Annotated in this window: 51 protein-coding genes and 1 pseudogene (2 of these 52 running past the window's edge); 19 read left to right on the top strand and 33 right to left on the bottom strand. The window is 72.4% G+C overall.

What is annotated here, in order from left to right; translation table 11 throughout:
- The 7 genes and pseudogenes from FFT21_RS01840 to FFT21_RS01805 form a co-directional block, all read right to left on the bottom strand.
- Window positions 1-262: the 5' portion of a DoxX family protein gene (locus tag FFT21_RS01840; RefSeq protein ID WP_137811926.1), read on the bottom strand. It extends 110 nt beyond the left edge of the window; the window shows 262 of its 372 coding nt (coding positions 1-262); it begins with the start codon at window positions 260-262; the stop codon falls past the left edge of the window.
- A 117-nt stretch (window positions 263-379) separates the two neighbouring features.
- Complete coding sequence (fmdA, locus tag FFT21_RS01835; RefSeq protein ID WP_137811925.1) at window positions 380-1,633, bottom strand: formamidase; 1,254 nt, start codon at window positions 1,631-1,633, stop codon at window positions 380-382.
- A gap of 49 nt (window positions 1,634-1,682) precedes the next feature.
- Entirely contained in the window at window positions 1,683-2,327 is a 645-nt protein-coding gene (locus tag FFT21_RS01830) for an AmiS/UreI family transporter (protein WP_137811924.1), read from the bottom strand.
- A gap of 532 nt (window positions 2,328-2,859) precedes the next feature.
- The gene (locus tag FFT21_RS01820) at window positions 2,860-5,340 is read right to left on the bottom strand and encodes a lantibiotic dehydratase (protein WP_137811922.1); all 2,481 of its coding nucleotides are present in this window, start codon (window positions 5,338-5,340) and stop codon (window positions 2,860-2,862) included.
- 366 nt (window positions 5,341-5,706) lie between these two features.
- Window positions 5,707-6,240: pseudogene (locus FFT21_RS29060) on the bottom strand (ABC transporter permease); the annotation flags it as partial.
- Window positions 6,241-6,291: 51 nt separating this feature from the next.
- The gene (locus FFT21_RS01810) at window positions 6,292-7,809 is read right to left on the bottom strand and encodes a GMC family oxidoreductase (RefSeq protein WP_137811920.1); all 1,518 of its coding nucleotides are present in this window, start codon (window positions 7,807-7,809) and stop codon (window positions 6,292-6,294) included.
- A 36-nt stretch (window positions 7,810-7,845) separates the two neighbouring features.
- Window positions 7,846-9,330 (bottom strand): aldehyde dehydrogenase family protein, encoded by a 1,485-nt coding sequence (locus FFT21_RS01805; protein WP_137811919.1) that lies wholly within the window; start codon window positions 9,328-9,330, stop codon window positions 7,846-7,848.
- 495 nt (window positions 9,331-9,825) lie between these two features.
- Here FFT21_RS01805 and FFT21_RS01800 point away from each other — a divergent pair, with 495 nt between their 5' ends.
- From FFT21_RS01800 to FFT21_RS01785, 4 genes are all read left to right on the top strand, one after another.
- Window positions 9,826-11,373 carry an amino acid permease gene (locus FFT21_RS01800; protein ID WP_137811918.1) on the top strand — a complete coding sequence of 516 codons (1,548 nt, stop codon included), beginning with the start codon at window positions 9,826-9,828 and terminating at the stop codon, window positions 11,371-11,373.
- A gap of 68 nt (window positions 11,374-11,441) precedes the next feature.
- Window positions 11,442-12,347 (top strand): DUF72 domain-containing protein, encoded by a 906-nt coding sequence (locus FFT21_RS01795; RefSeq protein ID WP_137811917.1) that lies wholly within the window; start codon window positions 11,442-11,444, stop codon window positions 12,345-12,347.
- A 173-nt stretch (window positions 12,348-12,520) separates the two neighbouring features.
- On the top strand, window positions 12,521-13,183 hold the full coding sequence (locus FFT21_RS01790) for a response regulator (RefSeq protein ID WP_137811916.1): 663 nt from the start codon (window positions 12,521-12,523) through the stop codon (window positions 13,181-13,183).
- The gene (locus tag FFT21_RS01785; protein WP_443093352.1) at window positions 13,180-17,265 is read left to right on the top strand and encodes a HAMP domain-containing protein; all 4,086 of its coding nucleotides are present in this window, start codon (window positions 13,180-13,182) and stop codon (window positions 17,263-17,265) included. The genes FFT21_RS01790 and FFT21_RS01785 overlap by 4 nt, the downstream gene beginning before the upstream one ends.
- Before the next feature lie 65 nt (window positions 17,266-17,330).
- Here FFT21_RS01785 and FFT21_RS01780 read toward each other — a convergent pair whose 3' ends face one another.
- On the bottom strand, window positions 17,331-19,595 hold the full coding sequence (locus FFT21_RS01780) for a (Fe-S)-binding protein (protein WP_137811915.1): 2,265 nt from the start codon (window positions 19,593-19,595) through the stop codon (window positions 17,331-17,333).
- A gap of 1,089 nt (window positions 19,596-20,684) precedes the next feature.
- Between FFT21_RS01780 and FFT21_RS01775 the strand changes: the two genes are divergently transcribed.
- Window positions 20,685-21,200, top strand: coding sequence for a phosphate-starvation-inducible PsiE family protein (locus FFT21_RS01775; protein ID WP_137811914.1), 516 nt, complete (start codon window positions 20,685-20,687; stop codon window positions 21,198-21,200).
- 116 nt (window positions 21,201-21,316) lie between these two features.
- The gene (gene ggt, locus FFT21_RS01770) at window positions 21,317-23,140 is read left to right on the top strand and encodes a gamma-glutamyltransferase (RefSeq protein ID WP_137811913.1); all 1,824 of its coding nucleotides are present in this window, start codon (window positions 21,317-21,319) and stop codon (window positions 23,138-23,140) included.
- Window positions 23,141-23,182: 42 nt separating this feature from the next.
- Here ggt and FFT21_RS01765 read toward each other — a convergent pair whose 3' ends face one another.
- Window positions 23,183-24,616 (bottom strand): hypothetical protein, encoded by a 1,434-nt coding sequence (locus FFT21_RS01765; protein WP_137811912.1) that lies wholly within the window; start codon window positions 24,614-24,616, stop codon window positions 23,183-23,185.
- Between the two features lie 220 nt (window positions 24,617-24,836).
- Window positions 24,837-25,025 (bottom strand): hypothetical protein, encoded by a 189-nt coding sequence (locus FFT21_RS01760; protein ID WP_137811911.1) that lies wholly within the window; start codon window positions 25,023-25,025, stop codon window positions 24,837-24,839.
- A 421-nt stretch (window positions 25,026-25,446) separates the two neighbouring features.
- Between FFT21_RS01760 and FFT21_RS01755 the strand changes: the two genes are divergently transcribed.
- Window positions 25,447-25,977 (top strand): O-acetyl-ADP-ribose deacetylase, encoded by a 531-nt coding sequence (locus FFT21_RS01755; RefSeq protein ID WP_137811910.1) that lies wholly within the window; start codon window positions 25,447-25,449, stop codon window positions 25,975-25,977.
- A gap of 346 nt (window positions 25,978-26,323) precedes the next feature.
- Here FFT21_RS01755 and FFT21_RS01750 read toward each other — a convergent pair whose 3' ends face one another.
- The 9 genes from FFT21_RS01750 to FFT21_RS01715 form a co-directional block, all read right to left on the bottom strand.
- Window positions 26,324-26,599, bottom strand: coding sequence for a hypothetical protein (locus FFT21_RS01750; protein WP_137811909.1), 276 nt, complete (start codon window positions 26,597-26,599; stop codon window positions 26,324-26,326).
- A gap of 313 nt (window positions 26,600-26,912) precedes the next feature.
- Window positions 26,913-27,593 (bottom strand): hypothetical protein, encoded by a 681-nt coding sequence (locus tag FFT21_RS01745; protein WP_137811908.1) that lies wholly within the window; start codon window positions 27,591-27,593, stop codon window positions 26,913-26,915.
- 72 nt (window positions 27,594-27,665) lie between these two features.
- The gene (locus FFT21_RS01740; RefSeq protein ID WP_137811907.1) at window positions 27,666-28,997 is read right to left on the bottom strand and encodes a hypothetical protein; all 1,332 of its coding nucleotides are present in this window, start codon (window positions 28,995-28,997) and stop codon (window positions 27,666-27,668) included.
- An 86-nt stretch (window positions 28,998-29,083) separates the two neighbouring features.
- Window positions 29,084-29,269, bottom strand: coding sequence for a hypothetical protein (locus FFT21_RS01735; RefSeq protein ID WP_137811906.1), 186 nt, complete (start codon window positions 29,267-29,269; stop codon window positions 29,084-29,086).
- Window positions 29,270-29,301: 32 nt separating this feature from the next.
- Window positions 29,302-29,526: a hypothetical protein gene (locus FFT21_RS01730; protein ID WP_137811905.1), complete on the bottom strand. Its 225-nt coding sequence runs from the start codon at window positions 29,524-29,526 to the stop codon at window positions 29,302-29,304.
- A gap of 301 nt (window positions 29,527-29,827) precedes the next feature.
- The gene (locus FFT21_RS01725) at window positions 29,828-31,156 is read right to left on the bottom strand and encodes a hypothetical protein (RefSeq protein ID WP_137811904.1); all 1,329 of its coding nucleotides are present in this window, start codon (window positions 31,154-31,156) and stop codon (window positions 29,828-29,830) included.
- Window positions 31,157-31,238: 82 nt separating this feature from the next.
- On the bottom strand, window positions 31,239-31,409 hold the full coding sequence (locus FFT21_RS28715) for a hypothetical protein (protein ID WP_153816526.1): 171 nt from the start codon (window positions 31,407-31,409) through the stop codon (window positions 31,239-31,241).
- A 96-nt stretch (window positions 31,410-31,505) separates the two neighbouring features.
- Complete coding sequence (locus FFT21_RS01720; protein WP_137811903.1) at window positions 31,506-31,694, bottom strand: hypothetical protein; 189 nt, start codon at window positions 31,692-31,694, stop codon at window positions 31,506-31,508.
- A 360-nt stretch (window positions 31,695-32,054) separates the two neighbouring features.
- Window positions 32,055-32,279: a hypothetical protein gene (locus FFT21_RS01715; protein WP_137811902.1), complete on the bottom strand. Its 225-nt coding sequence runs from the start codon at window positions 32,277-32,279 to the stop codon at window positions 32,055-32,057.
- Window positions 32,280-32,978: 699 nt separating this feature from the next.
- Here FFT21_RS01715 and FFT21_RS01710 point away from each other — a divergent pair.
- Entirely contained in the window at window positions 32,979-33,680 is a 702-nt protein-coding gene (locus tag FFT21_RS01710) for an AfsR/SARP family transcriptional regulator (RefSeq protein WP_192909337.1), read from the top strand.
- Between the two features lie 86 nt (window positions 33,681-33,766).
- Here FFT21_RS01710 and FFT21_RS01705 read toward each other — a convergent pair whose 3' ends face one another.
- From FFT21_RS01705 to crtI, 5 genes are all read right to left on the bottom strand, one after another.
- Window positions 33,767-34,192 carry a MarR family winged helix-turn-helix transcriptional regulator gene (locus FFT21_RS01705; RefSeq protein ID WP_137811984.1) on the bottom strand — a complete coding sequence of 142 codons (426 nt, stop codon included), beginning with the start codon at window positions 34,190-34,192 and terminating at the stop codon, window positions 33,767-33,769.
- A 180-nt stretch (window positions 34,193-34,372) separates the two neighbouring features.
- Window positions 34,373-35,041: a VC0807 family protein gene (locus FFT21_RS01700; RefSeq protein WP_137811900.1), complete on the bottom strand. Its 669-nt coding sequence runs from the start codon at window positions 35,039-35,041 to the stop codon at window positions 34,373-34,375.
- 340 nt (window positions 35,042-35,381) lie between these two features.
- A complete protein-coding gene (locus tag FFT21_RS01695; protein ID WP_137811899.1) occupies window positions 35,382-35,792 on the bottom strand; it encodes a PPOX class F420-dependent oxidoreductase in 411 nt (136 codons plus the stop codon).
- 23 nt (window positions 35,793-35,815) lie between these two features.
- Entirely contained in the window at window positions 35,816-36,760 is a 945-nt protein-coding gene (locus FFT21_RS01690) for a phytoene/squalene synthase family protein (RefSeq protein ID WP_137811898.1), read from the bottom strand.
- A complete protein-coding gene (gene crtI, locus FFT21_RS01685; protein ID WP_137811897.1) occupies window positions 36,757-38,265 on the bottom strand; it encodes a phytoene desaturase family protein in 1,509 nt (502 codons plus the stop codon). Before crtI ends, FFT21_RS01690 begins: the two co-directional genes overlap by 4 nt.
- 604 nt (window positions 38,266-38,869) lie before the next feature.
- On the opposite strand from crtI, the gene FFT21_RS01680 reads away from it, so the two are divergent.
- Entirely contained in the window at window positions 38,870-40,591 is a 1,722-nt protein-coding gene (locus FFT21_RS01680; RefSeq protein WP_137811896.1) for a coiled-coil domain-containing protein, read from the top strand.
- Between the two features lie 32 nt (window positions 40,592-40,623).
- Here FFT21_RS01680 and FFT21_RS01675 read toward each other — a convergent pair whose 3' ends face one another.
- Window positions 40,624-40,956, bottom strand: coding sequence for a cupin domain-containing protein (locus FFT21_RS01675; RefSeq protein WP_137811895.1), 333 nt, complete (start codon window positions 40,954-40,956; stop codon window positions 40,624-40,626).
- Between the two features lie 198 nt (window positions 40,957-41,154).
- Here FFT21_RS01675 and FFT21_RS01670 point away from each other — a divergent pair, with 198 nt between their 5' ends.
- The 3 genes from FFT21_RS01670 (at window position 41,155) to FFT21_RS01660 (ending at window position 43,063) form a co-directional block, all read left to right on the top strand.
- A complete protein-coding gene (locus FFT21_RS01670) occupies window positions 41,155-41,856 on the top strand; it encodes a M50 family metallopeptidase (protein ID WP_225978022.1) in 702 nt (233 codons plus the stop codon).
- Between the two features lie 111 nt (window positions 41,857-41,967).
- Window positions 41,968-42,372 carry a CBS domain-containing protein gene (locus tag FFT21_RS01665; protein ID WP_192909336.1) on the top strand — a complete coding sequence of 135 codons (405 nt, stop codon included), beginning with the start codon at window positions 41,968-41,970 and terminating at the stop codon, window positions 42,370-42,372.
- A 262-nt stretch (window positions 42,373-42,634) separates the two neighbouring features.
- Entirely contained in the window at window positions 42,635-43,063 is a 429-nt protein-coding gene (locus tag FFT21_RS01660) for an OsmC family protein (protein WP_137811892.1), read from the top strand.
- Here FFT21_RS01660 and FFT21_RS01655 read toward each other — a convergent pair.
- Window positions 43,032-43,301 carry a DUF1876 domain-containing protein gene (locus tag FFT21_RS01655; protein WP_137811891.1) on the bottom strand — a complete coding sequence of 90 codons (270 nt, stop codon included), beginning with the start codon at window positions 43,299-43,301 and terminating at the stop codon, window positions 43,032-43,034. The two genes, FFT21_RS01660 and FFT21_RS01655, sit on opposite strands and share 32 nt — an antisense overlap.
- 63 nt (window positions 43,302-43,364) lie before the next feature.
- Window positions 43,365-44,018 carry a response regulator gene (locus FFT21_RS01650; protein WP_137811890.1) on the bottom strand — a complete coding sequence of 218 codons (654 nt, stop codon included), beginning with the start codon at window positions 44,016-44,018 and terminating at the stop codon, window positions 43,365-43,367.
- 485 nt (window positions 44,019-44,503) lie between these two features.
- Here FFT21_RS01650 and FFT21_RS01645 point away from each other — a divergent pair, with 485 nt between their 5' ends.
- Window positions 44,504-45,643 (top strand): acetate/propionate family kinase, encoded by a 1,140-nt coding sequence (locus tag FFT21_RS01645; protein ID WP_137811889.1) that lies wholly within the window; start codon window positions 44,504-44,506, stop codon window positions 45,641-45,643.
- 41 nt (window positions 45,644-45,684) lie between these two features.
- Entirely contained in the window at window positions 45,685-46,554 is an 870-nt protein-coding gene (locus FFT21_RS01640) for a nitroreductase family protein (protein WP_137811888.1), read from the top strand.
- Window positions 46,555-46,610: 56 nt separating this feature from the next.
- Here FFT21_RS01640 and FFT21_RS01635 read toward each other — a convergent pair whose 3' ends face one another.
- From FFT21_RS01635 to FFT21_RS01620, 4 genes are all read right to left on the bottom strand, one after another.
- A complete protein-coding gene (locus FFT21_RS01635; protein ID WP_137811887.1) occupies window positions 46,611-46,988 on the bottom strand; it encodes a hypothetical protein in 378 nt (125 codons plus the stop codon).
- Between the two features lie 309 nt (window positions 46,989-47,297).
- Window positions 47,298-48,215, bottom strand: coding sequence for a universal stress protein (locus FFT21_RS01630; protein WP_192909335.1), 918 nt, complete (start codon window positions 48,213-48,215; stop codon window positions 47,298-47,300).
- An 86-nt stretch (window positions 48,216-48,301) separates the two neighbouring features.
- The gene (locus FFT21_RS01625; protein WP_225978021.1) at window positions 48,302-50,116 is read right to left on the bottom strand and encodes a GAF domain-containing sensor histidine kinase; all 1,815 of its coding nucleotides are present in this window, start codon (window positions 50,114-50,116) and stop codon (window positions 48,302-48,304) included.
- A gap of 93 nt (window positions 50,117-50,209) precedes the next feature.
- A complete protein-coding gene (locus tag FFT21_RS01620; RefSeq protein WP_137811885.1) occupies window positions 50,210-50,653 on the bottom strand; it encodes a pyridoxamine 5'-phosphate oxidase family protein in 444 nt (147 codons plus the stop codon).
- 232 nt (window positions 50,654-50,885) lie between these two features.
- Between FFT21_RS01620 and FFT21_RS01615 the strand changes: the two genes are divergently transcribed.
- The 3 genes from FFT21_RS01615 to FFT21_RS01605 all read left to right on the top strand — a co-directional run bounded on the left by FFT21_RS01615 (window position 50,886) and on the right by FFT21_RS01605 (window position 53,379).
- On the top strand, window positions 50,886-51,791 hold the full coding sequence (locus FFT21_RS01615) for a universal stress protein (protein ID WP_137811884.1): 906 nt from the start codon (window positions 50,886-50,888) through the stop codon (window positions 51,789-51,791).
- Window positions 51,792-51,823: 32 nt separating this feature from the next.
- Window positions 51,824-52,825, top strand: coding sequence for a zinc-binding alcohol dehydrogenase family protein (locus FFT21_RS01610; RefSeq protein ID WP_137811883.1), 1,002 nt, complete (start codon window positions 51,824-51,826; stop codon window positions 52,823-52,825).
- A 326-nt stretch (window positions 52,826-53,151) separates the two neighbouring features.
- Complete coding sequence (locus tag FFT21_RS01605) at window positions 53,152-53,379, top strand: hypothetical protein (RefSeq protein ID WP_137811882.1); 228 nt, start codon at window positions 53,152-53,154, stop codon at window positions 53,377-53,379.
- Here the strand turns inward: FFT21_RS01605 and FFT21_RS01600 are convergent.
- Window positions 53,376-53,885, bottom strand: a complete 510-nt coding sequence (locus tag FFT21_RS01600; RefSeq protein ID WP_192909334.1) for a universal stress protein — start codon at window positions 53,883-53,885, stop codon at window positions 53,376-53,378. The two genes, FFT21_RS01605 and FFT21_RS01600, sit on opposite strands and share 4 nt — an antisense overlap.
- 287 nt (window positions 53,886-54,172) lie before the next feature.
- On the opposite strand from FFT21_RS01600, the gene FFT21_RS01595 reads away from it, so the two are divergent.
- Complete coding sequence (locus tag FFT21_RS01595; RefSeq protein ID WP_137811880.1) at window positions 54,173-54,781, top strand: CBS domain-containing protein; 609 nt, start codon at window positions 54,173-54,175, stop codon at window positions 54,779-54,781.
- A 34-nt stretch (window positions 54,782-54,815) separates the two neighbouring features.
- Here FFT21_RS01595 and FFT21_RS01590 read toward each other — a convergent pair whose 3' ends face one another.
- On the bottom strand, window positions 54,816-55,817 hold the full coding sequence (locus FFT21_RS01590; protein ID WP_137811982.1) for an Acg family FMN-binding oxidoreductase: 1,002 nt from the start codon (window positions 55,815-55,817) through the stop codon (window positions 54,816-54,818).
- 291 nt (window positions 55,818-56,108) lie between these two features.
- On the opposite strand from FFT21_RS01590, the gene FFT21_RS01585 reads away from it, so the two are divergent.
- Window positions 56,109-56,887: the 5' portion of a phosphoketolase family protein gene (locus FFT21_RS01585; protein ID WP_137811879.1), read on the top strand. The gene runs 1,621 nt beyond the window's last position; 779 of the gene's 2,400 nt are visible here — the first part of the coding sequence; the start codon lies at window positions 56,109-56,111; its stop codon lies off the right edge, out of view.

The raw sequence follows: 56,887 nt of genomic DNA, 5'->3' as shown, positions 1-56,887 counted from the left end.
CTCCCACCATGACGACCGCGAACCCGGTCGCGGCGAGCGGGGTGAGCACGGCCGCCGTGTGCGTCAGCCACGGCAGGATGATCCCGACCACGCCGAACAGTTCGCAGACGGCGGTGAACCGGACCAGCGGCAGCGGGAACGGCGCCACCCCGGTCTGGCCCATCGCCACCAGCCGCTCCTTGGGCAGCACCGACTTGCACGCCCCGGAAACGGCGAAGATCGCGGCCAGCAGTGCCTGCAGGATCCACAGCGTCACGTTCATCGTTCGTCCTCCATTCGTGCGGTTCGCGAAGAGGACGAACGGGCCAGCCGGAACGTGACGCGGCGCCCGGGCGGCGGACGCGCCCGGACGCCGCGCGTTTCCCGGCCGGCGACTCGCTCAGGAGGTGACCGCGCACGCGCCGCGGTTGGCCCGGCGCGGGCCCTCCGCGGTAGGCTTCACGTCGAAGTCGAAGATCGCCGTGGGCAGGTACAGCGAGCAGCACGCGTTGGGAATGTCCACGATGCCGCTGATCCGGCCCTCCAGCGGCGCCGACCCGAGCAGCAGGTACGCCTGCTCCGCGGAGAACCCGAACCTGGTCAGGTACTCGACCGCGTTCAGGCAGGCCCGCCGGTACGCCAGGGTGGCGTCCATGTAGTAGTTGGTGTCCGTGTCGTGGTCCACCGAGACACCGATGAACGTGAGGTACTCCGTGTACTGCGGTGCCACGTTGCCCGGCATGAAGACCGGGTTGGTGGTGATCCCGTACCGCTCCATGCCGCCCTTGATGAGGTCGACGTGGAGGTCGATGTAGCCGCCCATCTCGATGGCGCCGCAGAAGGTGATCTCCCCGTCGCCCTGGCTGAAGTGCAGGTCGCCCATGGACAGCTTGGCGTCCTTGACCTGCACCGGGAAGTACACCCGGGAGCCCCGGGTGAGGTTCTTGATGTCCTGGTTGCCGCCGTTCTCCCGGGCGGGCACGGTGCGCGCGCCGCGCGCCCTGATGTCCCGGGCCACGTCACCCTCGGCGGTGCCGGCCAGGGCGTTCTGCTCGTCCGGAGGCAGGCCCAGTGGCGGCACCCGGTCCGGCTCGGTGTCGATGAGCGCCCGCTCCCGGCGGTTCCAGCGGTCCAGCAGCTCGGCCGACGGCGCGGTGCCGATCAGGCCGGGGTGGGTGATGCCGGTGTACCGCACGCCGGGCAGGTGCCGGGAGGTCGCCATCTGCCCGTGGAAGTCCCAGATCGCCTTGTAGGAGTCGGGGAAGTAGTCGGTCAGGAAGCCACCGCCGTTGTTCCGCGCGAACACCCCGGTGTAGCCCCAGCCCTGGCCGGGGGCGTCGCCGGTCGCCTGCCGGCCCTGCACCGGCCCCAGTTCCAGGATGTCCACCACCAGCAGGTCGCCGGGTTCGGCGCGCTCCACGCCGATCGGCCCGCTCAGCATGTGACAGCGGGTCAGGTCGATGTCGCGGACGTCGTTGGCGGAGTTGTCGTTGTGGATCTGCGCGTCCGTCCAGTCCCGGCACTCCACGCGGAACTCCTCGTCCGGCCGCACCATCGCGGCCACCGGAACGTCCGGGTGCCAGCGGTTGTGTCCGGGAACGCTCTGGTCGGTCATCGACCGCTGCTGGTCGACCTCGAAAACCACGTTCGTCATCGCTTTTCTTCCTCCCCACGGTTTTCCGATCATGACGTCGTGTCCACGCTCAACTCCCCGGGGACGGGCTCGTGCGGGTCAGACGCCACCGGCTGGCCGGCGGACCGGTCAGCGGGTAGAGCGCGGCGAACACCACCACGCCGAAGGCGGCCAGGGCGATGGCGCTGACGTAGACGTTCCGCCAGGCGCCGGTCAGCAGCAGAAACGCCGGGATCGCACCGGTCACCCAGCCCTCGATGGCGGTGACCCAGCCCGTGTACCGGGTCAGGCTCTCCTCCTTGAGCCCGAAGACCACGAAGTACAGCGCCCACAGGAACGCCCAGTACAGCCAGATCACCCCGAACGGGCTGTTGCTGAGAATCTTGAAGCTGGCGACCGAGTACCCCACCGCGGCGATCGCCACGAACAGCGAGAAGTAGCCGACCCCCGTCGTGTCGAGGCCAGCCAGGATGCCGATTCCGACGTACAGGTAGGTGAACCCGAACAGATACAGGCCGGACGCCAGTAGAATGGTATTCGACGCCGCGGCGCTGGGTCCCTGGGAACTGATGATGAGATAGGTGGGAGTGATGACCTGAAGGCCCCCCACGAACAGGTTGAACACGGCGGCGGCCTTGGAGTCGACCTTGCCGAGCAACATCATCCCGTTCAGGAACAGAACGGCGCCGACGTAGAGCAGTCCAACGTTTTCCATGGTGACAATCTCCGCGGTGTTCGGCGCGCCTTCCGCGCGGCGAGCTCGGCTAGCCGCGGCGCCGCGGCCGGCGATGCGGAAGCGGTGGCAGCGGTCGACCCGGCGCGGGCGCGGAAACCACCTGCGGAGCCGACCGGCTCGCCTCCTCGCGGTCCCGCAACGCCGCCACCTCGTGTGGCGTCCTGGCCAGCGCGGGCGGTGTGAACAGCCGCCGGCACTCGGCGCCGCATCGTGCGCACGGCACAGTGCTCGGCGCGCTGCCGATCGGCAGGTGTAGATCAAAGGACCCGCATCGCGGACAACGGTATGCGTAGGTGGCCACCGGCGCACCACCCCCCAACAACCCCCAGCGGCGCACGCCGAAATGACCACCCCGGAATCCCGGCGCACGGTCGCTTTCCCGTTACCGTTGAGCGTCCCATCCGCCGATACGCCGGTCAAGCACGCCGGCTCGGTGATATTCGCGCGGCATGCGGAAAAGAATGTTACCTATGCGGGATGCGCACGATTATCGTTTCGTCCTGGTGCGCCGTTATGCGGTGCTTCGGGAGCGCGGGACGGCGTAGCCGGCGGGCGCCGGGATCACGGCCGCGAGGGCGGCGGGATTCTCGGCGAACGGGAAGCGGAACAGCACCTCGGCGGCCACCACGTCGGCGGGGTCGTCGGCCGGGTCGGTCACGCTGTACTGCCCGGGATGCGGCACCATCTCCTCGATCAGCACGTCGCCGCGGCCGCCCACGGCCACCTCGTCGAACACCCGCACCGCGAGCAGGCTCTCCAGGTCGCAGGCCAGCGACCGTGGATCGTCCACGGTGGACACCCGCACCCAGCGGGGCAGGCCGTGGGCGTCACGCAGCCGGGCCAGCGCGCGGGCCTTGGCCAGGTCGTCGGCGTGCGGGTCGCAGAGCGCGGCGCGCGGAAGTCGCCACTGCGCGGGGGAGACCACCAGGTCCCCGGCGACCGCGATCCTCGGCACGAAACTGCGCCCGGGCAGGGCGTGCACCGACTGCCGCAGGTCCGGCGGCCACACCGCGGGCGCACCGGTGTGCCGCAGCACCGCGACCAGCGCGTCCCACGGCGGCGGTGGGGTGCGGGGACCGTGGTAGACGATCCACACCGGTCCCTCCGGCGCCTCCACCACCACCACCCGACCCTCGGCGCGGCGCACCACGAGGTCGTCCAGCGGCACGTACCGGGGCGCGGCCGCGTCCGCACGGTGCACCCCGAGGTCGGGGTCGCCGGTCCAGGCCCGAGCGTGCAGCGGGCCCGCGCAGCCCGGCACGCGCAACTCCACCACCGGCATGCCGGTGCGCCGTTCCAGCCGGCCGAGGAAGGCGCGGTACCAGGCGATATGCGCCACCTCGCCGGACAGCCGGAGCAGCCCACCCGCCACCGGCGCGTCCAGCGAGCCGGCGGGTGACACCGCCGCCAGCGCCCAGCCGCCGTCCCGGCCCAGCGGGCGGACCGCGCAGTCCACCGGCCAGCGAAAGCCGGCGGGCGCGGCGCCGCAGGCGTCGAGCAGGTCGGCGCCGATGTCCAGCACGGCGGCCGAGTCCGCGCGGTCCGCCATGGTGCGCAGCAGCCGGGCGTAACCCGACCCGGGCGTGCACGGCGCCGGCCAGCCGGGCGCGGCCGCGGCGTGCCGCCCGCGACGGGCGCGCGGGGCGGCCAGCACGTCCAGCACCGGGCGCGGCTCGTCGCCGAGGTCGTCGGCGACGGCGCCACGGTCCTCGCCGATCAGCTCGGCCAGCCGCAGCACCTGCGCCACGGCGTGCTCCAGCCGCCGCACCTCGGGCGGGTCGATCCCCCCGGAGGCCCGGCGGAACACCCGGCGGCGGCCACCATGCCGGCCGTCCAGCGCGGGACGCGGCGTGCGGCCCGGCCCACCGAGCCGCTGCCAGCCGATCCACACCGGCCGGGGCGCGGCGGACACCCGCAGCACCCCCGTGTCGGCCAGGTGCGCCACACACTCCCGCAGCATGGCCCGGCCCGCCGCGGTGGCCAGCACGGAGCGTTCCACGTCGGCCAGCCGGAGCGCCCCGCCGCGCAACGCGTCCACCACGGCGGCCACCACGGGCGTCAGCCGCACCCGCCGCTCGGTCAGCCGCTGCGGGTCGGCCGGATCGGCCGCCCACACCCGCAGGTGGTCGCCGTCCACCCGGTGCAGCGGGGCCAGCGCCACCACCACCCCGGCGTCCCGGACGGACCGGGGTGCCCGGGCGTTGGCCACCCACTCCACGGCGATCTCCCCGGTCAACGCCAGGGGACCCGACGCGGGCCGGCCCAGCGACACCAGCGCGGCCTGCCCGGACGCCGGTGCGGTCGCCTCGGCCGCGATCGCCCGCCATAGCCGGTCGCTGCGCTGCCACAGCCGCCGGCCGGTCGCCCCGCTCGCGCGGTCGGCGCCCGTGGCGTGCACGGGCGGCAGCCCCGCCTCGGCGAGCACCCGGCGGCCGGCCGCGAAGCCGCGCAGCAACGCCCACGGCGCGCGCAGCAGCCGTCGCTTCTCGCTGGCCACCGCCTCGCCGGCGCGCCGGTGCACCCGGGCCAGCGCGTCCGCGGCCGCGCCGAGCCGGCGCAGTTCCCTGGCCAGGTCCCGGTCGCAGGCGTCGACCTCGGCGGCCGCGGCCAACCGCAGGCAGTCCGTGACGCCGACCAGCGCGCCCGCCTTGAGCCGCCGGCTCACCTCCACGGCCAGCCGGCGGTCGGCGGAGGTCAGCCGCGGCGCCGGGACCAGGCAGGCGCACAGATGCTCCGCCAGGATCCCGCTCACCCTGCGGTAGGAGGCCTCCTCGGCGTCCAGCCGGCGCAGCAGCGTGAACAGTTCCGGTGCGGCGGCCGACAGCCACAGCCGCGCCGGCAGGCCGGCGGCCCGCAGCACGGCGGTTGACCTCGGCAGCCGGCTCATCGCCACCCGTCGGTGTCCCGGCCGGGCCGCCGCTGCCTCGGCATGCCGAGTCGCGTCATGCCCGAGGTGTCGGTGCTCGGCGGCCGCCTCCTTGAGCCGGCGCACCCGAACGAGTTTCCCGCCACCGGGGCAGCAGGCCCGCACACCATGACACGGCACCGCTGGCCAGGTAGCTGGATAACCTGCTCCGGTGACCACCGAGCTGATCCTGCTGCCGCGGGTGGCCTACCGCGGTCGGGAGATCGCCGGACCCCGGTTGCGTGGCCTGCTCGCGCTGCTCGCCCGCGACCTGCGCGCCGGGTGCGGCACCGCTCGGCTGGTGGACGAGCTGTGGCCGGACGAGCAGCCCGAGAACCCGACGAAGGCGCTGCAGATCCTCGTCTCCCGCGCCCGCGCGCAACTCGGCTCGGACCTCATCGTGCGCACCGCGACCGGCTACCGCCTCGCCCTGGCTGAGCACCAGGTCGACGCGTGCGCCGCGGTGCTGCACGCCTCGGCCACCGCCCGGCACGCCGGCGCCGGCGCGAACGTGATCATCGCGAGCACGCCGATGGCGGCGAGCCAGCCGACCGGCCCCGCGGTGGGCCGGAACCCGACCAGCAGCGCGACCCCGGTGACGATGGCCATACCGAGCAGCGTCTGGATCATGCTGCCGAGCACGTGCCCGGTGAGCACCGACGCCCGGGCGATGGCCATGGTGCGGAACCGGGCGATGATGCCCTCGGTCATGTCCATCGCCACCGAGATCGCCGTGCCCTGCGTCGCGGTGGCCACCGTCATCAGGATGATCCCCGGGACGACGTAGTTGACGTACGCGGCTCGGCCGCCCGCCGGCCCGCCGAGCCCGTTGCCCAGCGTGCCGCCGAAGACGTAGACGAACAGCAGCAGGAAGACCACCGGCATGCCGACGAGCAGCAACGTCATCGACGGGTAGCGCAGCATGTGCCGCAGGGTGCGGCGCAGCATCGTCGCCGAGTCGGTCAGCGCGGCGGAGACGGTTGTCATCGCGCGGCCACCTTCGCGTTGTCGGTCCCGCCGGGCTGAGGCCCGAAGGCCTCAGCCGCGGATGAGGTCAGCAGCGCGCTCGCCGATCATCAGGACGGTGACCATCGGGTTCACCGTGGTGATGCTCGGGAAGATCGACCCGTCGACCACGCGCAGCCCGTCGACGCCGCGCACCCGCAACTCCGGGTCGACCACGGCGGTCGGGTCGTCGGCCGCGCCCATCTTGCAGGTGCCCAGCGGGTGGTAGACGGTGTGCGCGGCCCGCCGGCCGTACTCGGACAGCGCCTCGTCGCTGGTCACGTCCAGCCCCGGCGCCACCTCGCGGACCAGCCACGACTTCAGCGGCTCCTGCGCGGCCACCTGGCGGGCGATCCGCAGACCGTCCACAATGGTCTGTTCGTCGTAGCCGTCCGGGTCGGTGAAGTAGCGGAAGTCCAGCGCGGGCTTCTCCGCCGGGTCGGCGCTGCGCAGCCACAGCCGGCCGCGGCTGCGCGAGTGGGGGATGTTCGGCGTCATGCACACGCCGTGCTCGATCGCCGGGTAGCCCAGCCGCTCGGTGTTCCAGGAGAACGGCACCTGGTAGAAGTGGAACATCAGGTCGGGTCGGGGGTCGGACGTGTCGCGGCGGACGAACAGCCCGGCGTCCGAGTCCATCACCGAGTTCTTCGGGATCGGCCCGTCCGTCTCCCAGATGATCACGGACTCGGGGTGGTCGATCAGGTTCTCCCCGACGCCGGGCAGATCGGCCACCACGTCGATGCCGAGCCGGCGCAGGTCGTCGGCGCCGCCGACGCCGGAGAGCAGCAGCAGCCGGGGGCTGTCCACCGCGCCCGCGCACACCAGCACCTCGCGCTCGGCGTACACCTCGCCGGTGGTGCCGTCCGGGCGGCGGACGCGGACGCCGCGGGCGCGCGGGCCGGCGCCGATGATGATCTGGCCGACCCAGGTCTCCAGCATCAGTTCCAGGTTCGGCCGGTCCAGGATGGGGTGCAGGTAGGCCACCGAGGACGACGACCGGTAGCCGGTCTCCGGGTCGTAGGCGACGGAGAAGAACCCGGCGCCGTCGGTGAACGGCTTGGCGTTGAAGTCGCTGATCTCCGGCACGCCCAGCGCGGCGGTGGCGGCGGTGACGAAGTCCCGGGCGATCGGGTTCCGGTCCTTCGCCGCCACCGGGACGATGTTGTTCTGCAGCCGGTCGAAGTACGGCAGGATGGTCGCGGCGTCCCAGCCGGTGCAGCCGGCCGCCGCCCAGGCGTCCAGGTCACCGGGCAGCGGCGCGAAGCTGATCAGCGTGTTGTGCGAGGAGCAGCCGCCGAGCACCCGCGCCCGGGAGTGCCGGATGAACGAGTTGCCCCGGGGCTGCTCGACGGTGGGGTAGTCGTAGTCCAGCTCCGAGCCGAGCAGGTTGATCCAGTTCCGCAGCTCCAGCACGCGCCGGTCGCCGACGTCGCTGGGCCCGCCCTCGATCACGCAGACCCGGCAGTCCGGGTCCTCGGACAGCCGGGCGGCGAGCACCGCTCCCGCGGTGCCGCCACCGACGATCACGTAGTCGTATGCCTGCTCGGACATGCTGCTCCCTACATCCGCGATGTCACGCGCCATCGGTCACCTACCGGTGAGGTCGCGGGCGAACCAGTGCTGCGGCCTGGGGGCGAGGTTCCGGTAGACGTGCCGCGGCTCGCAGTACTCGTGCAACCCGGTCGGCCCCAGCTCGCGGCCGATGCCGGAGCGCTTGAACCCGCCCCACTCCGCCTGCGGCAGGTAGGGGCCGAAGTCGTTGATCCACACCGTGCCGTGGCGCAGCCGGGCGGCGACCCGCTCGGCCTTGTCCCCTTCGCCGCTCCACACCGCGCCGGCCAGCCCGTAGTCGGTGTCGTTGCCCAGCTCCACCGCCTCGTCCTCGGAGCGGAACCGCTCCGCGGTGATGATCGGGCCGAAGGTCTCGTCCCGCACCACGGTCATCTCCCGGGTGCAGTCGGCGAACACCGTGGGGCGGAAGAAGAACCCGTCGCGCAACTCCTTCTCGTCCGGGCGGTGCCCGCCGGCGAGCAGCCGGGCGCCCTCCCGCTGCCCGATCTCGGCGTACCGCTGCACCTTGGCCAGGTGCTCGGCGGAGACCAGCGGGCCGCTCTCGGTGTCCTCGTCGAGGCCGTTGCCCAGCCGCACCGCGTCGGCGCGCCGGGCGATCTCGGTGACGAAGTCGTCGTAGATCCGGTCCTCGACGATCAGCCGGGTGCCCGCCGAGCAGACCTGGCCGCCGTGCAGGAAGGCCGCGATCAGCGCGTAGTCGATCGCGGTCTCCAGGTCCGCGTCCGCGAAGACGATGTTCGGGTTCTTCCCGCCCAGTTCCAGGGCGACCTTCTTGACCGCCTCGCCGGCGGTGCGGGCGATCCACCGGCCGGTGGCCAGGCTGCCGGTGAACGACACCAGGTCGACGTCGGGGTGCTCGACCAGCGGCGCGCCCACCGCCTTGCCGGTGCCCAGCACCAGGTTGGCCACGCCCGCCGGCAGGCCGGCCTCCGCCAGCAGCTCGAACAGCTTGATCGTGGTCAGCGGGGTGATCTCGCTGGGCTTGGCGACCAGGCTGTTGCCGGCGGCCAGCGCCGGCGCGACCTTCCAGCAGATCTGCAGCAGCGGGTAGTTCCAGGGCGCGATCATCGCGCACACCCCGACCGGTTCGTGGTCGATCCGGCTGACCACGCCGGGCTGGCCGGTGTCCACCCGCCTCGGCCGCAACGCATCGATGGTGCCGGCGTAGTAGCGGAACACCGCGGTCACGTCGTCCACGTCGACCCGGCTCTCCACCAGCGTCTTGCCGGTGTCCAGGGTCTCCGTGCGGGCGATCTCCTCCTTGTCCCGCTGCAGCAGGTCAGCGACCCGGTTCAGCAGCGCGGCCCGCTCGGCGAGCGTGCTGCGTGACCACCGGCCGCCGGTGAACGCGGCCCGCGCGGCCCGCACCGCCCGGTCGACGTCCTCCTCCGCGCCCTCGGCGACCTCCGCGACCGTGCTCTGGTCGAACGGGTTGATGATCGAGCGCTTCGCGCCGGTCGCCGCCTCGCACCAGGATCCGTCGATGAACAGCCGCGTCAACGCCCCGGTCGCCTCCTCGTCACCTCGCCGGCATCGCCTGCCCGGCCCACTTTCTCGTTTCGGAAGCAACACGCTGGCCGGGCCGGGACCGCCGTGTCAAGTTCGGCGCTCCTGATCGCCGAACCCGCGCCGACCGGCCGCCGGTCCGCGTCTGGAGTGATCAGCCGCATTGATCCGCGGCGCCGGCGGTCGCCTCGGGGAGCCGGAGTGCGAGAAGAACCACGAACATCGGGCCGGTGAATGCGGTGTGAATCACCGCGGAACCGGGGGCAGCTTGACTGCATCGTTTCCGCCGGGGACTCTGTTACGGCCCTCGCGACCGTCCACTCGCTACCGGAGGAGGAGTCCCGACCTCGACCAGGCCAAAACTCCCACGCAGCGACCACTGTCCACAGAGGACGAACAAGTCCCCGGGGTCGCCCGTCCCGGCCGTCGGTCACGAGCCGACCGGGGGCGGCCGGGTGCACGTTCTCGTCTTGCACGCCAGGAGGAACGATGGCGGAACAGGCAACCGACAGCCGCGAGCTCGCGAGGTTCGGTTACCGGCAGGAACTCGACCGCTCGCTCGGCAGGTTCTCCTCCTTCGCCGCCGGGTTCAGCTACATCTCCATCCTGACCGGCGTCTTCCAGCTCTTCTTCTTCGGCTTCTCGTCGGGCGGTCCGGCGTTCTTCTGGACCTGGCCCACCGTGCTGGTCGGCCAGTTACTGGTGGCGCTGTGCTTCGCCGAACTCGCCGGGCAGTTCCCGCTCGCCGGCTCCGTGTACCAGTGGTCCAAGCAGATCGCCCGCCCGTTCACGTCCTGGATGGCCGGCTGGATCATGCTGGTCGGCTCGGTGGTCACCATCGCCGCGGTCGCCGTGGCCTACCAGGTGATCCTTCCGCAGATCTCGGAGAAGTTCCAGATCGTCGGCGGCCCCTCCGACGTCGGCGTGGTCAGCACCCCGGACGGCGCGAAGAACGCGGTGATCCTCGCCCTCGGCCTGCTGGTGTTCACCACCGTGGTGAACATGATCGGCGTGCGGCTGATGGCCTACATCAACAACTTCGGCGTCGCCATCGAACTGGTCGGCGTGACCCTGCTGATCGTGCTGCTCGCGGTGCACTCGGTGCGCGGCCCCGGCATCGTGACGCAGACCTTCGGCACCGGTGACACCCACCCCGCCGGATACCTGGGCGCGTTCCTGGTGGCCGGGCTGATGAGCGCCTACGTCCTGTACGGCTTCGACACCGCCGGGTCGCTGGCCGAGGAGACCCACGAGCCGCGCCGGCACGCGCCGCCGGCGATCATCCGCGCGCTGCTGGCCGCCGGGTTGGCCGGTGGCCTGGTGCTGCTGTTCGCGCTGATGGCCGTGCCGAACGTGCACGCCCAGGAGATCGCCACGTCCGGGCTGCCCTACATCGTCAAGTCCACCCTGGGCGACGGGCTCGGTGACGCGTTCCTGACCTGCTCGGCGATCGCCATCACGGTGTGCTGCCTGGCCTGCCACACCGGCGGCATCCGGATGATGTTCGCCATGGGCCGGGACAACCGGCTGCCCTTCGGGCCGGCGCTGGCCAGGGTGTCGGAGAAGTCCAAGACCCCGGTGGTGCCCGCGGTGATCATCGGCGTGATCGGGATCGGCCTGCTGCTGGTCAACATCGGCAACCAGCGGGTGTTCTTCGTGCTCACCTCGGTCGCGATCATCCTGTTCTACCTCGCTTACCTGTGCGTCACCGGGCCGCTGCTGCTCGCCCGGCTGACCGGGCGGTGGCCGCGGCCGGACCACGGGCCGCACTTCTCGCTGGGCCGCTGGGGGCTGCCGGTCAACCTGCTCGCGGTGGCCTACCAGGTGGTGGCGCTGGTGAACCTGGCGTGGCCGCGGCCGGACGTGTACGGCGGCGACCACTGGTACTACCAGTGTGGCGCCTTCGTGTTCTGTGGCGCGTTCGGCGTCCTCGGCGGCGCGTACTACCTGCTGTTCCAGCGCGGCCGGGCAGGGCAGTTCGGCCCGGCCGGCGGGGTGCCGGACGAGGCCGGGCTGGCCGCCGCACCCAAGGGCTGAGCGCGGCGCGGCGACCCGGCCGTGCCGCCGGGTCGCCGCGCCACCGGCCCGCTCCTACCGTGGGTGGCGTGGGCCGGATTCTGGTGGGCACCGCGTCGTGGACGGACAGGACGCTGCTGGCCTCGGGCTGGTACCCGCGCGAGGTGAACACCGCCGAGCAGCGGCTGGCCTACTACGCGTCGCGGTTCCCGCTGGTCGAGGTGGACTCGACGTACTACTCGCCGCCCGCCGAGCAGGCCGTGCTCGCCTGGCGCGACCGCACCCCCGCCGAGTTCACCTTCAACATCAAGGCGTTCTCGCTGCTCACCCAGCACCCCACCCGGCCGGCCAGCATGTACCGGGACCTGCGCCCGGCCGTCGAGGAGGCGGCGCGCGGCAGGAAGAACGTCTACCTCCGCGACCTCGACCGCGCCGTGGTGGACGCGGTGTGGGAGCGGTTCGTGGCCGCACTGCGACCGCTGCACGAGGCGGGCAAGCTCGGCGCGGTGCTGTTCCAGTTCCCGCAGTGGTTCCCGATCAGCGCCGCGAACAAGCGCTACATCCTGGACTGCCGGGACCGGTGCGCGCCCATCCCGATCTGCGTGGAGTTCCGCAACCACACCTGGATGCGCGACGGCAACGAGTCGGAGACCCTGGACTTCCTCACCCGCCACGAGGTGCCCTACGTGTGCGTGGACATGCCGCAGGGCTACCCGAGTTCGATCCCGCCGACCCTGGCGGCCACCGGCGAGCCGGCCGTGGTGCGCTTCCACGGGCACTCGGAGAAATGGCAGAGCAAGAACATCTACGAGCGGTTCGGCTACCTGTACTCCGGGGAGGAAATGGCCGGATGGGCGGAGAAGCTGCGCGAGCTGTCCGGCCGGGCGGCCACCACGCACGCCCTGCTCAACAACTGCTACCGGGACTACGCGCAGACCAACGCTCAGCAACTCGCCGACCTGCTCGCCGCCGACCACTCGGTTACCGGTAGCTGAACACCAGCCAACGGCGGGCAAACAGGAACCTCGACACCCAGGGCAAAGGACCTTCGGCCCTAGGCCGGAGGACTTCCTGCCATGTTCGGTGACCGCAACGCGACGCTTCGGCCGTTCGGCGGCGCATTGTGAGTTCCGAGCCGCTGGCCACACCGACGAAGGTGAGCATATCTATGGCGACCAGGGTCTTCCTGATCGACGACCACGAGGTGGTTCGGCTGGGTATCACCGACCTGGTGGACACCGAACCCGATCTGCGCGTGGTGGGCGGGGCGTCCACCGTCGCGGAAGCGCTGGACAAGGTACCGACCGCGGAGGCGGACGTGGCCGTGATCGACGTCCGGCTGCCCGACGGCAACGGCGTGGAACTGTGCCGTGACCTGCGCTCCCAGATCCCCGACCTGCGCTGCCTCATCCTGACCTCGTTCGACGACGACGAGGCGCTGTTCGACGCGATCATGGCCGGCGCCTCCGGCTTCGTGCTCAAGCAGGTGGTCGGTTCCGAGTTGGTGGCCTCGATCCGCGCGGTGGGCGCCGGCGAGTCGCTGCTGGACCGCGGCATGGTGTCGCTGCTGCTCAACCGGCTGCGCCGGCAGCAGGAACGGGCGGACCCGCTGGGCAGGCTCAGCGAGCAGGAACGGCAGATCCTCGAGCTGATCACCGAGGGGATGACCAACCGGGAGATCGCCACCCGGCTGCACCTGTCCGAGAAGACGGTGAAGAACTACGTGTCCTTCCTGCTCAGCAAGCTGAGCATGCGCAGCCGTATCCAGGCCGCCGTGTTCGCGACCGAGCTGCGACTGCACCGTGACTCATCGGAGGAGCAGTCCCGTTGACCACGCGAGCGGAAACTCCGAGGGACGAATCGGCCGTCGACGCGGAGGTACTGAGGCGATTGCTGGCCGGCATGCGCGACCTGCGCGACGGCAACTTCCGCCGGCGGCTCGTGGTCGCCGGCGGTGGTCTGTCCGCCGAGCTGGCCACCGTGTTCAACGAGCTGGCCGACCGGAACCAGCGGCTGGTCAGCGAGATGGACCGGGTGCGCACCGCGGTCGGCCGCAACGAGCAGCTTGACGAGCGGGTTGAACTCGACGGTGCCGGGGACGGCTGGTCCACCGCCGCGGCCGCGATGAACGGGCTGATCGAGGACCTGGTCCGGCCCACCACCGAGCTGAGCCGGGTGCTCGCTGCGGTCGCCGAGGGTGACCTGTCCCGGCGCATGCCCGGCCCGCCCAGCGGGGTCCGGCCGGACAGCAAGTTCGCCGGCCTCAGCACCACGGTCAACTCGCTGCTGGACCGGCTGTCGGTGTTCGCCGACGAGGTGACCCGGGTGGCGCGCGAGGTGGGTACCGAGGGTCGGTTGGGTGGTCAGGCCGAGGTGCCGGGCGTCGCGGGGACGTGGCGGGATCTGACCGATTCGGTGAACTCGATGGCCGGCAACCTGACCAGCCAGGTGCGCAGCATCGCCGCGGTGGCCACCGCGGTCGCCCGGGGCGACCTGACGCAGAAGATCGACGTGGACGCCCGGGGCGAGATCCTGGAGTTGAAGAACACCCTGAACACGATGGTGGATCAGCTGTCGGGGTTCGCCGACGAGGTGACCCGGGTGGCGCGCGAGGTGGGTACCGAGGGTCGGTTGGGTGGTCAGGCCGAGGTGCCGGGCGTCGCGGGGACGTGGCGGGATCTGACCGACTCCGTCAACTTCATGGCGAATAACCTCACCAACCAGGTGCGCAGCATCGCGACGGTGGCCACGGCGGTGGCGCGGGGGGATCTGAGCCAGAAGATCAAGGTCGATGCTCGCGGGGAGATCCTGGAGCTGAAGACGACGCTGAACACGATGGTGGATCAGCTCTCAGGGTTCGCCGACGAGGTGACCCGCGTCGCGCGCGAGGTGGGCACCGAGGGCATCCTCGGCGGCCAGGCCAAGGTGCCCGGCGTGGCCGGTACCTGGCGGGATCTGACCGACTCGGTCAACTTCATGGCCGGCAACCTGACCAGCCAGGTGCGCAGCATCGCGACGGTGGCCACGGCGGTGGCGCGGGGGGATCTGAGCCAGAAGATCAGCGTCGATGCTCGCGGGGAGATCCTGGAGCTGAAGACGACGCTGAACACGATGGTGGATCAGCTCTCGGCGTTCGCCGACGAGGTCACCCGCGTCGCGCGCGAGGTGGGTACCGAGGGCCGGCTGGGCGGCCAGGCCCAGGTCCGCGGCATCGGCGGCACCTGGAAGGACCTCACCGTCAACGTCAACGTGATGGCGGAGAACCTGACCAGCCAGGTGCGCAGCATCGCCACGGTGGCCACCGCGGTCGCCGGTGGCGACCTGTCCAAGAAGATCACCGTCGAGGCCAAGGGCGAGGTCGCCGCGCTCGCCCAGTCCATCAACAGCATGGTGGACACGCTGCGCGCGTTCGCCGACGAGGTGACGCGAGTGGCGCGCGAGGTGGGCACCGAGGGCATCCTCGGCGGCCAGGCCCGGGTCGGCAACGTGGCCGGTACCTGGCGGGATCTGACCGACTCGGTGAACTCCATGGCCGGCAACCTCACCAGTCAGGTCCGCAACATCGCGCTGGTCGCCTCGGCGATCGCCCAGGGCGACCTGTCCAAGAAGATCGACGTGGACGCCCGGGGCGAGATCCTGGAGCTGAAGACCACCATCAACACCACCGTCGACCGGCTCTCCGCGTTCGCCTCCGAGGTCACCCGCGTGGCCCGCGAGGTGGGCACCGAGGGCAAGCTCGGCGGGCAGGCCGAGGTGGAGGGCGTCTCCGGCACCTGGCAGCGGCTCACCGAGAGCGTCAACCGGCTCGCCGGGAACCTGACCACCCAGGTCCGCGCGATCGCCGCGGTGGCCACCGCGGTGGCCCGGGGCGACCTGACGCAGAAGATCGGCGTGGACGCCCGCGGCGAGATCCTGGAACTGAAGAACAACATCAACCAGATGATCGCCAACCTGGAGGAGACCACCCGCTCCAACCTGGAACAGGACTGGCTGAAGACCAACCTGGCGCGCATCTCCGCGCTCATGCAGGGCCACCGCGATCTGGCCGCCGTGGCCTCGCTGATCCTCAGCGAACTGGTGCCGCTGGTCTCCGCCCAGCAGGGCGCGTTCTTCCTGGCGCAGGCCGAGGCGGACGGCGAGGTGGTGCTGGAACGGGTCGCCGGGTACGGCTGCCGCCCGACCGAGGAGCCGGTGCGGTTCCGCCGCGGCGAGTCCCTGGTCGGCCAGGCCGCCCTGGACAAGAAGACGATCGTGGTCACCGACGCGCCGCCCGGCTACCTCACGGTGTCCTCCGGGCTGGGCTCGGCCGCGCCGGTGAACGTGATCGTGCTGCCGGTGCTGTTCGAGAGCGAGGCGCTCGGCGTGCTCGAACTGGCGTCGATGAACAGGTTCACCGGCGTGCACCTGGACCTGCTGGAGCAACTGAAACGCAACATCGGCGTCAACCTCAACACGATCATGGCGAACGCCCGCACCGAGGCGCTGCTCGCCGAGTCCCAGCGGCTGGCGCACGAGCTGCGCGCCCGCTCCGAGCAGTTGCAGGCCCAGCAGGACGAGCTGCAACGCTCCAACACCGAGCTGGCCGAGAAGGCAGCGCTGCTGGCCAGGCAGAACCGGGACATCGAGATCAAGAACACGGAGATCGAGCAGGCCAGGGCGGAGCTGGAGGAGCGGGCCCGGCAGCTCTCCGCCGCCTCGATGTACAAGTCGCAGTTCATGGCGAACATGTCGCACGAGCTGCGCACCCCGCTGAACAGCGCGCTCATCCTGGCCAAGCTGCTCGCCGACAACCTGGAGGGCAACCTCAGCGCGAAGCAGATCGAGTACGCCAAAACCATCTACTCCGCCGGTAGCGACCTGCTGCAGCTCATCAACGACATCCTCGACCTGGCCAAGGTGGAGGCCGGGCACATGGAGCTGCAGCCGACCTGCGTCCGGCTGGAGGAACTGGTCAGCTACGTCGAGACGCTGTGCCGGCCGCTGGTCGCAGAGAAGGGACTCGACTTCGCGGTGTGCGTCGCGCCGGACGTGCCGCCGAGCCTGGAGACCGACGGCCACCGGCTCCAGCAGGTCCTGCGCAACCTGCTCTCCAACGCGGTCAAGTTCACCAGCGAGGGCGGCGTCCGGATGGAGATCAGTCTCGCCGACGGCGCCGGGCCCGCCGCGGCCGGCTGGATCGCGTTCGCCGTGCGGGACACCGGCATCGGCATCCCCGCCGACAAGCTCTCGGTGATCTTCGAGGCGTTCCAGCAGGCCGACGGCACCACCAACCGCCGCTACGGCGGCACCGGGCTGGGCCTCACCATCAGCCGGGAGCTGACCCGGGTGCTCGGTGGGGAACTCCACGTCAGCAGCGAGCCGGGAGTGGGCAGCACCTTCACCCTCTACCTACCGCTGCAGCAGCCGGAGATGGCGGGGCTCACCTCCGCTGACGCCGAACCGCTGGCCCTGGAGGCGGCCGGCGACACCCCGTTCGTCGAGGTGACGGACGCATCGGAGTCCTCGGAGACCCGGCAGCTGCGGTTCGACGGCGAGAAGGTGCTCATCGTCGACGACGACCAGCGCAACGTGTTCGCCGTGTCCATCCTGCTGGAGCGGCACGGGCTGACCGTGGTGCACGCGGAGAGCGGACCGGCGGGGATCGAGGCGCTGCGCCGGGACCCGGAGATCGCCCTGGTGCTGATGGACGTGATGCTGCCCGGAATGGACGGTCACGCCACCACGGCGGAGATCCGCACCATGCCCGACCACGCCGATCTCCCGATCATCGCGGTGACCGCGAAGGCGATGAAGGGCGACCGGGAGAAGAGCCTCGCCGCGGGCGCCACCGACTACGTCACCAAGCCGGTGGACGTCGACCACCTGCTCCGGCTCATCGCGACCCACCTGGGCGCGCACCCGGTGCGGTCCTGAACACGTGTTCGGCGGGTGCCCCGGAATCCCGGCGCACCCGCCGAACACGGGGGACGAGCCGAGAGTCAGCCGGCGGGCCGGTGCTCCGGCTCGGGAACGGACTCACCGGCCGACGCCGCGGCGCCGTTCCGCGAACCGTTCACCGCACCGCCCCGCTTCACCGACTCCAGCAGCAACTGCGACACGTCGCGGACCGTGACGTTCGTACCCTGCTGCTCGCTCTGCCGCTGCACCAACCCGTCGCTGATCATCACCCGGCAGAACGGGCAACCCGTGGCGACGGTGCTCGCCTCGGTGGCGATCGCCTCGTCCACCCGCTCCAGGTTGATCCGCTTGCCGATCTGCTCCTCCATCCACATCCGGGCGCCGCCGGCGCCGCAGCACAGCGAGCGGTCCGCATGCCGGGGCATCTCGGTGAGGGTGGCGCCGGCCGCGCCGACCAGCTCCCGCGGCGGCTCGTAGACCTTGTTGTGCCGGCCCAGGTAGCACGGGTCGTGGTAGGTCACCGACGGCCCACCGCCGTCCGCCGGCTTCACCGGGGTCAGCCGGCCCTCGCGCACCAGCCGGTTCAGCAACTGGGTGTGGTGCACCACCTCGTACTCGCCGCCGAGCTGGGGGTACTCCCGTCCGAGGGTGTTCATGCAGTGCGGGCAGGTGGTGACGATCTTCCGCCGCATCGGCTCCCGGCCCTCGAAGACGCTGTTCAGCAGCTCGGCGGTCTGCTGGGCCATCATCTGGAACAGGAACTCGTTACCGGAGCGGCGGGCCGGGTCGCCGGTGCAGGTCTCCTCGGTGCCCAGCACCAGGTACTTGACCCCGGCGATGTGCAGCAGCTCCGCCGTGGCCTGCACGGTCTTCTTCGCGTTGTCGTCGAACGCGCCGGCGCACCCGACCCAGTACAGGTACTCCACGTCCTCGGGCAGTTCGCCCTCGAAGACGGGCACCTCGAAGTCCAGGTCCTTGGTCCAGTCCAGTCGGTTGGACTGGTTCTGCCCCCACGGGTTGCCCTTGTTCTCCAGGTTGCGGAACAGGGTGCCCAGCTCGGTGGGGAACGCCGACTCGATCATCACCTGGTAGCGGCGCATGTCGACGATGTGGTCCACGTGCTCGATGTCCACCGGGCACTGCTCGACGCACGCGCCGCAGGTGGTGCAGGACCACAGCACGTCCGGGTCGATCACCCCACCCTCCTCGGCGGTGCCGACCAGCGGGCGGGTCGCCTGCTCCGGGCCGGACCCGGTGATCCGGCCGAACCCGGACTCCGGCACCCCGTGCCGCTCGCCGTGCGGCACGTTCTCCGCCGAACCGTTCGCCGGGACTTCCTGGCCGCCGATGAGGTACGGCGCCTTGGCGAACAGGTGGTCCCGCAGGTCCATGATCACCAGCTTCGGCGACAGCGGCTTGCCGGTGTTCCACGCCGGGCACTGGCTCTGGCAGCGGCCGCACTCGGTGCAGGTGGCGAAGTCGAGGTAGCCCTTCCAGGTGAAGTCCTCGATCTTGCCGCGCCCGAAGACGTCGTCCTCGCTCGGGTCCTCGAAGTCGATCGGCTTGCCGTGTGACTCCATCGGCAGCAACGGTCCGAGTCCGTCCGGCAGCCGCTTGGTCGCCACGTTCAGCGGCGCCACGAAGATGTGCAGGTGCTTGGAGTGCACCACGAACACCAGGAAGCCCATGATCACGCCGACGTTGGCCAGCACGAACACCGTCTCGATCATCGAGTTGGCGGTCATGCCCAGCGGCGCCAGCGCGTGCGCCACCAGCCAGGACGCGAACGGCCACGCGCTGTGGCCGAACGGGAAGTGCCCGGTGTTGAACTGCGCGCCCCGGTAGAGCAGCAGTGTGATCATCACGCTGGCGATCAGCGCCAACACCAGCCACGCCGGCCCGGTGTGCGAGCCGTAGAACCGGGAGTCCCGCTGCCGGCGTTCCGGCGCGTTGCGCACCCGGATGATGCTGAACGCGACCAGCGAGACCAGCACCGCCACGGTCAACAGGTCCTCGAGGAAGCCCAGCCAGCGGGCGTGCCCGAACCACCAGAACGCGAAGTCCCGGTCGAAGAGCGCACCCCACGCCTCGACGACCGTGAACATCAGGATCACGAAGCCCCAGAAGGTGAAGAAGTGCGCCAGGCCGGGCACCGACCAGCGCAGCAGCCGGCGCTGGCCGAACACCTCGCGTAGCTGCGCGGCCACCCGCGAGCCCAGCGCGTCGAGCCTGCCGCTCGCCGGCTGACCCGAGCGGATCAACCGGAACAGCCACCAGGCCCGCCGGCCGGCGATGCCGAACCCGGCGGCGGTGAACAGCAGACCCAGGACCAAACGAACTAGCACGAGCCCTCCACGTGGTGTGACGGCGTACCCTCCGGCCGGCTCGGCTGCCAGGATTCGGGTGAGCCTGTGTAGTACCGGCACGCCGCCGACGCGTACCGCATCTTCAGTATCTGCCGGTACCTTCGGTACAACCCGGCAGTTCGTGGCCGCCTGGTGCGCAGCCCCAGCCGGTCGTAGGTCTGTGGACGCATCCCCGCCTCGTACTGTTCGGTCGCCCATCCGAGATGCGCCCGCCGGACGGCGAGCCCGTGTCGCATCGGACAGCGATTGGTCTGTGACCCCAGCGCTTCCCGGCAGAACCGGTGCAGTATTTGGAGTTCGGGTATGCCTCCCCTGCGGGCGCTCGTGACGCCGATCACATATTCGACGACCCCGTAGCCGGGATGGTCCGGCTCGACTGTCAGAAGTACCGGAAGTTCACAGTAGAAACAAGGATGGCTGAATCGGTTCTGGAATCCCCGCCGGCCGGATTGCGAAACCGCCCGGCGCGGGGCCGCATCCGAACCGGCTCGGCCGGCTTCTCGGACCTCTGCCCGGTGCCACCTCATCGGCGAGCCTCCGTCCTGCTGCCCACATGCCCGGTGTGAGCGACGCCACGCTGCCGGCAGACTAGTGACTGATCTTGCTCGCGCGCCAGCCCCGGCGCGGGCCGTACCGCCACGTCACGGGCATGTCACGGGTTGGGCGGCGGTCAGCGGCCGACAGGTGACCGGCTTGTGCCCGGGCACCGGCCGCGCCGGGCGCGCGGCGGATGCGGCCAGGCCGTCGGGGTAACGGCGGATGCCGTACGCCTCACCGACCGGTCGGTCTGGGCGATCCCGATGGTGCCTGGTAACCGTGGTGGCGGGTCTGCCGAGGAATTGTTTCGGTCGGGACCGTCGGTCGCCCCGCTGAGATTGCCGCGCCCTCGCCTCGATGATGAACCCGGTGCCGGGGGACACAACGATTTGCTGGCGAAATGGATGCGAGGCGTTTTCACCGCGCGGACCGCACGCCGACCTCCGGGACGGGGCCGGATCCATCCGATCGGGTCGGCGGCATGCCGCGCTGTCGCATGTGGACGTTGGTACGTTCGCGCCGGGAGGTGGGATGGGCACGTCCACGCCGGAGTCGGTCCCGCGCCCGGTCGGCCGGGGCGGCGGCCGGGCGCTGCGGGTACTCGCCGGACTGGAGCGGCTGGCGCTCTACCTGGTGGCGGTGCTGTTCCTCGTCGCGGCGCTCGGCGTGCTGGCCACCACCCTGGTCGACGTGGTGCGGGCGCAGGGCCCGTGGTGGGTGCGGCTGGCCGACCTGTTCGAGGGCCTACTGCTCGGCGTGATCATCCTGGAGATCTACTCCAGCGTGCTGATCGCCATCACCCGTGGCCGGTTCAGCGTCGAACCGTTCCTCATCATCGGGATCGTCGCCGCGCTGCGGCACATCCTCTCGATCGGCGTGCAGGTCGCCCTCGGACCGGGCAGCGAGGTGGAGAGCCAGCACCAGTTGCTGGACGTGGGCACGAACGTGGCGATCATCTTCGTGCTGGTCGCCGCGCTCGCCCTGGTGCGCTGGTCGAGCCGGTGGTCCGAGGACGAGGCGGTGACACCGGGCGCGGCTACCGAATGATCGGTAACCTCGGCCGGGAACCTCGAACCAGCCTCGGGTGGAGTGCCGAGGTGCGGCCCGGTTCGGCGGGGGTGGCCGCGCGGAGTGCGCGTCCGACGACACGGAGTGGAGGTTCGATGGGTGTGCGGAGGGCCCTGATCGCCTCGGTGTGCGCGGCGTGCACCGTCGCGCTGCTGCCCTCCTCGGCGGTGACCGCGCCGGCCGCGCCGAACCCGCCGGCGAAGAGCCCGGTCGCGGTCGGCTACGGGGGAGCGGTGTCCAGCGTGAACCCGTACGCCACCCAGGCCGGCATCGACGTGCTGCGCCGCGGCGGCACCGCCGCCGACGCGGCGGTCGCCACGGCCGCCGCGCTGGGCGTGGTGGAGCCCTACTCGGCGGGCATCGGTGGCGGCGGGTACTTCGTCTACTACGACGCGCGCACCCGCCGGGTGCAGACCATCGACGGCCGGGAGACCGCGCCCGCGGCCATGCGCGCCGACTCCTTCGTCAACCCGGCCACCGGCAGGCCGTTGGCCTTCGCCGACGCGGTCAACTCCGGGCTGTCCGTCGGTGTGCCCGGCACCCCGGCGACCTGGGCGGAGGCGCTGCGCCGCTGGGGCACGCTGCCGCTGGGGGAGGCGCTGCGCCCGGCAACCCGGATCGCCGAAGAGGGCTTCGTCGTCAACGACAACTTCCGCGCCCAGACCGCGATGAACGAGAAGCGGTTCCGGGACGTCACGTCCACCGCCGAACTGTTCCTGCCCGGCGGGCGACTGCCGGTGGTCGGCTCCCGGTTCCGCAACCCGGACCTCGCCGCCACCTACCGGCAGCTCGCCCATGACGGCGTGGACGCCCTCTACCACGGTGACCTGGGCCGGGACATCGCGCGGACCGTGCAGCACCCCCCGGTCGCGCCGAACTCCGACCGGGTGTTCCGCCCCGGCCTGATGCAGCCCGCCGACCTGGCCCGTTACACGACCATCGACCGGCAGCCCACCCGCAGCACCTACCACGGCCTGGACGTCTACGGCATGGCGCCGTCGTCCTCCGGCGGCACTACGGTGGGCGAGGCGCTGAACATCCTGGACAACTTCCACCTGTCCGCGGGCGACCGGGTCCAGGCGCTGCACCACTACCTGGAGGCCACTCGGATCGCCTTCGCCGACCGCAACCGCTGGGTGGGCGACCCGGCCTACGCCGACGTGCCCACCGCCGGGTTGCTCGCGCCCGAGTTCGGCAAGGACCGCGCCTGCCTGATCAGCCCCACCGCCACGCTGACCAGCCCGGTCGCCCCGGGCGACCCGAACCACCCCGACCCCGGCTGCGCCGCCGGGCAGGGCGCCCCGCAGCCCCACGAGGGCACCTCCACCACCCACCTGGTCGCCACCGATCGCTGGGGCAATGTCGCGTCGTACACGCTCACCATCGAGCAGACCGGCGGATCCGCGATCACCGTCCCGCACCGCGGCTTCCTGCTCAACAACGAGCTGACCGACTTCGACTTCGCCCCGCCCGCATCGGGCGCGCCGGACCCGAACCTGCCGGCCGGCGGCAAGCGGCCGCGCAGCAGCATCTCGCCGACCATCGTCCTCCGCGACGGCCGGCCGTTCCTGGCCGTCGGCTCGCCTGGCGGCGCGACCATCATCACCACCGTGGTGCAGACCCTGGTCAACCGGCTCGACCTGGGCATGAGCCTGCCGGACGCGATCGCCGCGCCGCGCGCCTCGCAACGCAACAGCGCGGTCACCGAGGCCGAGCCGGCGTTCCTCAACTCGCCGGAGCGGCCCGCGCTGGAGCGACTCGGCCAGCGGTTCGTGCTCGCCCCGTCGACGTTCACCCCGTCCCCGGAGATCGGCGCCGCCGCCGGCCTGGAGTTCAACGGCGGCGGACGGATCGAGGCGGCCGCCGAACCCACCCGCCGCGGCGGCGGCTCCGCGATGGTGGTCCTGCCGTCCGGCTGAACCGGGGCGTATCGCAGCCGGCCGCGCACATCGCACCGGTGGTCAGCCCGGCGACCGCGCGTGGCGCGACCGCTCGGCCGGGACACCGGCCCGGGCCGGTTCGGCGGGCACACCGGCCTGCGACCCCACCACGCCGGAACGACCGGGCGCGCTCCGGCGGCGCCGGGTGCGCCGCGCCAGTGCGGGGATGGCCCGCCAGAGGGACTGGACGAGCAGTGCCCCCATGCCCACCCAGGGCACGACCAGCAGGGCCAGCGAGAACACGGCGAGCACGGTCTCGGCGATCTCCCGGTGCAGGAACGCCTGCGCCGCCATGTCGGCGTACCGCAGGGCGCCGTTCCACGCGGTCGCCGCGTAGCTGGGCAGTTGCACCACCATCAGGACGAGTCCGCCGAACAGCAGCGGAACCACCACCAGCACCCAGGCCGTCACGACCCGGCGGGCGCCGGGACGCAGGTCGATCGCGTGGCGCCCGGAGCGCGGCCGGCGTCGCCCCGGCAGGATGCTGCGCAGGATGGGTCGCACGTGGCCGAACAGGTTCGGCACGCCGACCAGGTCGGCCAGGATGTAGTAGCCGTCCATCCGCACCAGCGGGGGCAGCTGCTGGATGATTTCGGCGTGCCCGAGCACAGCCGCGACCAGCAGCGGCGGGTATCCGGTGGCGAGGTAGGCGACGCCGAGGACGACGATAAACACCGCGTTGAAGTAGACCCCGCCGAGGTCGGTGCGGAGCCGGCCGGCCCGGTTCAGCCGGTAGGCGTCGGTGACGTTGGTGTAGAAGCACGGGAAGAACAGGTACAACCCCGCTCCGATGGCACCGGGACGCGCGCCGCCGTAGTGGCAGGCGGAGGCATGCCCGAACTCGTGGAAGAACACCGAGGCGAGCGCGAGACCGGTCATCGCCAGCAGGAAGGCGGGGTCGACCAGGGTCTGCCGGATCGCGGCGTCGGCGTGCCCGGAGGTGAACATCCAGCAGTCCAGGGTGACCAGTGCGGCGAGGAAGGCCACGACCACGGCGGGCATGTGCAGCGGCGCGAGCGTGCGACCGATCACCCGGACGACCTTCGCCGGGATGACCCAGTGCCGCACGTGCAGTGCCAGCAGCGGGTTCGCCTTCGGTGGTGCGCTGGCGGTGTCGCCGAGCATGGCCAGGCCAAGCGGTGCCAGCTTCTCCTCGACCAGGAACCGCACCCCGTCCGCGCCGAGCCGCATTCCGGACTCGGCGCTGACCAACTCGGCCACCTGGCGCAGGTCACGGTGCCCGTCGACATGCCGGAGCACCAGGTAGGGGATCGCGGGGAGAAGCAGGGTCTGCTGGTCCGACCGGCTGACGAGGTACCGGGCATCCTGGTAGCCGGAGCCCTGGTATTCGCCCAGCAATTCGACGCCCTCGGCCAGGCGGGGTCGCTCCCGTTCGGATCGTTCCGGGGCGGCGAGCCGATCGGCGATGTTCACGGACGGAACGTCAAGCGCCATGATTCTCTCCTCGACGAGGCACGGTCCGGATTCTTTTCGCGCCGCGACTTGCGCGGGTTCCCATGCACCGGCCTGTCGTGCCGCTGGATGTCTTGTCGTTACTCGCTGGGCAGCGGACGTCGAAAACAATGAGGGTGCTTCGCCTGCTCGCGGCCACCCGCCTGCGGACGGCGAGGCGCCGTCCGCAGGCGAGGATACGGGAGTTCCCTTGGCGATTACGTCAGTTCTGCACCAGAGCCTGAACGTTGTTGGTAGCCGCGGTCGTCCCGGCGGCCAGCACGCCAACCGCGATGGCCGGCGAAACGTTCACCTGAACACCGATCGGGATGTTGATAAAGCCCACCAGGGCCTCACGGCTCGGCAGCAGCTCGATCTCCATGGCGTGCAGGTCAGCGAAAGTGACGTCCATGGTACGAACCTCCATGATTCGGAACTGTTGGGAATCTGGTTTCGTTCGAGCGTTTTGCTCGAACGTGCGCTATCCGACCAGGTCTCGCGTCACCCGTTCGTCTCCTTAGCTGTACGTCACTGTGGACCACTCGATCGGTGCCAGGCGCACGATTGGGGCGCCCCGGAAGAGGCATATCGTCACCGTCGCCGTACAGAGCAGGTCGCGGGCGCGAAGATCGAATCACCGTGTAGGGTTTCCTGAAGTGGTATCAGCCGGGTGGTCTGATATTGCCCCGACCGCGCCACGACGATTCGGCGGAAGGAGCTCGGAGTACCCGATCGGGGGTGGTGTTGACGGCGACGCGGATGGGCTTGGATCTTTTCCGGTATTCGGATGGCGCCGCGCCCGCGAGGTCGCGCCGAGCGTCGAGGGGAGCGCGATGATCACCATTGTGCAGGGAGACATCACGGCGCAACACGTGGACGCCGTGGTGAACGCGGCGAACTCCTCGCTGATGGGCGGCGGTGGCGTGGACGGTGCCATCCACCACCGCGGCGGCCCCGCGATCCTGCGGGAATGCCGTGAGCTGCGCGCCTCCCGCTACGGCTCCGGACTGCCCACCGGCCAGGCGGTGGCCACCACCGCCGGTGACCTGCCGGCACGCTGGGTCATCCACACCGTCGGCCCGGTGTACGCGAAGACGCGGGACCGGTCACACCAACTGGCCTCCTGCTTCCGTGAGTCCCTGCGGGTGGCGGACGAACTGGGCGCCAAGACCGTGGCCTTCCCGGCGATTTCCACCGGCGTCTACCGGTGGCCGATGGCCGATGCCGCGCGAATCGCGGTGACCACCGTGCGGGACTGCCCGACCGAGGTGCGGGAGATCCGGTTCGTGCTCTACGACGAGCCCGCCTACCGCGCCTTCCACGAGGCGGCACGCGCGGCTGGCGTGGACCGGCCGGAACGCTGAGCCGCTGCGCCGGACTCCGCAGCCGTTCGGTCGGGCGCCATACCGACGTCATACCATGCCGAGCGGCCGCACCGAAAAAAAGGGAAGTGCTTCCCTCCAGCCGCAAAGGGACCCGGCAGAGGCCCGCCGGCGGCAGGAAAAAGGGAAGCACTTCCCGGGCGAAGAAGGCGGCACATGTGTCGGACGCGGTTCGCCACGTCGGTTCCGTGATGCTGACCGGTAGGGGCCGCGCCACTGCTTCAGGGCATCGTTACCAGCGGGGCTGGCGTATCCCCGCGCACAGAAGAACTACTCATTCGGTGCGCACGAAACGTCGGCGCTCAGGGACGCCGACCATTCCGGATGGTCAGCCGAGGCAGAAGCCGGCGAAACACGCCGGTGCGCCCGCGGCCGGCGAGGCGGCCGGTGCGCGAAACTTCAGAGAAAGAGCGGGAACGCCCAGCGCGGGCGCCGCGGGAAGCTTAACCGAGAACGCGGGTGCCGGGGCGGTCGGCAGTGTCACGGCAGGAACCAGGTTCGGAACCGCTGGCGACGCCTCGGCGACCGTCGCACCCAGCACCGGCAGCGCGGTGGCCGCCAACACGACAAGGCCGGTCCGCTTCACCGTACGCTTCAGATTCATGATCTTTCCTTTCCCCGTCCTCATGGCTTGCGCCTGGTCGGACCGAAGACTTCCAACTGAGCCATCACGCTGCCGTCAATCCGCACATAGCTGCGTGAGCCGGGTAGATAACCGGTGCCGGTTCGGTCGCCGGAATCGCCGGCGTGCCCTTCGATGGGCACGCCGGCGTTCCCGGCAGGCTCAGTGCCTGTTCTGCGAACGCGCGCCGCGATCGCGTCGCCGGGGTCGGCGGTGGAGGGCACCTCGTGGGGGCTTCGCCTCGGGCGCGTTCCGAGGCTCGTCAAGACAGGTCCTCCGGTTCCCGAACAGGCTGTCAGCGGTGGTCCACCACCCGGCGCACCACCACGCCCGGCGCCGACCCGCCGCTCCGGGCGGCGCTGCGTGGCCACTCGACGCCCGGCGACAGCACGTCGCTCAGCTCCCGGGCGATCGCGTCGGCCCGCGCGATGATCACCGGGGTCGGCTCGGTCGACCTGCTCAGCGCGGCCGCCCGGTCCCGCAGCTGGGCCAGCCGGGCACGGCTGCGCGGGGCGAGCTGGACCGGGCCGTTGCTGGCCACGGTGAACTGGTAGGCGATCGCGGTCGTGTCGCAGGACACGCAGTTGCGGCTGTCGGTCCGGGCAACCTCTTCCGGAGCCACCCGGTCGCGGATGTCGCTGGCCAGCAGGATCTGCCAGGCCATCGCGATGGTCCTGGCGCCGCGGCCGACGGAGATCGCGACGGCGGCGTTGCGTGCCACGGCCTCCGCCCCGGTGACGGACTCGATGTCCCAGCCGAACCGGCTCATCGACTGCCCGGCGACGGTGGCGTTGACCGCCACCACGATGTTGCTGGGCTCGTCGGCCAGGGCGGGCGGGGCGAAACCGACCAGGACGGCGGCGGGAATGGCGAGGATCGCGGCGGCCCGGTACATCCACCGGGGACGGGACGGTCCGGCGCTGCCACGCCGGCGGATACGCGTCGGGAAGGGCCGGGGCGTGCTGGAGGTGGGCACGGTGCGCTCCTTACGGTCGCGTCCAGATGATCACGGCGCACCGGTGGGGCGGGGAGCTGGCGCGGGCGGCCGTCAGGCGGTCGCCGGCTCGGTGACCTGACCGCGACGCCGGGTGACGGCCCTGGTGGCCCGCTTGAGGATGCGGGCGAGGAGGAGGCCGAGGCCGATCCAGGGCAGCCACAGCATGGTCGTGGCGAAGGTGTAGAGCAGGACGGTGGCGATGTGGCCGTGGGTGAACGCCTGCTCGATGACGGCCCATCGCGTGGCGGTGGCCTGCCAGGCGATGCCGATGTAGGTGGGCGCGCGCAGCACCATGAGGGTGAGGCCGCCGGCGAGGAAGGGGATCACCAGCAGCACCCAGGCGGTGACCACCCGCCGCGCGAACGGCCGGAGGTTGACCTGGGGCCGGGGATGGGTCCGCCGGCCGCGCGGCAGGAGACCCTGCACGATGGGGCCGATGAGGGCGAACAGGTTCGGCACGCCGACCAGGTCGGCGACGATGTAGTAGCCGTCCATGCGCAGCGTGGGCATGAGCTGCTGGATGATCTGGCCGTGCACGAGGATGGCCCCCGCGAGCAGCGGCGCGTAGCCGCTGGCGAGGTAGCCGCAGCCGAGGCCGACGATGAAGACGGCGTTGAAGTAGATCCCGCCGAGGTCGGTGCGCAGCCGGCCGGCGCGGTTCAGCCGGTACGCGTCCGTGACGTTGGTGTAGAAGCACGGATACACGACGTAGATCCCGAAGCCGATGGCGCCGGGCCGCGCACCGCCGTAGTGGCAACCCGAGGCGTGCCCCCACTCGTGGAAGAGAGTTCCGACCAGCATGAGCCCGATGGTCAGCAGCATGTACCCCGGGTCGGCCACGGTCTGCCGGATCGCGCCGTCGGCATGCCCCGAGGTGAACATCCAGCAGTCCAGGGTCAGCAGCGCCGCGAGCACGGCGATCACGATCGGTGGGAGGTGCAGCGGGGCGAAGATCCGCGCGATCACCCGGACGAGCCGCGCCGGCAGCAGCACGCCCCGGGCGGCCAGGGACAGCAGCGGATCGGCGACCGGCACCTTGTCGATCGTCGCGTGCAGCGCGGCCAGCCCGAGCGGTTCCAGCTTCTCCTCGATGAGATAGCGCACGCCGTCGGCGGTGACCGGCTCGCCGTGCCGGGCGCTGACCAGCTCGGCGATTTCGGTGAGGTCGCGCCGACCGTCGATCCGGGAGAGCAGGTCGTACAGCAGCGGGGTGAGCAGCACGGCCTGTTCGTCGGGTCGGTACGCGAGGAAGCGTGGCTCCCGGTAGGCGGAGCCCTGGTACTCGCCGAGGAGTTGCACCCCGTCGACAAGCCGGGGTACGTCGCTGCCGGAACGATCGAGGGGGATTGCCGCGTGCTTCGGTGACGGGACGCCGGCTGCCATGGGGGATCTCCTTGCGAAAAGGGGGCGTACAGGGGAGCGGGGTCTCGTGGGGAGAGAGCGCCGCCTCCCCACGAGACCCCGGTTGATCACATGTGCATAGTCGTGCCTTGGACGGCGTTGACGACGCCGTCCAGCAGGGCAAGCACGAACTGGATCGGCAAGGCGAGGATCGTGTCCACGTGCACGTTGACCGGGATGGAGATGCCTGGGGCTTCCCGGGCAGGAAGTGCTTCGCCGTGCTCGTTCGCGAGCGCCGTCAGGTGGTCGACCATCACACGACTCCTTTCTCCGGCCGACGGCCGGATCAGAGGTGGACGTTGAGGGTGACCATCTGCACGGCGGTGACGTGCTCGGCGCTGGCGCCGGTGTCGCTACCGCCGGTGGTGATGCTCTGCATCGGGCTGATGGTCGGGCTGACGTCCTGGGTGACGGTGTTGCTGCTGCCGCTGCCGCTGATCGTCGCCAGCGCCACCCGGTGCGGGAGCAGCTCAATCTCCTGCGCCTCCAGCACGGAGAACGTGCGATCCATGGGAACCTCCCGTTGTTTCCGTTTGTTGCGGGGTGCCCGGTGATCCGGACCGCGGAAATACATCAGTGCCCTCGTGACAGGCGCGTCACGGGGCGCGTACGTTCGGCTCCCTTTCGGCTGGTCGCGGCGTCACCGTTCGGGTGCGTAGCGACCGGAACGCGGCAGGTCGCGGGGCTGTTGATGGATCGAGCGCCACCCATGGCGATTTCGCCGGTCCGGTGGCCACCCGACCGGCGGCCTCGGCCTCGGAGACGGCTGGCCGGGAACGTGCGACGCGGCCGCGTCGCGGATGACCGGGACGTCAGCGGCGACGGTTGACGGCGCGGATGCCCGCCCGCACCGCTCGCTGCAGCACCCGGGCCAGCAGGAAGCCGAGGCCCACCCACGGCAGCCACAGCATGAGCGTGGCGAACGTGTCGATCAAAATCGTGGCGACCTGGCCATGGGTGAACGCCTGCTCGACGGCGGTCCACCGCTCGGCGGTGGACCGCCAGGCGATGCCGATGTAGGTGGGGGCGCGGAGGAGCATGACGGCGAGACCGCCGGCGAGAAACGGGATCACCAGCAGCACCCAGGCGATGACCACCCGCCGCGCGAACGGTCGAAGGTTGATCTCCGCGCGCCACGCGTGCCGCCCGCCTCGGCGGCCTCGCCGGGCCAGGCCGGCCACGATGGGACCGATGAGGCCGAACAGGTTCGGCACGCCGACCAGGTCGGCGACGATGTAGTAGCCGTCCATGCGCAGCGTCGGCATGAGCTGCTGGATGATCTGGCCGTGCACGAGCACGGCCGCGGCGAGCAGCGGCGCGTAGCCGCTGGTCAGGTAGGCGCAGCCGAGCACCACGATGAAGACGGCGTTGAAGTAGATCCCACCGAGGTCGGTGCGCAGCCGGCCGGCGCGGTTCAGCCGGTACGCGTCGGTGACGTTGGTGTAGAACACCGGGAACACCACGTAGAGCCCGACGCCGATGGCGCCGGGTCGGGCGCCGCCGTAGTGGCAGCCGGCCGCGTGCCCGCACTCGTGGAACAGGGTGGACACCAGCAGCAGACCGACGCCGACCAGCATGGCCGCCGGATCGCCGACGGTTGTCCGGATCGCGGCGTCCGCCTGGCCGGAGGTGAACATCCACAGGTCCAGGGCGAGCAACGTCCCCAGCGTGGCGGCGACCACGGCCGGCAGGTGCAGCGGTGCGAACAGCCGGGCGATGGTTCGGACCATCCGGGCCGGGAACAGGACTCCGCGGGCGGACAGCGACAGCAACGGGTCGGCGGTCGGCACCTGCTCGACCGGCGCGCCGAGTACGGCCAGGCCGAGCGGTTCCAGCTTCTGCTCGACGAGGTAGCGGACCCCGTCCGGGCCGATCGCCCGGTCGTGGTCCGCGCTGACCCGCTCGGCGACCGACGCGAGGCTGTGCCGGCCGTCCAGGTGGGTGAGAACCCGGTACAGCAGCGGGGTGAGCAGCACGGCCTGCCCGTCAGGGCGGTAGACGAGGAAGCGCGGCTCCTCGTAGGCCGCCCCCCGGTATTCGCCCAGCAGCTGCAGGCCGTCCACCCGGCGGGGGTTTTCCGAATCGCAGGAACCGGCGATAACGGTTTCCTCGTCGCGCTTCGGTCGGATGCCGCTGGTCATGGCGATCTCCTCGTTCGATGACGGCCGGAACAGCAGGGAGTCTCGTGGGGACGAAACGGCCGTCCCCACGAGACTCCGCTTTTCAGCGAATGATTCCCACGGCGTTCTGGCAGGCCAGCGCGGCGGAACCGAGCACCGCGATGGCGAGGTTGACCGGCACCACAATGTTGACGTTGACCAGCCCGCCGAGCGCCTCGCGGGACGGCAGAAACTCCACGTGCTCCCGCTCGAGCACCGTCATGTCTTCGACCATGACTTCGGGATCCTTTCCATGTCATTGGGTGGTGGTCATCCGTGGGCGACGGCCGCCGCCCACGGATGACCACGGGCACTGCCGTGATGGCTTTTGTTAGCGGACGGTGATGATCTGGACGGCGGTGGCCACCGAACCGAACAGGGCGGTCGCCCGGTTCGACGCGACCACGGTGTCGATGTCGGTGAACCTGAATCCGCCCCAGCCGCCCCAGCCGCCGAGAGCCTCACGGTTCGGCAGCAGCTCAACGTTCTGGACCTCCAGGTCCGCGAATGTGAGCTCCATAGGGAACCTCCGTATGTCTCGTTCCTTCTTCCGGATCTCTTGACCCGGACGGCGGACATACGACCAACAGGTTCGTCACTGGCTCGTCACACGATAGAGAGGTGACGTGCGCCATTCGAGTGATTGCAGCTACGCCCGGTCGAGTGACTTATGCGCGGAAGTGTGCAGGTCGCGGGCTATTTCGGGCGAAGGCGCCAGAGAAGAATGTACCGGATCTCCCGGTATCGGCGCGTTGCCGGAGGCATCGCCGGAGGACGGGCGGTGCGGTTGGGGAACGGTCGTGCGGAGGGGAACGGTCGTGCGGAGGGGGCGGTGGCCGCCCGCGGGCGATCGGCCCGCGAGCGGCCACATCACGCCGGGTCAGCCGTGGATGGTCAGGGTCTGCAGCTGGACGGCGGTGACGTGCTCGGCGCCCGCGCCGGTGTCGGAACCACCCAGGGTGATCGTCTGCGCCGGGCTCAGGGCCGGAGCGAACGTCTGGCTGACGGAGTTGTTGCTGCCGGTGCCGCTGATCGTGGCCAGCGCCACCCGGCGCGGCAGCAGCTCGATCTCCTGCGCCTCCAGCACGGCGAAGGTGCGATCCATGGGAACCTCCCGTTGTTCCGTTCTTCGTATCTGTCCGGTGATCCGGACCTGCGGAAATACAGCAGTGGTCGCGTCACCAGCACGTCACGACCCGCGCACGTTCCCTCCCTCTTTCGGCTGGCCACAGCGTCACCGCTCGGGTGCGTCGCGAGCGGAACACGGCAGGTCGGAAGGCTTTTCACGGATCGATCGCGGTCGACGACGCGATTCGCCGGTCCGGTGGCCACCCGGCCGGATGCTTTACCCGATGATCGGCGAGGTGTGGCGCATCGCCACGCCGTTTCCGCTCCGTCCCAGAAGCGCGGAATACGATCTCGCCCCGCGACCGCGGCTCACCCAGGCACTGAGCCGCAATGATCACAATGGCCGTCAGCGCGCGTGGAGCACCGGCCACGAGTGTTGCCGGCCCGACCGATAAGGTGATCAGCGCGGTGACGATACGCCGCGGATTTTTCACCGAGCGTCAATGCGCGCGGAAGACAGCGCCGCCCATTGATGTGATCTTCACTCAATGCGGTGTTTCATCTGCGTGTTTGCCAGCTCCGCTTATGCTGCCTACGTGGGCACAGGCGGCGAAGCCAACGAGGGGGAAATGCCCGCTGACGCCCCGGGGGGAAGGGGACCGGCATGGAGGCGACGTCGAGCCGACGGAAAGCAGAACCGGATCGCTCGAAGGTCAATTCCGACGGAACGCACCTGGTGTTGCTGGGCCGATGGGACCTGCGCCAAAACGGGCGCAGCATCGAGGTGCCGCCCGGCTGCCAGCGGCTGCTCGCGCTGCTGGCCCTGCGCGGCCGGCAGTTGCGCCGCCTGGTGGCCAGCACGCTGTGGCCGGAGACGTCGGACAGCCACGCGCTGGGATCCCTGCGCTCGCTGCTCTGGCGGTGGGGCGACGACGCCTCGCTGCTGCTCGACGACACCCGCGGCCAGCTGGCACTGCGCGAGGGCGTCACCGTCGACGTGCACCACATGGTCTCGATCATGGAGGACCTGCTCAAGGCGGACGGCAGCGAGAACGGCCACCTGCACTGGTCGCACGACATCAGCGAGCTGGCGCACACCGGCGACCTGCTGCCCGGCTGGTACGACGACTGGGTGCTGTTCGAGCGGGAGCGGCTGCGGCAGATGCGGTTGCACTCGCTGGAGAAGCTCGCCGGCCACATGGCCAGCCAGGGGCAGCACGCCGAGGCGGTCGAGGCGGCGCTGGCCGCGGTCGCGGCCGACCCGCTCCGGGAGAGCGCGCACCGCACCGTGGTCGAGGTGCATCTCGCCGAGGGCAACGTCAGCGAGGCGCTCCGCGCCTTCGAACGGTGCCGGCAACTGATGTCCGAGGAGCTCGGTATCGAGCCGTCAGCACAGATGCAGGGCCTGATCGCACCATTCGAGCATCTGCTGCGCTGACCATGCGCCGCCCGTGCGGGTTCCAGACCGCGGTCGTGTCGCCGCGGCTCGGAGGCGGCGCGGCACGTCCGGTCCGGAATGGACTGTCAGGTGCCGTCCGGGGATGCCTCGATGACCACCGCGAGCAGCCGCTTGAACATCGCGCGTTCCTCGGCGGACAGCGCGGCAAGCAGCCGGCGCTGGGTGCGCTGCGCGAACGGCAGGGTCGCCGCATGCGCCTGCACCCCGGCGTCGGTCAGCCGCAACACGTTGCGCCGCGCGTCGAACTCGTCGCGGGTGCGTTCCAGCAGCCCGCGGCGAACCAGCCGGGCCACCAGGTCCGCGGTGGTCGACTTGTCCAGCGCGATGCGCTCGCCGAGCGTGCGCTGATCGATGCCGGGCTGCGCGCGTACCTCGTTGAGCACGCTGAACTGCAACGAGGTTAGCTCGGTGCCGACCTCCTCGGTCCATACGGCGGTATGCGCCTGCATCGCGCGCCGGATGAGATGACCCACGGCGTTGTGGATCCGCATGGTGCTCAAGGTCCACCTCCCGTCGGCCCTTCTCCGCCGCCGCAGGGCCGAACGGCGTTAACCTACGCCGTTTCGAGCACTTCGTGCGGGCGCAGGTGGTCGTCTGGTCGTTGGTCCGCTCGGCCGCCGGAGGCGTACGCGACGGGAGACCGCGAAGCGTTCATGGCCCGCCTCGCCGTTTCAGGTTCCGGCCGTGGCGATCGCGGGCGGCGGACCGAGACGCAGGTGGATGTTGTGGTCGCGCAGCGCGCGCCGGAACCACCACAGCGAGCCGAACGCCGCGACGGCCACCACCGTCCACGAGCCTGCCGTGCTGACCACCAGGAAGTTCCCCAGCGTTTCCCGGGCCAGCATCCACAGCGTGGCGGCGCCGTTCGTGGTGAACACCAGCGCCCACAGCAGCGACACGCGGCGGAAGAACCGCTGCACGTGCGGATGCCCGCTGAACGATGTCGGAAATGCGCAGAAGTCGTCGGCCAGCTTGGCGATGAACGGCCGCTCGAACGCGGCGGTGGCCAGCAACACGAAGGCGATCAGAAAATTCTGCAGCGTCGGCTGCAGGAAGTAGAGGAAGACGCTACCGGTGTAGAGACTGACCAGGGTGCGTGCGACCAGCAGCAGCGTGGTCAGCAGCAGCACCGCGGGCACCGGCTTGCGCAGCACGACGCGGAATCCCAGTGCGGCGAACGACCAGCCCAGCGCGGCGAACAGCGCGCCGTCCAGCCCGGCCGTGGTCAGCACCGCGTAGAACAGCACCAGCGGGACGAGGGTCGCCTCGAGCAGGTGCTTGCCGGCCTGGCGGATCAGCACGCGGGGTGCCGGAAGGTGGACCATCAACGGCTGGGCCATGCGCCTGGAGATCCCTTTCGCGTCGGGCCGGCAGGGATTGGTAACGCTCGTCACAATACGCTATCCGGGGTCGTGTCAATCTAGCGTGTGGTCACCCGCTCGATGGTGTCGGCACACCGGAATGGCGAATGCATCGCCACCCTGAGTAGATGAGGAATGCCGCCACTACCGATTTGGTCGTCGAGGGTAACTCGATTGTCGGGGTGCGCTCGGTCGACGCCCGCGGTTGGTGGTGGGGTGCCGCGCCGAGCGAGCCGGGCGCGATCCTACGCGCCCGGACGACCGTGCCGGAGGGGGGTCGGCCATCCCGCCGCGGCGGGAGGAACGCGCTGGTCGGCGGTCATCCGCTGCGGTCAGGTCCGGCGCGGCGCGGCCGCACCCGCAGCAGTACGCGCCGCTCGCTCTCCATCGCGTCCCGGTACTCCGCCCAGTCGCGGTGCTCGCCGGAGATCCGCCGGTAGTAGTCCACCAGCCCGTCCATCGCCTCGGGCAACGGCACGATCTCCGCCTCGCCGTCCACCTGCAGCCACCGGCCGAAGAAGCCGTCCGGCAGCACGCACAGCCACACCCGGGGGTCCCGCCGCACGTTGCGCACCTTGTACGCGGTCTCCCGGGTGCTGACCAGGATGTCCCCGGCATCGTCGACCGTGGCCAGCACGGGGGACATCTGCGGGGTGCCGTCGGCTCGCATGGTGGCCAGCACCGCTCGGTGCTGGGTGCGGATGACCTCCCGCGCCGCGTCCAGATCCATGGGCCGATGATGCCCCCCATGCCTCACCGGCGCAGCAACCGACATGCCCGGGTGAGCGCGGTGCGGGCCACCGCCGGGCCAGCCACGGCGAGCCGGCGCCGCCGGGCCACCACGGCCCGGCGGCCGAGCACGTCGTAGTCCGCGGCCACGATGGCGTCCAGGATGCCGCCGTAGAGCGTGTACGCGGTGGCCACGCACGGCCGGGACGCCGGGTCGAGCATGCCGATCCCGGGCCGCGCGCGCCGGTACACCGCACGGGTGCGGGCCACCAGGTGGGCCAGCGCCCTGCGCACCCTGGCGTCGGTGCGCCCGGTGCGGCGGCACCAGAGCAGCAGGTCCCGGTCCACGCCGAACGCGGCCAGCTCGTCGGCGGGCAGGTACAGCCGGCCGCGGTCCAGGTCCTCGCCGACGTCGCGGACGAAGTTGGTGAGCTGGAACGCCTCGCCCAGCGCGGCGGCGTGCGGCTCCGCGTGCTCTCTCGGCACCACCGTGCCCAGCACCGGCAGCACCTGCAGCCCGATCACCTCGGCGGAGCCGTGCACGTACTCGGACAGCGCCGCATAGTCCGGGTACGCCGTGGTGTCCAGGTCCATCCGCATCGAGCGCAGGAACGCGGCGAAGTGCCGGTGCGGGATGCGGTACCGGGCGGCGGTGTCCACCACGGCGGCGACCACCGGGTGCGTGCTGCTGCCCCGGGCGAGGCCGGCCCGCAGCAGCCGGTCCAGGTGGTCCAGCTCGGCGGCGCGGCCGGCGGTGTCGGCGCCGGGCTGCACGGCGTCCACGATCTCGTCCGCCCACCGGGCGAACCCGTACAGTGCGTGCACCGCCGGTCGCCGCGCCGGGGTGAGCAGCCGGGTGGCCAGGAAATAGGTGCGCCCGTACGCGGCGTGCAGCCGCCGGCAGTGCCGGTAGGCGGCGCGCAGCCAGGGCTCCCGGATGCCGGCGGCGTCCAGTTCGGCCGCGCTCACCGGATCGCTCCGGCGTTCGCTCGCGCGGCCACCGGCCCGGTGATCCGCTGGGCGGCCAGCCGGCCGGAGATCAGCACCGGTGGGATGCCCACGCCGGGCGTGGTGCCGCAGCCGGCGAGCACCGCGTTGCTTGTCCCGGCGACCAGGTTGGCCGGCCGGAACGGCCCGGTCTGCGCGAAGGTGTGCGCGGCGGAGAACGGGGTGCCGGCCGGGTGCCCGGCCGCGGCCCAGTCCGCCGGGGTGACCAGGTACTCGGCGTCGATGGCGGCACCGAGGCCGGGCAGGCTGCGGCGTTCCAGCGTGCGTACCAGCTCGTCGCGGTAGGCGGGGCCGAGCCGGGACCAGTCGATCGGGCCGGTGGCCAGGTTCGGCGCAGGGGCCAGCACGTAGTGCAGTTGCCTACCCACCGGGGCGAGCCCCGGTTCGGTCAGTGTGGGCGTGCTGACCAGCAGCGAAGGATCGGACATCAACCGCCCGTGCCGGGTGATCTCGGCGAAGGTGCGCCGCCACGCCGTGCCGAAGGAGATGGTGTGGTGGGCCAGGTCCGGCCAGGACCCGGTGCTCCCGGTGTGCAGCACCACCGCGGAGGGCGACCAGCGCACCGGAAACGGCCGCCGAGGCCGCCCGCCCAGCAGCCGGTACGCGGCCGGCAGGTCCGGGGTGAGCACCACCGCGTCGCAGGGCAGCCGGTCCCCGTCCGCGGTGCGCACCGCGATGATCCGGTCGCCGCGGCGTTCCAGCGCCGTCGCCGTGCGGCCGTAGCGGATCTCGGCGCCGGCGCCGGTCGCCGCTGCGGCCAGTGCCCGGGGCAGCGCGTGCATGCCGCCGCGCGGGAAGTACACCCCGGCCACGGTGTCCATGTAGGCGATCACGGCGTACGCGGCCAGTGCGCGGTGCGGCGCGAGGCCGGCGTAGAGGGACTGGAAGGTGAACACCCGGCGCAGCCGGGGATCCCGCAGGAACCGGCCGACCGCGGCGTCCAGCCGGCCGAAGCCGCCGAGCGCGACGAGCCGGGCCAGCCGCGGGGTGAGCAGGTCCAGCGGCGAGTCGAAGTTGGCGCCGATGAAGGTGTCCGCCTGCACCCGGTACAGCCGGGTGAGCCAGGCGCGCAGCCGGCGGTAGCCGTCCTCCTCGCGCGGCCCGGCCAGCCGGCGCACCTCCGCCGCCATCGCCTCCGGGTCGGTGTGCACGTCTAGCGTGCTGCCGTCGGCGAACCGGGCCCGGTACGCGGGGTGCAGCGGGACGAGGTCGAGGTGCTCGCCCAGGGTGGCGCCGACCGCGGCCAGGGCATCCTCGACCAGCTCGGGCATGGTCAGCACGGTCGGCCCGGTGTCGATCCGGTAGCCGCCCAGCGTCAGCCGCCCGCATCGGCCGCCCGGCTCGGCGGCGCGCTCCAGCACGGTCACCCGCCGCCCGGCGCCGAGCAGGTGCAGCGTGGCGGACAGGCCGGCGAGGCCCGCACCCACGACGACCACATGGTCGGTCGGACCGGGCACCGTGCGCACGGCGGCCCTCCTCGAAGTGCTTCCTCGGGTACTTGTCCTCCCCGCCGCGCCCGCGCGGAAGGCGGGTCAACCCTAGAAGCCGTGGCCGGCCGGCCCAGCGGCCGGAGCCGCTTTCCGTGTCCCCGGCCACTCGGCCACCGCATCGGCCGGACCACCCGCTCTCGGTCGCGGGGCCGCCACGACCGTCCACACCGGACCCCCGTGGTAGGGGGTGGGCGGCCGGGGCCCGGCGTGTCGATCGGCGACACGCCAACGATCACCCGATCGGGTAATTGAACACGCTGGGTTACTGCATTCTTGTCGGAAAATGGCCGGAAAGTGGACGGACCGGGCGGTTGGGTGACACCTCATCCCCCGGTCATTGGTGCGGATACAACCCTGGGGCGACGCGGTCCTGTCCCGGCGGGGCGTCGTGACCAGGAGTTCATCCGTTCGTGGCCGACGAGTGAGGAACGGGCGGTAATCGTGCGCTATGACTGCGCAGAGTGATCGTCCAAATGACCGTTTCATCATGGAGCGGTCCGTCGTTAGCTGGTGTAGAACGGAAACCGGTAGTGCTCCGTAGATCTGGCTACGCATTTCGGGTGTGAGGCGGGGATGCGAGATGGCTTTCAGTGACGACGGCGACCTGCTTCCGCTGCGCGCCGGGTTCGACTCGGTCTGGCGCGGGTTTCACCGTGGCCAGGTCGAGGAGTTCCTCGGCCGGGTGGAGTCCGAGCTGCGGCTGGTGATCGCGGATCGGGACGAGGCGGTCTCCCAGGTGCGCGATGTCAGCGCGCAGCTGGAGGCGGCCCGCTCCGAGATCCACCAGCTCAAGGCGAAGGTCGACCGCCTGTGCACCGAGCCCATCACCGCGGAGACACTCGACGAGCGGCTACGCCGGCGGCTGGAACTGGCCGAGGCCGAGGCCGCGGAGATCACCGAGCGTGCCCAGGCCGCGGCCGAGTACAGCTGGGCCACCGCCGAGGAGGCCGCGGCGCGGCTGCGGTCGCAGTACGAGCGGCTGATCGCCGAGGCGGAGCGGCGCCACCAGGAGGCCACCAACGAGCACCGCGCCGCCATGGAGCGCACCCGCACCGAGGTCGACGCGATGACCAAGCAGGCCGAGCGCGAGCGTCACCGGTTGGACGCCGAGGCCGAGCGGCGCCGGCAGGAGATCCAGAAGGACTTCGAGATCGCCATGGCCGCCCGCCGTTCCGAGGCGCTGCGGGAAATGGCCGAGCGGGACAACGCCAGCCGTGCCGAGGCCGAGCGGCGGGTGCGCGAGGCGACCGAGGAGGCGGAGCGGCGCCTCGCCGAGGCCGCCGAGCAGGCCGAGGAGCGGGTGCGGGAAGGCACCGAGGAAGCGGAGCGGCTGGTCCGCGAGGCCACGGAGTACGCGGAACGCCGCGAGGCCGCCGCGGCGCAGCAGGCGGAGCACCTGGTCCTGCAGGCCACCGACGAGGCGGAACGCCTGGTCCGGGAGGCCAGCGACGAGGCGGAACGGCTGGTCCGCGAGGCCAACCGGCGCGCCGAGGAGCGCGAGCAGGTGGCCACCGACTACGCCGAACGCCGCGAGGCCGCCGCGGCGCAGGAGGCGGAGCGCATGGTCCGCGAGGCGACCGACGAGGCGGAACGGCTGGTCCGGGAGGCGGCCGAGGAGGCGGAGCGGCGCCTCGCCGAGGCCACCGAGCGGGCCGAGGAACGCGAACGGGCTGCCGTGGCGCAGGCCGAGCGGGTCACCCGCGAGGCCGACCAGTACGCCGAGCGGGTCACCCGGGAGGCCGACCAGCACGCCGAAGGTGTGGTCCACGACGCCGACGAGCACGCCGCGCGGGTCACTCGGGAGTCGAGCGAGCAGGCGGAGCGGCGGGTGCGCGAGGCGGCCGAGGAGGCGGAGCGGCGCCTCGCCGAGGCCACCGAGCGGGCCGAGGAACGCGAGCGGGCGGCCGCCGAGGAGGCCGACCGCCTGGTCCGGGAAGCGAACGAGGCGGCCGCCGAACGCGAGCGGGTCGCCGCCGAGCGGGCCGAGCGGCTGGTCGCCGAGGCCACCGAGCACGCCGACGACCTCGTCGACCGGGCCGCGCGCGAGGTGCGGTCGCTCAACGAACTGCGGCAGCGGATGATCGTGCAACTGCGGTCCGTGTCCGTGATCCTGCAGCATGCGGTGCCGCTGGTCGTTCCCGAGGACGGCGCCGAACTGCTGGGCTCGGCCAACCGTGACACCGAGCCGGTGCTCCCCGAGCACGCGGTGGTCGGTGCCATCTCGCGGAGCGGCGCACCCGACCCGCGGATGCCGGACGACCTGGCGCGGGCGCGGCAGACCGAGCCGAGTGGGGGAGCGTAGCCCCGGAGGGGAACTCGGGTCGGCCGGCGCGGTCAGCGCAACTTGGCCACGGTGAGCACGACCACGGAGTCCTCGATCGCCTCCAGGCTGTGCCGGGCCGGTGGCAGCACTAGGAGATCCCCCGAGCGCCCCTCCCAGGTGGCGTCCGCGGTGGCCAGCCGGACCCGGCCGCGCAGCACGGTCAGGGTGGCCTCGCCGGGGTTCTCGTGCTCGGCCATCGACGTGCCGGCCCGCATCGCCACCAGGGTCTGCCGGAGGACCTGCTCGTGCCCGCCGTACACGGTGGTCCCGCTGCGCCCGCTCGCCGATCGCGCCGCGGTCTCCAGGTGCTCGCGAGCCAGGGCGTCCAGTGACAGCTTCCGCACGACAGCCAGTGTGGCAGGCACCGGCCCGGTCGACCGGACGAGCCCGGGCGGACCCTGGCTTCGGTCGACCGCGCGGCGGCAGGCAGGATGTCGGGCCGACGCGCCGCCATACCGGGATCTGACACCGCGTCAGATGTCATCCGGTGTTGGTCATACGGCGGCGCACGTGGGCCAAACCGGGAAGGGTCGACACGGAACGTGCTCTCGCAAGACGTGCTCGAAACCTGGCTCGACAGCCGCTCGGCGCTGGTGTTCGGCACCGCCGCGATCGCCCTGGTCGCCGTCGCGCACCGGCCCATCTGGCGGTGGTCGCGGGGCGCGGTGACCATCGCGCACGAGGGCGGCCACGCGCTGGTGGCACTGCTCACCGGGCGGCGGCTGTCCGGTATCCGGCTGCACTCGGACACCTCCGGGGTCACCGTGTCCTCCGGCCGCACCACCGGACCCGGCATGGTGCTCACCACGATGGCCGGCTACGTCGCGCCGTCACTGCTCGGCCTGGGCGGCGCGCTGCTGGTCTCGCACGGGTGGATCAGGATCCTGCTGTGGGTCAGCATCGCCCTGCTCGCGGGCGTGCTGGTGCTGATCCGCAATCCCTACGGCCTGCTGTCCGTGGTGGCCACCGGCGGGCTGATCTTCTGCGTGTCCTGGTTCGCCTCGGTGGCGGTGCAGGCCGTGTTCGCGCACCTGTTCGCCTGGTTCCTGCTGTTCGCCGGGATTCGGCCGATCGGTGAGCTGCAGGGCAAGCGGCGCCGGGGCCGCGCGCCGGACTCCGACGCCGACCAGCTCGCCCGTCTCACCGGCATCAACGGCACCGCGTGGGTGGTGCTGTTCGCGCTGGTGGCGATCATCGCGCTGGTGGTCGGTGGGCGGCTGCTGGTGCTCCGGCCGCTCGGCTGAGGACGGGACTTCCTCCCCTGTCGCGCGCGGCCCACCCGCCGCATGCTGCGGTGCACAGGAGCCACGGCGACAGGGGAGGGCACCGTGCGAGCGACCACCGTTTCGCAGATCATGACCAGGGATCCGGTCGTGGCGTGGCCGAGCATGCCGGTCCGCGAGGCGGCGGCGCGGATGGCCGAGTGCGGGGTGAGCGGGCTGCCCGTCGTCGACGGCCTCGGTCGGGTGGTCGGCGTGATCGCGGACAGCGACCTGCTGCCCGAGCAGCGGTCCGCGCCCGAACCGGCGGGCGAGGAGACCCGGGCGGCGTCCGCCGGGCCGGTGGTCGCGGAGGTGATGACCATGCCCGCCGCCACCTGCTCGCCAGAGTTGACGGTGGCCGGCGCCGCCGAGGTGATGCGCCGCACCGGCCTGCACCGGCTGGTCGTCGTCGGCGCCGGCGGCGCGCTGCTCGGCGTGGTCAGCCGCGGCGATCTGGCCGCCGCGCTGCGCACTCCGCAGGGCGCCCGGCACGGCTGACCCGCCCACCGAGACCGGCCCGGTCGGCGGTGGGAGACCAAAGTCCCGCTGCCGGGCCGCCCGGCCGGCACGGCACGGGACCTTCGGCACTGCACCCCCTCCCGCTCCGCCGCACACGCTCATCTGCACAGGTCGGGGATGCTTGGCTGCGCCGTGTGCCGCATGGGCGGCTCCGGTGGGGCGCGCCCGCGGGAGGGCGTGCCTCCGCAGGAGTGGCTGTGGCGCCGCGTTTCCCGACAACCACGGCGAAACGGGGGACGCGATGGCGACGATCACGGTGACACACCTTTGCGCCGACCGGTTCCGTGCCGAGACCCGCGGCCACGCGCTGCTGCTGGACCAGCCCCGCCGCGACGCCGCCGAGCTGGGACCGACACCGCTGGAACTGACCGTGATGGCGGCGGCCAGTGGCGCCGCCCAGGGCGCGGTGGAGTACCTGCGCGAGCGCGGCCTGCCCTGGGTGGGCCTGGAGGTGGACTGCCACTGGTGGCTGTCCGGGGAGCCGGCCCGGGTCCATCGGGTCGAGTTGCTTGTGGTGCCCCCGGCGCGGCTTCGCCCGGAGCACCACGCCGGCCTGCTGGCCGCGGTCGACCGCTGCACCGTGCGGAACACGCTGCGTCAGCCGCCGCAGGTGGACGTCGCGGTCGAGGCCAGGACGCCTACCCGCTCAGGTGGGCGGGTTGGTGCGTGATCGACTCGATGTCGGAGGCCGTGGCGTCCAGCAGAAGGTGCGCCAGGTCGGCCAGGGCCCGGGACACGGCAAGCTCGTCACCGATCTCCGGCACGCTGGGATCACGCGGGTTACGCCGGGCCAACCCGACGCCGACCAGGTGGGCCTTGTGCCGCGTCTCCAGCCGTGCCTCCGCACGCGTCCGGTCGCCCTGCTCGTCGATGCGGACGTCGATCTTCCAGTGCTTCGTTTCCGCCATGGCTGCCTCCCTCGCGTCCGGCGGTCCCGGTGCCGCCCGCCGGGCCGCGGTGACCCGGGCGGATCAGCGGGCCGGTGGTTGGTGCCGCAACCGCTGGGTCGCGTACACCGCGGCCTCGGTGCGGCGCTCGAAGCCGAGCTTGTGCAGCAGCGAGGACACGTAGTTCTTGATCGTCTTTTCGGCGAGGTGCAGTTGCTGCCCGATCTGCCGGTTGGTCAGCCCCTCGGCGATGAGATCCAGGATGCGCTGCTCCTGCGGGCTCAGCGACGCGTAGCGGGGGTCGTTGCGCTCGTCGCCGTGCCGCAGCCGGTCCAGCACCGCCGCGGTGACCTTCGCATCCAGCAGCGATCCGCCACCCGCCACCGTGCGCACCGCGCTGACCAGGTCGGTGCCGCCGATCTGCTTGAGCAGGTAGCCCGACGCGCCGGCCATGATCGCGCCGAACAGCGCCTCGTCGTCGGAGTACGAGGTGAGCATCAGGCACGCCGGCGGCGGCTGCACCATCGACCGGATCTCCCGGCACACCGAGACACCCTCGCCGTCGGGGAGCCGGACGTCCAGGATCGCCACCTCCGGCCGCAGCGCCGGGATGCGAGCCAGGGCCTGCGCGGCGTTACTCGCCTCGCCGACCACCTCGATGTCGGGTTCGGCATCGAGCAGTTGGCTGAGTCCCCTGCGGACCACCTCGTGGTCGTCCAGTAGGAACACCGAGATCATTGGGGCGATCCTCCTCGCCGGTTCGAGGACCCGGACCCATCCCGACCCGTACCTGGACGGTAGCGCGTTTTCCGGGAGGCCGCGACGGGCCGGGGCGCCGGGGACGGGCGCGTGGTGCGGGGCCGCCGCGGCTGGAGTTCGGGTGCCCACTCCGCCCGGCTCGCCGCCGTCGCGCGGCAACGGTCGTTGCCGCGGGTGGCCACGCACCATGCGCAGCGTAGCCCGCCGTCGCGCCGCCGGGTGGACCATCCCGCGCGGCGGGGGCGGCGCCTGCCGGGCAGGCACGCGGCGCGCCGCGGGACGAAGGTCCCGCGCGGCGGGGCCGCACGCCGCTGACGGCGCCGACCGGGCCGCGCCACCGTGGTGGCAGGTCGCCCCCGACGGCGGGGCCGGGCGTGTGCCGCCCGCGGTGCGGATCCGAGCCCGGTCGCGGCGCACCGACCGAGGAGGTACCCGATGGGCCGGTGTGGCTGGTGGTGCCGACCGTGCGCGTGCTGACCGCGAACCCGGGTTCGTCCAGCCTCAAGCTGGCGCTGGTGGCCAGCGGTCGCCGGCTGGACGAGCGCGTGCTGTCCGGCTGGGACGGCGCCCTGCACCACGGGCTGCTCGCCGAACTCGGTGCGCGATGGGCACCGCTGGACGCGATCGGGGTGCGGTTCGTGCACGGCGGCGACCGGGCGCACGCCGTGCGGCTGACCGACGCGGAGCTGGCCGACCTGGACCGGCTGGTGCCGCTGGCGCCGCTGCACCAGCCCCGCTCGCTGGCGCTGGCCCGGCGCGCCCGCGCGGCGCTGCCCGGCCTGCCCACGGTCGGCTGCTTCGACACCTCCTTCCACGCCGGCCTGCCCGAGCGGGCCCGCCGCTACGCGCTGCCCGCGGAGTGGGTGCGCACCTACCGGCTGCGCCGCTACGGGTTCCACGGCCTGTCCTGCGCGCACGCCGTGCGCCGCACCGCGGAGCTGCTCGCCGCCGAGCCCGGCACGCTGCGCATGCTCTGCTGCCACATGGGTGCCGGCGTCTCGGTCACCGCGGTCGACGGCGGCCGCAGCGTGGACACCTCGATGGGGTTCACGCCGCTGGAGGGCGCGGTGATGGCCACCAGGTCGGGCACGGTCGACCCCGGGCTGCTGGTGCGCCTGCTCGACCTCGGCGCGGCCGATCCGGCGGAACTGGGCCGGGCGCTGGAGCACCGCAGCGGGCTCGCCGGGATGACCGGTACCGGCGGCGACGTGCGTGACGTGCTGGCCGCCCGGGCGAGCGGCGACCGCGAGGCGCGGGTCGCGATCGAGGTGTACCTGCACCGGCTGCGCCGGGAGTTGGCCGCCGCGACCGTCTCGCTGGACCGGCTGGACGCGGTGGCGTTCACCGGAGGCGTGGCCGAACACCAACCGGACCTGCTCGCCGAGCTGGCCGACGGTCTGGCGCCACTCGGCGTCCGGGTGGACGCGGCACGGCTGCACCGGCCGGGCGACCGGGTGATCAGCCCGGACCGGGACGGCGTCCGCGTCCTGGCGCTCACCGCGCAGGAGGACCTGGAAATCGCCAGGCAGGCGGAACTGGTGCTGGGCCGGCGATCCCACCGCAGCCCGGCGCTGCACCGCCCCGCGGTCGGCGGGCCGCCGTGACCAGGCGGCCGCGGTGTGCCACGCCGGCGACGTGGACCCCGGTGGAGGCCGACACGCTGGTGCGGGCGGCCCGGCTGGCACCGCGGGTGGGCGACGCGACCGAGCCGTGGACGCTCGAGTTGCACGGCCGCACCGCGATGCTGCTCGAGCACCCCGGCGGCACCGGCCACGACCCCGCCAGCCGGGACCGGCTGCTGGCCTGCGGCGCGGCGCTGACCAACCTCTGGCTGGCGGTGCGCGCGCTGGGCCGCGCCCCCGTCGTCGAGCTGGGGGTCCGCGCCGACCGGCCGGACCACGTGGCCACCGTGCGCGGCGAGGTGGGCGCGGCGCCCAGCGTCGCGGACCTCGCCGACCACGCCGCCATCGAGGCGGTGTCCTGCCTGGGCGAGCGCGTCGAACCGGGGCCGGTGGCGTCGGTGCCGCTGGCCAGGATCGTCTCGGCCACCCGGTGGCCGGGAACGAGCCTGCGGCCGCTGGCGGGGGCCGAGGAGGCCGCCACGCTCGCCGAACTGGCGCTGCACGCGTACCGCCGGCTGGACGGTGACCACCGGCTCAACCGGGAACTGGCCCCGTGGATCGAACCGCGCAGCCGCCCGGCCCGGCAGGTCCGGCCGGACGCGTCAGCGCCGACCACGGTCACCGAACCACGCGCCGTGCTGTGCCGGGCGATGGCCGCGCGGATCGCCGAGGCGCCGGTGCTGCTCGCGCTCGCCGCCGACGACGGCCGGCATGACCAGGTGTTCGCCGGCGCCGCGGTGCAGTCGGCGCGGATCGCCGCGGCGCGGGGCGGAGTCGGGATGGTGCCGCTGACCAGGCTGCTGCACCTGCCCGAGGTGCGTGCCGAGCTGATCGACCGGTTGGCGCTGCCCGGATACCTCCAGGTGGTGCTGCGGCTCGGCACGGTGCGCTGAGCGGGCATGCCGAGCGCGGGGCGGACCCGCCGCGGCGCGTCCTGTCGACGAAGCAGTCAGGCCGGGGTGGCTCGGCGGACCACCCGGTCGGCGAACGGCCCGACCGGCTCGGTGGTGGGCCTGGGCACCCGGTCCGCGATCTCGACCGCCTCACCCAGCGCAACCAGTTGGGCGATCACCTCGGCCAGCGAACCGCAGTGGTTCCACACGGCGTGCGCGCCCTCCGGATCGGTGCGGACCCGCACCACGGCGGCCAGGCCGTAGCTGTAGATGTACATGGCCTCCACGTAGCCGTGGCCGGCGACGTGCTCGCCGACCAGTGCCGCGATCCCACCGCGGTCGTCCGGCACCGTGTACCACCGCCAGGCATGTCGACCGGGCAGGGTGGCCAGCTCAGGGAAGTGGTTGATCGCCTCGTCCAAGAGAATTCCCACGCCTAGCCTCGTTTCGGTGCTGAATCCCGAACGCGCGTCGCGATCGCGTTGCCGGGGCTCGGACTGGGCATGGCGTGCCCGTTCTTGCTGCCGGGTCGCCCCGCCTCCGCGATCGCGAGGCTCCGCCGGCGCGCGTTCCGGTGGTCGTCGAGCGGCAGGGCCACGTCGCCACCCCTCTCGTACCGATCCAGTTGTCACGCGTTGTACACGCGCGGTCAGCATACTGTGACAACCGGGCGGTCCGGCTGGATCTTGCCCGCGACTCGCACACCTGGGCGACGATCAGACCCGTCCGGCGGAGGCGCGGGATCACACCGGGTTCGCCGCGCCCGCGGGGGCCGGTGGCGCGGCCGGGCGATGATGGACCGCCACCGGGCAGTACGCGGTGCGCGCGATGGTCTGGCTGACCGATCCGAGCAGCAGGCCGACGGCGGCCCCGTGCCCCCGGCAGCCGACCACCAGCAGGCGTGCCCGCAGCGACTGCCGGACCAGCACGTCGGCCGGGCTGCCCTCGGCCAGTTCCGCCTGCGCGTCCAGCCGGGGATGCCGCCGCAGCACGTCGGTGCGAATCGCCGCCAGGATGTGCTCCTGCGGCTCGCGCTGCTGGGTGCGGGTGCCGCTGCCGGGAATGCGGGACATCCGCCACGCGGTCACCAGCCGCAGCGGCACCGCGTGCCGCTCGGCCAGTTCGGCGGCGAAGTCGGCGGCCGCCGCCGAGTCCGCCGACCCGTCCACTCCGACGACCACCGGCCCGGGCGGCTCCACCAATGCGTGGCCGCGCTGGCCGGCGCGGACCACCGCGACCGGGCAGGGCGCGCGGGCGAGCAGTTCCGCGCTCACCGAGCCCAGAGTGAGATCGCTGGACAGGCTCGCCGCGTGCGGACCGAGCACCACCAGGTAGGCCCGCCGGGCGGCGTCCAGCAACACCGGGACCGGCATGCCCGCAGTGGCACGCTCGTCGATCCGCACCTCGGGGGCCGTCGCCCGCGCCACCGCCGCGGCCTCGTCGAACATCGCCCGGGTGGCGATCCGCGCCACGTCCGGACGGCCCGGTGGGCACGGGTCCACCGGGCGCCCGGACGCCAGCACCACGGCCGGCGCGGCGGCATGCACCAGCCGCAACTCCCGCCCGGTGGCCGCCGCCTCGTGCGCCGCCCAGCGCACCGCGGGCAGGCTGCGCACGGCGCCGTCGATCCCGACGACGACCGGTTCGCTCCGCGTGGCCACGATGACACTCTTGGCGGCTGGATGCCCGGGCGACAGGGGCGGACAGCGCCCGGCGCGGGGACCTTCGGCCATGGGCGGCCAGGGCGCTAGCGCTGCGCCGCCCTCGGCGCGCCCAGCGGCACCGACCAGCACAGCTCTGCCCCGGAACCGGCGACCGAACGCAGCGTGCAGCTTCCGCCCCACCGGGCGGCCCGCTCCGTCATGTTCACCAGCCCGCTGCCGCGGGCGGCGTCCGGGTCGACCCCGCGGCCGTCGTCCCGGACCCGCAGGTTCAGCTGCTCGCCGTGGCTGTCCACGCTGACCTCCACCCGCACCGTGCGGGCATGTGCGTGCCGGGCGGCGTTGGACAGCGCCTCGCGCAGCGTGGCCAGCAGGTCCGCGCGCACCGTCTCGGGCACCGTGGTGTCCAGCGGGCCGTCGAAGCTCAGCCGGGGCTCGAAGCCGAGCGGGCCGGCCGCCTCCTGGGCGGTGCGCAGCAGTTGCCCGCGCAGGCTCACCTGGCCCAGGTCCTCGGGCACCTCCTGCAGCGAGAAAATGCTCCGCCGGATGTCCCGGATGGTCTGGTCGAGGTCGTTGACGAAACCCTGCAGCCGCTCCGCCACCTCCGGCCGCACCACCAGCCGGGCCATCCCGGCCAGGCCCAGCCCGGTGGCGAACAGCCGCTGGATCACCAGGTCGTGCAGGTCACGGGCGATGCGGTCGCGGTCCTGGAACACCGCCAGCCGCTGCCGGTCCTCCTGTGCCCTGGCGAACTCCAGGGTCAGCGCGGCCTGCGCGGCGAAGGTCTGCACCATCTGGCCGTCCGCGTCGGTGAACGGCGGCCTGCCCTGCTCCTTGGCCACCAGCAGCACGCCGAGCACGTGTTCCCCGGCCGCCAGCGGGACGAGCAGCACCGAGGTGAGGTCCTTGACGTCGGCCAGCCGCTCCATGCTGACGTCCCCCAGCCAGGTGGCCGGTTCGGTCGGCCCCTCCAGCACCACCGGGCGGGAGGAGCGGAGCACCTCACCCATCGCGCCGGTCACCGGCACGGTGCGACCCTCCAGCGCCTTGGCGCTCGGCCCGTCCACCACCTCGAGGGCCAGGTCCTCGGCGCCGTCCCCGGTGAGCGCGATGGCGGCGACCGCGGCGCCAGCCACCACCCGCGCCCGATGGGCGATCAGCTCAAGCACGCTCGAGGTGCTCTGCCCGGACAGCAGCGCACCGGTGATCTCGTTGGACGCCTGCAGCCACAGCTCCCGCTGGTGGGTCTGCTCGTAGAGGCGGGCGTTCTCGATCGCGATGCCGCCGGCGGCGGTCAGCGCGATGACGACCTCCTGGTCCTCCTCACTGAAGTCGCCACCGCCCACCTTCTCGGTGAGGTACAGGGTGCCGAACACCTCGCCCCGCACCCGGACCGGGATGCCCAGGAAGGACCGCATCAGCGGGTCGTCCGGCGGGATGACGCAGGCCTCGAACAGCGGGCGCACGTCGTGCAGGCGGAGTGGCTTGGGGTTCGCGGCCAGCTCGGCCAGCACGCCCCCTTCGGAGATCAGCTCGCCGATCCGCGCCCGCAGCCGCTGGTCGACGCCCGCGTCGATGAACTCGGCCGGCTTCTGGTCCTGGCCGAGCACGCCGAGCACCCCGTACCGGGCGCCGACCAGCTCGCACGCCGACTGCACGAACCGGTACAGCACGTCGGGCAGGCTGAGGTTGCTGGTCACGTTGACCACGGCATCGAGCAACCGGTGGACGCGGCTCTCGTGGTCGATCACCTCGTCCGCGCGGTCCACCAGCTCGCGCAGCAACGTGTCCAGCCGCAACCGGCGCAGGTCGGGGAAGCGCCTCTCCTCCTCTGCCGGAGAGCGCACCTCCACCTGGTGCTCGTCAGCCACCGTGATCTCCATCCCGACCTGGTCAAACACCCAACAAGCAGACTACCGTCCGGCTTCCGGACCCTGTCGGTGTCGAAGCCACACCTTGGCGCCCGTATCGCGGTGGGTGCGGCCCGGCACGGGTCAGCCGGTGGCCCGCTGCGAGGCCGGGTTGACCGCGGGCGTGTGCCGGACCCGGCGACCGGCGATCCGCTCGATGGAAATCCTGATCACGTGCTCCGGGCCGGCGGGCATCCAGCTGCGCAGCGGGAGCGTGTTGATCCGGCGCAGCTCGTCGCGGTTGAGCACCTCGGTGGCGTGGCCGACGATGACCACACTCCAGCCGTTGCGCAGGCCGTTGTCGAAATCGTCGGCCTCGAAGGCGACGATCGCGTTGCGCGTCGCCGCGGACAGCTTGCTGCCGTGCGAGGTGCGGAAGAGCACGGATTCGTCCAGAATCGCGAAGTTGATCGGCTGCACGGCGGGCAGTGCCTGGTCGGTGAAGACGATGCGTCCCACGGGTACTGACTGGAGCAGGCGAAGGCACTCCGCCCGGTCAAGGACCTCCAGGCCAGCGGAGTCGAACATCGCACCTCGGTTCGTCGGCGGTCGCATGTGGACAGGCTCGTCCGGTGCGCTCCACCATTCACTGCTGACCGGTCTACGGGCAAGGGACCAACGGCCTAGATCTCTTCGACCGATCGCGTTCTCCGGCGATGCCCGTTCCGCCGGAGGTCCCCGGACATCGGGACCAATGCCAGCGTCCCGCCGCGGGTCCTCCGCCCTAGCGTCGGCGGTGAGTTCGACCGGGGGAGGGCCGATGGCGGGTGATGCGCGCGCGCCGGTGATGGTGGCCGGTGTGGACGGTTCCGGACGCGCGCTGCAGGCGGTGCGCTGGGCGGCCGCCGGCGCGGCCCGGCGGCACCTGCGGCTGAGGCTGGTGCACGCGCAGGCGGTGACGGGCACCGCCTATCCCGGTGCCTCCGCCGTCCCGCAGGGTGTCTACGACGCCATGACCGAGCAAGCCGAGCGGTGGCTGATCCAGGCCAGGGACGCGGCGCTGGAGGTGGCCCCGGAACTGGCCGTGGACACCGAACGGCACGAGTCCCCCGCGGTGGCCACGCTGCTGGAGCAGTCCAGGACGGCGCGCATGGTGGTGCTCGGCTCCCGGGGCCTCGGCGGGTTCACCGGGCTGCTGGTCGGCTCCACCGCGGTGGCCCTGGCCGCGCACGCCGACTGCCCGGTCACCGTGGTGCGGGGCCGCGCGACGGGCGAACCGCCGCCGGCGGGCGGACCGGTGGTGGTCGGGGTGGACGGATCACCGGCAAGCGAGGCGGCCATCGAGGTGGCCTTCGACGAGGCCTCGTTCAGCGGGGCCGACCTGCTCGCCGTGCACACCTGGAGCGACGTCACCGTGCGCGGCGCGTTCGACATGCCCGGGATCGACATCGACTGGGAGCGGGTGGCCGCGGACGAGCAGCGGTTGCTGGCCGAGCGGATGGCCGGGTGGCAGGAGAAGCACCCGGACGTGCGGGTGCGGCGGATGGTCACCCGGGACCGGCCGGTGCGCAGCCTGCTCGCCCAGGGGGAGGGGGCCCGGCTCATCGTGGTGGGCAGCCGGGGCAGGGGCGGGTTCGCCGGCATGGTGCTCGGCTCCACCAGCCAGGCCCTGCTGCACCACGCGCCGTGCCCGGTGACCGTGGCCCGCCCGGTGCGCGGGGGCTGACGGTGGTCGCCGCGCCTGTGATCATTGACCGCATGCTGTCCTGGCACGTGGAACGACCGGGGCCGGTGGCTGCCCGCCCCCTGCGCCGGCGGAACGGCCCGCTGCCGACCGCCGCCGAGGGGGAACTGCTGCTGCGGGTGCTGGTCTGCGGTGTGTGCCGGACCGACCTGCACGTGGCCGAGGGAGACCTGCCGGTGCACCGGCCCGGCGTGGTGCCCGGCCACGAGGTGGTCGGCGAGGTGGTCGCGGTGGGTGACGGCGCAGTCGGGGACTTCGCCGTCGGGCAGCGGGTCGGCGTGGCCTGGCTGCGGCACACCTGTGGGCAGTGCCGCTACTGCCTGCGCGGCGCGGAGAACCTCTGCCCGGAGTCCCGGTACACCGGTTGGGACGCGGACGGTGGGTACGCGGAGTACACCACGGTGCCCGCCGGCTACGCCTATCACCTGCCCGACGGGTACTCCGACGCGGAACTGGCGCCGCTGCTGTGCGCGGGGATCATCGGCTACCGGGCGCTGCGGCGGGCCGAACTGCCGCCCGGCGGCCGGCTCGGCATCTACGGGTTCGGCGCCAGCGCGCACCTGGCCGCCCAGGTGGCCCTGGCGCGGGGCGCGGTGGTGTACGTGATGACCCGGAGCCCGGCGGCCAGGGAACTCGCCACGGAGCTGGGCGCCGCCTGGGTGGGTGGGGCCGCCGACGAACCGCCGGAGCCACTGGACTCGGCGATCTTGTTCGCCCCGGCCGGGGACCTCGTGCCACCCGCGCTCGCCGCGCTCGACCGCGGCGGCACCCTGTCGATCGCCGGAATCCACCTTACCGACATCCCGCAGCTGCGGTATCAGCGGCACCTGTTCCAGGAGCGCCAGGTCCGCAGCGTCACCGCGAACACCCGCGAGGACGGCCGGGAGTTCCTGCGGTTCGCCGGGCAGCACCGGATCCGGGTGACCACCACGCCGTACCCGCTGGACCGGGCCGACGCGGCGCTGGCCGACCTGGCCGGCGACCGGGTGTACGGCGCCGCGGTGCTGGTGCCCTGAGCCGGACGCCCCGGGATGTGGCGCGGCCGACGCCGCGCGGCGGAAACGTGGCGCCCGGTACCGGGGATCGGGGCGGTGGATCCCGGGCCGCCGACGAACCGTTGACCCGGTCGCTGACCTGCTTACCGGTTCCCCGGCGCGTGCCGTGCGCGCCGGGTCCGGGGAGCGCATCCTGTGTGGTGCACCTGGAGGCGGCCGGGAGGCCTCACACCGGACGTTTCGGCGAACACGCGAACGGGAGGATGGTCAAGGTGACAAGGGAGCGACGGGCGCCCGCGGTAGCCCCGCGATGGATGGTCCACACGGTCGGTGGCCGATGGCTCCGAGTGCGGACGTTCCGGGCCGGCCCCGATCCCGTCGCCGGGGACCCGACCGCCCGGGTGGTGCTCGACGTGGCCACCACACCGGCCGACGCCGACCCGATGTGGGTCAGCATGACCGCGGCTGAGGCCAGGGAACTGGCCGCCGAACTGTTCGCGCGCTCCGAGGAGCTCGACCCGTCCGGGATGACGTCGACCGGGCGGGCCGACGTCTCCGCCAAGCGCTCCGGCTAACCCGGCGGCGGCCGCTGACCGGGTGCCGGCCTGGGCGGCGCGCCGAGGCGTTCGGCCGCACCCGAGGTGATCACCACCACCGGGCATCGTGCCCGCCGCAGGCAGGCGAGGGTGACGCCGCCCACCCGTTCCCGCCGGCCACCGGGGCCGTGCGCGCCCAGCACCAGCAGGTCCGCGTCGTCCGCGCTGCGCACCAGTTCCTCGGCCGGATCGCCGGTCGGGGTCACCTCGACCACCGAAGGCGCGGCTGGCAGCGCGGCGCGGGCCGCGTCCACCTCCGCGCGCAGCCGCTCCAGCGGCGCGGCGTGCGCCGCCACCGTCCCGGTGCGCCGGGGCGGACCGGCCGGCGGTGCCGAAGCCGGGTGCTCGCGCACGGCGACGGCCTGCACCGTGCCGCGCTCCCGGGCGGCCTGGCGGATCGCCCAGCGCAGCGCCGCATCGGCCGCCGGCGACCCGTCAACCCCGACCACGATCACCGGTGACCCCTGTCCACCCGGCCGGTTCACGCCCACCGTCCTTCAGCGAGTTCACGCACCGCACCGCCCCCGGGGACGCCGCGTGGCGCCCCGCGCCGGCGCCGCGACGCCGTGCCCAGGTTGGCCCCGCGGGCACCGGCCGAGCAGGGGCGAAGGTCCCCGCCGCCGAAGCCGGACGGCCCCGGGGCCGCCGACCGCCGCCCTCCGCCGCGCCGGGACTTCGGTCCGCGCGATGTGGGTATACCGGCACTGCTGGGCGATGCGGCGCGCGCATAGCGTCGCGTCGAACACGGGTGGGAAAGCGGGGAGGACCGGGGATGAGGGTCACGGACATCATGCGGTGCCCGGTGGTGTGCGCACATCCGGGCACCACGGTTCGGGTCGCCACGGCACTGCTGGTCGACAACGCGTTCACCGCGCTGCCGGTGGTGGAGCCGGACGGCCGGCTGGTCGGCATCGTGACCGAGGCGGACCTGCTGCGCGGCACCGTCCGGGACGCCCGCCTTGCGGCGGCCGGCACGGCGCGGGGGACGCCGGTGGCCGAGGTGATGAGCAGTCCGGTGGCCACCGTGCCGGCCGGTGCGACGCTCCCCGAGGTGCGGGAGGCGATGTCCGCGCACGGCAGGCGGTGCCTTCCGGTGGTGGACGAGGCCGGCACGCCGCTCGGTGTGGTCAGCCGGGGCGACGTGCTGCGCACCCTGCTGCGGGAGGACGAGATGACCGCGGCCAAGGTGCGCCGCCTGCTGGCCGACTACACCGCCGGCCAGCGGGACTGGACCGTGCACGTCACCTCGGGCCTGGCCGTGGTCAGCGGCGAGTTCGCCGACGAGGCGGAGCAGGGCATGGTGACCGCGCTGGTCCGCACCGCTCCCGGGGTGACCGGGGTGGTGCTGCGGCCGCGGTACGCGCTGGCCGGCGCGAACTGACCGGCGCCGGCGAGCGGCGCCGCGCGCTGGGCGGTCAGTGCGGCACGCGCTCGGCGTGCTCGATGACCTCGTCCAGCGGTCGCCGCGGGGTCGAGGGCAGCGGTCCGGCCGTGGCCGGCGTGCGGCCCACCCGGAGCACGGCCTGCGGGTAGGTGGCGGCGTCGAGTACCCGGGTACGCACCACGTCCCGGGTGCATTCCACCTCCATCACCTGGCCGAGCGGGCAGGTCGCGAGCCCCATCCGGGTGGCGGCCAGCAGCACCGCGCTCAGCGCCTCGCCGGCCCGCAGCAGCGACAGCCGGTCCTCCGCGGCGGTGCCCAGCACCATCGGCACGCTCGCGTCGTCGGCGTCGGTGGTGTCCGGCGGCTGGGGCAGTGCCGGGCGGGGAAGGACCCGCACCGGCAGGTCGCCGTAGCGGCCGGTAACCGGCGGGACGCTGGCCGAGGGCACGCCGTCGGGCGAGCCATGGCGGCGACCGGTCCACGCGTCCAGCTCCGCGGTGTACGCAGGGTTGGCCCGCTGCAGCGCCGCGGCCTCGGCCATCGCGCACACCAGGCGGTAGCGGGCGCGGGCGTCCAGCACGGCGCGCAGCACCACGCCCTGCTCGGCGGCCGCCTCGGCCAGCCGGGCGAGCATCCGCGGCGGCACCTGCCAGGCGCCGTAGCGCCGGCGGTCGGTGCGCCGGGCCCGGATCGCCGCGGCGAGCGCCACGTCCCGGTCCGTGGGTTCGCGCGGCTGGCAGCGCACGGTCGCCAGCAGTTCCGGATCGCTCCGGTCCGGGATCCGGTGCACCACCGGGGCCCATCCCGCGGCGGCGAGCGCCAGCCGCAGGTGGTGCAGGGCCGCGCCGCAACTCAGCAGGAGCTCGTGACCGTAGGGGTCGGTAGCGGGCAGCCGCCGGCCGCGGTCGGCGTACAGCGACAGCGTCCCCCGGCCGAGCCGCCACCGCCACGGCTGGGTGTTGTGCAGCGACGGCGCCCGGGTGGCCAGCGCGACGGCCGAGGCCAGCGTGTCCTCGTCCGGCCGGCCGGACATGGTCACGGCGACCACCTCCGCTCAGTGCCTGTTCCGCGAACCCGCCCCGGCGCGTTCCCATGCTCGTCATCGCAGGTCAGTCACGGTGCGGAACGGGCTGTCAGATCGATTCGACGGTAGCCGCGGCCGGTGGCCGTCCGGCAGGGCCGGAGGTCCCCGATGGCTCGATCCGGTGCGCGCCGGCCGGTGCCGTTCCGCCCGGCGGCGCGGGCCTTTCGCCCCTCATGCCCGCCGCGGACCGCCGCCGACCATGAACGCAACCGGCACCGACCGCGGGGAGTTGAGGAACACATGACGTCGGGTACCCGGACGACCGCCGAACCCGCCGCGGTGGCGCGCACCTTCGCCAAGGAGGAGCTGCGGTGCGTGGACGCGCTGTGGCGGGCCGCCAACTACCTCTCCGTCGGCCAGCTCTACCTGATGGACAACCCGTTGCTCACCGAGCCGCTGTCGGCCAGGCAGATCAAGCCGCGGCTGCTCGGCCACTGGGGCACCACCCCGGGGCTGAACCTGGTCTACGCCCATCTGAACCGGCTGATCGTGGCGCACGACGTCAACATGATGTACGTGATCGGCCCGGGGCACGGCGGGCCGGCGCTGTTCGCCAACACCTGGCTGGAGGGCAGCTACTCGGAGAACTATCCGGAGGTGCCCCGGGACGCCGAGGGGATGCGCACGCTGTTCCGCCAGTTCTCCTTCCCTGGCGGGGTGCCCAGCCACGTGGCGCCGCAGGTGCCCGGCTCCATCCACGAGGGCGGCGAACTGGGTTACTCGCTCGCGCACGCCTACGGCGCCGCGTTCGACAACCCCGACCTGGTGGTCGCGTGCGTGGTCGGCGACGGCGAGGCGGAGACCGGGCCGCTGGCCACCAGTTGGCACGCCAACAAGTTCCTCGACCCGGTGGGCGACGGCGCGGTGCTGCCGATCCTGCACCTGAACGGGTACAAGATCGCCAACCCTGCGGTGCTCGCCCGGATCCCGCGCGAGGAACTGGACGCCCTGCTCCGCGGCTACGGCTACGCCCCGCACTACGTCGTCGGCGACGACCCGCCGACCGTGCACCGGCGGAT

It is taken from the genome of Gandjariella thermophila (assembly GCF_005405885.1).
Taxonomy (GTDB): Bacteria; Actinomycetota; Actinomycetes; order Mycobacteriales; family Pseudonocardiaceae; genus Gandjariella; species Gandjariella thermophila.
This window is presented reverse-complemented; position numbering and strand designations above follow the sequence as displayed.

Coding starts and splice junctions, on each gene's coding strand:
- fmdA (WP_137811925.1), bottom strand. CDS start 1,633: ATGACGAACGTGGTTTTCGAGGTCGACCAGCAGCGGTCGATGACCGAC.
- FFT21_RS01830 (WP_137811924.1), bottom strand. CDS start 2,327: ATGGAAAACGTTGGACTGCTCTACGTCGGCGCCGTTCTGTTCCTGAAC.
- FFT21_RS01810 (WP_137811920.1), bottom strand. CDS start 7,809: ATGTCCGAGCAGGCATACGACTACGTGATCGTCGGTGGCGGCACCGCG.
- FFT21_RS01800 (WP_137811918.1), top strand. CDS start 9,826: ATGGCGGAACAGGCAACCGACAGCCGCGAGCTCGCGAGGTTCGGTTAC.
- FFT21_RS01790 (WP_137811916.1), top strand. CDS start 12,521: ATGGCGACCAGGGTCTTCCTGATCGACGACCACGAGGTGGTTCGGCTG.
- FFT21_RS01775 (WP_137811914.1), top strand. CDS start 20,685: ATGGGCACGTCCACGCCGGAGTCGGTCCCGCGCCCGGTCGGCCGGGGC.
- ggt (WP_137811913.1), top strand. CDS start 21,317: ATGGGTGTGCGGAGGGCCCTGATCGCCTCGGTGTGCGCGGCGTGCACC.
- FFT21_RS01765 (WP_137811912.1), bottom strand. CDS start 24,616: ATGGCGCTTGACGTTCCGTCCGTGAACATCGCCGATCGGCTCGCCGCC.
- FFT21_RS01760 (WP_137811911.1), bottom strand. CDS start 25,025: ATGGACGTCACTTTCGCTGACCTGCACGCCATGGAGATCGAGCTGCTG.
- FFT21_RS01755 (WP_137811910.1), top strand. CDS start 25,447: ATGATCACCATTGTGCAGGGAGACATCACGGCGCAACACGTGGACGCC.
- FFT21_RS01750 (WP_137811909.1), bottom strand. CDS start 26,599: ATGAATCTGAAGCGTACGGTGAAGCGGACCGGCCTTGTCGTGTTGGCG.
- FFT21_RS01740 (WP_137811907.1), bottom strand. CDS start 28,997: ATGGCAGCCGGCGTCCCGTCACCGAAGCACGCGGCAATCCCCCTCGAT.
- FFT21_RS01735 (WP_137811906.1), bottom strand. CDS start 29,269: ATGGTCGACCACCTGACGGCGCTCGCGAACGAGCACGGCGAAGCACTT.
- FFT21_RS01730 (WP_137811905.1), bottom strand. CDS start 29,526: ATGGATCGCACGTTCTCCGTGCTGGAGGCGCAGGAGATTGAGCTGCTC.
- FFT21_RS01725 (WP_137811904.1), bottom strand. CDS start 31,156: ATGACCAGCGGCATCCGACCGAAGCGCGACGAGGAAACCGTTATCGCC.
- FFT21_RS28715 (WP_153816526.1), bottom strand. CDS start 31,409: ATGGTCGAAGACATGACGGTGCTCGAGCGGGAGCACGTGGAGTTTCTG.
- FFT21_RS01720 (WP_137811903.1), bottom strand. CDS start 31,694: ATGGAGCTCACATTCGCGGACCTGGAGGTCCAGAACGTTGAGCTGCTG.
- FFT21_RS01715 (WP_137811902.1), bottom strand. CDS start 32,279: ATGGATCGCACCTTCGCCGTGCTGGAGGCGCAGGAGATCGAGCTGCTG.
- FFT21_RS01705 (WP_137811984.1), bottom strand. CDS start 34,192: ATGCGGATCCACAACGCCGTGGGTCATCTCATCCGGCGCGCGATGCAG.
- FFT21_RS01700 (WP_137811900.1), bottom strand. CDS start 35,041: ATGGCCCAGCCGTTGATGGTCCACCTTCCGGCACCCCGCGTGCTGATC.
- FFT21_RS01695 (WP_137811899.1), bottom strand. CDS start 35,792: ATGGATCTGGACGCGGCGCGGGAGGTCATCCGCACCCAGCACCGAGCG.
- FFT21_RS01680 (WP_137811896.1), top strand. CDS start 38,870: ATGGCTTTCAGTGACGACGGCGACCTGCTTCCGCTGCGCGCCGGGTTC.
- FFT21_RS01665 (WP_192909336.1), top strand. CDS start 41,968: ATGACCAGGGATCCGGTCGTGGCGTGGCCGAGCATGCCGGTCCGCGAG.
- FFT21_RS01660 (WP_137811892.1), top strand. CDS start 42,635: ATGGCGACGATCACGGTGACACACCTTTGCGCCGACCGGTTCCGTGCC.
- FFT21_RS01655 (WP_137811891.1), bottom strand. CDS start 43,301: ATGGCGGAAACGAAGCACTGGAAGATCGACGTCCGCATCGACGAGCAG.
- FFT21_RS01650 (WP_137811890.1), bottom strand. CDS start 44,018: ATGATCTCGGTGTTCCTACTGGACGACCACGAGGTGGTCCGCAGGGGA.
- FFT21_RS01620 (WP_137811885.1), bottom strand. CDS start 50,653: ATGTTCGACTCCGCTGGCCTGGAGGTCCTTGACCGGGCGGAGTGCCTT.
- FFT21_RS01615 (WP_137811884.1), top strand. CDS start 50,886: ATGGCGGGTGATGCGCGCGCGCCGGTGATGGTGGCCGGTGTGGACGGT.
- FFT21_RS01610 (WP_137811883.1), top strand. CDS start 51,824: ATGCTGTCCTGGCACGTGGAACGACCGGGGCCGGTGGCTGCCCGCCCC.
- FFT21_RS01595 (WP_137811880.1), top strand. CDS start 54,173: ATGAGGGTCACGGACATCATGCGGTGCCCGGTGGTGTGCGCACATCCG.
- FFT21_RS01590 (WP_137811982.1), bottom strand. CDS start 55,817: ATGTCCGGCCGGCCGGACGAGGACACGCTGGCCTCGGCCGTCGCGCTG.